General features: G+C 69.9%; 46 protein-coding genes and 1 pseudogene (2 of these 47 cut by a window edge). 21 read left to right on the forward strand and 26 right to left on the reverse strand.

Features of this window, described 5'->3' with window-relative positions; all coding sequences use genetic code 11:
- Positions 1 to 1,779: the 3' portion of a translocation/assembly module TamB domain-containing protein gene (locus tag LDL49_RS11345; protein ID WP_225290930.1), read on the forward strand. The gene continues 318 nt to the left of window position 1, outside the view; 1,779 of the gene's 2,097 nt are visible here — the last part of the coding sequence; its start codon lies beyond the left edge, outside the window; its stop codon occupies positions 1,777 to 1,779.
- Positions 1,780 to 1,783: 4 nt separating this feature from the next.
- Here LDL49_RS11345 and LDL49_RS11350 read toward each other — a convergent pair whose 3' ends face one another.
- The 10 genes from LDL49_RS11350 to LDL49_RS11395 all read right to left on the reverse strand — a co-directional run bounded on the left by LDL49_RS11350 (position 1,784) and on the right by LDL49_RS11395 (position 11,651).
- Complete coding sequence (locus LDL49_RS11350; RefSeq protein ID WP_225290931.1) at positions 1,784 to 2,797, reverse strand: NAD-dependent epimerase/dehydratase family protein; 1,014 nt, start codon at positions 2,795 to 2,797, stop codon at positions 1,784 to 1,786.
- On the reverse strand, positions 2,794 to 4,029 hold the full coding sequence (locus tag LDL49_RS11355) for a hypothetical protein (RefSeq protein ID WP_225290932.1): 1,236 nt from the start codon (positions 4,027 to 4,029) through the stop codon (positions 2,794 to 2,796). Before LDL49_RS11355 ends, LDL49_RS11350 begins: the two co-directional genes overlap by 4 nt.
- Positions 4,026 to 5,306 carry a phenylacetate--CoA ligase family protein gene (locus LDL49_RS11360; protein ID WP_225290933.1) on the reverse strand — a complete coding sequence of 427 codons (1,281 nt, stop codon included), beginning with the start codon at positions 5,304 to 5,306 and terminating at the stop codon, positions 4,026 to 4,028. The genes LDL49_RS11355 and LDL49_RS11360 overlap by 4 nt, the downstream gene beginning before the upstream one ends.
- Positions 5,307 to 5,308: 2 nt before the next feature.
- Entirely contained in the window at positions 5,309 to 6,001 is a 693-nt protein-coding gene (locus tag LDL49_RS11365; protein ID WP_225290934.1) for a hypothetical protein, read from the reverse strand.
- Positions 5,998 to 7,206 carry an ATP-grasp domain-containing protein gene (locus tag LDL49_RS11370; protein ID WP_225290935.1) on the reverse strand — a complete coding sequence of 403 codons (1,209 nt, stop codon included), beginning with the start codon at positions 7,204 to 7,206 and terminating at the stop codon, positions 5,998 to 6,000. The genes LDL49_RS11365 and LDL49_RS11370 overlap by 4 nt, the downstream gene beginning before the upstream one ends.
- Entirely contained in the window at positions 7,203 to 8,234 is a 1,032-nt protein-coding gene (locus LDL49_RS11375) for a glycosyltransferase family 2 protein (protein ID WP_225290936.1), read from the reverse strand. The genes LDL49_RS11370 and LDL49_RS11375 overlap by 4 nt, the downstream gene beginning before the upstream one ends.
- Positions 8,227 to 9,447 carry a phenylacetate--CoA ligase family protein gene (locus LDL49_RS11380; protein WP_225290937.1) on the reverse strand — a complete coding sequence of 407 codons (1,221 nt, stop codon included), beginning with the start codon at positions 9,445 to 9,447 and terminating at the stop codon, positions 8,227 to 8,229. The genes LDL49_RS11375 and LDL49_RS11380 overlap by 8 nt, the downstream gene beginning before the upstream one ends.
- 121 nt (positions 9,448 to 9,568) lie before the next feature.
- On the reverse strand, positions 9,569 to 9,931 hold the full coding sequence (locus LDL49_RS11385) for a YybH family protein (RefSeq protein ID WP_225290938.1): 363 nt from the start codon (positions 9,929 to 9,931) through the stop codon (positions 9,569 to 9,571).
- The gene (locus tag LDL49_RS11390; RefSeq protein ID WP_225290939.1) at positions 9,932 to 10,936 is read right to left on the reverse strand and encodes a UDP-glucuronic acid decarboxylase family protein; all 1,005 of its coding nucleotides are present in this window, start codon (positions 10,934 to 10,936) and stop codon (positions 9,932 to 9,934) included.
- Between the two features lie 343 nt (positions 10,937 to 11,279).
- Positions 11,280 to 11,651 carry a hypothetical protein gene (locus tag LDL49_RS11395; RefSeq protein WP_225290940.1) on the reverse strand — a complete coding sequence of 124 codons (372 nt, stop codon included), beginning with the start codon at positions 11,649 to 11,651 and terminating at the stop codon, positions 11,280 to 11,282.
- A gap of 157 nt (positions 11,652 to 11,808) precedes the next feature.
- Here LDL49_RS11395 and LDL49_RS11400 point away from each other — a divergent pair, with 157 nt between their 5' ends.
- Genes LDL49_RS11400 through LDL49_RS11410 form a run of 3 tightly spaced genes read left to right on the forward strand, consistent with a single transcriptional unit; the run spans position 11,809 to position 13,911 of the window.
- The gene (locus tag LDL49_RS11400) at positions 11,809 to 12,318 is read left to right on the forward strand and encodes a SigE family RNA polymerase sigma factor (RefSeq protein ID WP_225290941.1); all 510 of its coding nucleotides are present in this window, start codon (positions 11,809 to 11,811) and stop codon (positions 12,316 to 12,318) included.
- Positions 12,311 to 13,486, forward strand: a complete 1,176-nt coding sequence (locus LDL49_RS11405) for a hypothetical protein (protein WP_225290942.1) — start codon at positions 12,311 to 12,313, stop codon at positions 13,484 to 13,486. The genes LDL49_RS11400 and LDL49_RS11405 overlap by 8 nt, the downstream gene beginning before the upstream one ends.
- 29 nt (positions 13,487 to 13,515) lie before the next feature.
- Complete coding sequence (locus LDL49_RS11410) at positions 13,516 to 13,911, forward strand: hypothetical protein (RefSeq protein ID WP_225290943.1); 396 nt, start codon at positions 13,516 to 13,518, stop codon at positions 13,909 to 13,911.
- On the opposite strand, the gene LDL49_RS11415 is transcribed toward LDL49_RS11410, so the two are convergent.
- The 3 genes from LDL49_RS11415 to kstD form a co-directional block, all read right to left on the reverse strand.
- Positions 13,892 to 15,142 carry an MFS transporter gene (locus LDL49_RS11415; RefSeq protein WP_225290944.1) on the reverse strand — a complete coding sequence of 417 codons (1,251 nt, stop codon included), beginning with the start codon at positions 15,140 to 15,142 and terminating at the stop codon, positions 13,892 to 13,894. The genes LDL49_RS11410 and LDL49_RS11415 overlap by 20 nt on opposite strands.
- Before the next feature lie 183 nt (positions 15,143 to 15,325).
- Positions 15,326 to 18,466 carry an NACHT domain-containing protein gene (locus LDL49_RS11420; RefSeq protein WP_225290945.1) on the reverse strand — a complete coding sequence of 1,047 codons (3,141 nt, stop codon included), beginning with the start codon at positions 18,464 to 18,466 and terminating at the stop codon, positions 15,326 to 15,328.
- Positions 18,467 to 18,559: 93 nt separating this feature from the next.
- On the reverse strand, positions 18,560 to 20,329 hold the full coding sequence (kstD, locus tag LDL49_RS11425) for a 3-oxosteroid 1-dehydrogenase (protein ID WP_308016107.1): 1,770 nt from the start codon (positions 20,327 to 20,329) through the stop codon (positions 18,560 to 18,562).
- A gap of 362 nt (positions 20,330 to 20,691) precedes the next feature.
- Here kstD and LDL49_RS11430 point away from each other — a divergent pair, with 362 nt between their 5' ends.
- Entirely contained in the window at positions 20,692 to 21,834 is a 1,143-nt protein-coding gene (locus tag LDL49_RS11430; RefSeq protein WP_225291024.1) for a L,D-transpeptidase, read from the forward strand.
- Positions 21,835 to 21,949: 115 nt separating this feature from the next.
- On the opposite strand, the gene LDL49_RS11435 is transcribed toward LDL49_RS11430, so the two are convergent.
- Complete coding sequence (locus LDL49_RS11435; protein WP_225290946.1) at positions 21,950 to 23,362, reverse strand: glycoside hydrolase family 6 protein; 1,413 nt, start codon at positions 23,360 to 23,362, stop codon at positions 21,950 to 21,952.
- Positions 23,363 to 23,772: 410 nt separating this feature from the next.
- On the opposite strand from LDL49_RS11435, the gene LDL49_RS11440 reads away from it, so the two are divergent.
- Together LDL49_RS11440 and LDL49_RS11445 are read left to right on the forward strand one after the other, a co-directional pair.
- Positions 23,773 to 25,098, forward strand: coding sequence for a GH1 family beta-glucosidase (locus LDL49_RS11440; RefSeq protein WP_225290947.1), 1,326 nt, complete (start codon positions 23,773 to 23,775; stop codon positions 25,096 to 25,098).
- 145 nt (positions 25,099 to 25,243) lie between these two features.
- Complete coding sequence (locus LDL49_RS11445; protein ID WP_225290948.1) at positions 25,244 to 26,575, forward strand: MFS transporter; 1,332 nt, start codon at positions 25,244 to 25,246, stop codon at positions 26,573 to 26,575.
- On the opposite strand, the gene LDL49_RS11450 is transcribed toward LDL49_RS11445, so the two are convergent.
- From LDL49_RS11450 to LDL49_RS11460, 3 genes are all read right to left on the reverse strand, one after another.
- Positions 26,466 to 26,969, reverse strand: coding sequence for a hypothetical protein (locus tag LDL49_RS11450; RefSeq protein WP_225290949.1), 504 nt, complete (start codon positions 26,967 to 26,969; stop codon positions 26,466 to 26,468). The genes LDL49_RS11445 and LDL49_RS11450 overlap by 110 nt on opposite strands.
- A 17-nt stretch (positions 26,970 to 26,986) precedes the next feature.
- Complete coding sequence (locus LDL49_RS11455; protein ID WP_225290950.1) at positions 26,987 to 28,957, reverse strand: tetratricopeptide repeat protein; 1,971 nt, start codon at positions 28,955 to 28,957, stop codon at positions 26,987 to 26,989.
- A 150-nt stretch (positions 28,958 to 29,107) separates the two neighbouring features.
- Positions 29,108 to 29,296, reverse strand: a complete 189-nt coding sequence (locus LDL49_RS11460; protein WP_225290951.1) for an FxSxx-COOH-like cyclophane-containing RiPP peptide — start codon at positions 29,294 to 29,296, stop codon at positions 29,108 to 29,110.
- 270 nt (positions 29,297 to 29,566) lie between these two features.
- Between LDL49_RS11460 and fxsT the strand changes: the two genes are divergently transcribed.
- Positions 29,567 to 32,104 (forward strand): FxSxx-COOH system tetratricopeptide repeat protein, encoded by a 2,538-nt coding sequence (gene fxsT, locus LDL49_RS11465; RefSeq protein WP_225290952.1) that lies wholly within the window; start codon positions 29,567 to 29,569, stop codon positions 32,102 to 32,104.
- A 59-nt stretch (positions 32,105 to 32,163) separates the two neighbouring features.
- Here fxsT and LDL49_RS11470 read toward each other — a convergent pair whose 3' ends face one another.
- A complete protein-coding gene (locus LDL49_RS11470) occupies positions 32,164 to 33,396 on the reverse strand; it encodes an FxsB family cyclophane-forming radical SAM/SPASM peptide maturase (RefSeq protein WP_225290953.1) in 1,233 nt (410 codons plus the stop codon).
- A 278-nt stretch (positions 33,397 to 33,674) separates the two neighbouring features.
- Here LDL49_RS11470 and LDL49_RS11475 point away from each other — a divergent pair, with 278 nt between their 5' ends.
- From LDL49_RS11475 to LDL49_RS11525, 11 genes are all read left to right on the forward strand, one after another.
- Positions 33,675 to 34,646, forward strand: a complete 972-nt coding sequence (locus LDL49_RS11475) for an arabinan endo-1,5-alpha-L-arabinosidase (protein ID WP_225290954.1) — start codon at positions 33,675 to 33,677, stop codon at positions 34,644 to 34,646.
- A gap of 21 nt (positions 34,647 to 34,667) precedes the next feature.
- Entirely contained in the window at positions 34,668 to 36,512 is a 1,845-nt protein-coding gene (locus LDL49_RS11480; protein WP_225290955.1) for a rhamnogalacturonan lyase, read from the forward strand.
- A gap of 86 nt (positions 36,513 to 36,598) precedes the next feature.
- Complete coding sequence (locus LDL49_RS11485; RefSeq protein WP_225290956.1) at positions 36,599 to 37,795, forward strand: sensor histidine kinase; 1,197 nt, start codon at positions 36,599 to 36,601, stop codon at positions 37,793 to 37,795.
- A gap of 16 nt (positions 37,796 to 37,811) precedes the next feature.
- Entirely contained in the window at positions 37,812 to 38,474 is a 663-nt protein-coding gene (locus LDL49_RS11490; RefSeq protein ID WP_225290957.1) for a response regulator, read from the forward strand.
- A 78-nt stretch (positions 38,475 to 38,552) separates the two neighbouring features.
- Complete coding sequence (locus LDL49_RS11495) at positions 38,553 to 39,575, forward strand: LacI family DNA-binding transcriptional regulator (RefSeq protein WP_225290958.1); 1,023 nt, start codon at positions 38,553 to 38,555, stop codon at positions 39,573 to 39,575.
- Positions 39,576 to 39,641: 66 nt separating this feature from the next.
- A complete protein-coding gene (locus LDL49_RS11500; protein ID WP_225290959.1) occupies positions 39,642 to 40,940 on the forward strand; it encodes an ABC transporter substrate-binding protein in 1,299 nt (432 codons plus the stop codon).
- Complete coding sequence (locus LDL49_RS11505; protein ID WP_225290960.1) at positions 40,940 to 41,863, forward strand: carbohydrate ABC transporter permease; 924 nt, start codon at positions 40,940 to 40,942, stop codon at positions 41,861 to 41,863. Before LDL49_RS11500 ends, LDL49_RS11505 begins: the two co-directional genes overlap by 1 nt.
- The gene (locus LDL49_RS11510) at positions 41,860 to 42,699 is read left to right on the forward strand and encodes a carbohydrate ABC transporter permease (protein ID WP_225290961.1); all 840 of its coding nucleotides are present in this window, start codon (positions 41,860 to 41,862) and stop codon (positions 42,697 to 42,699) included. Before LDL49_RS11505 ends, LDL49_RS11510 begins: the two co-directional genes overlap by 4 nt.
- A gap of 26 nt (positions 42,700 to 42,725) precedes the next feature.
- Positions 42,726 to 44,372 carry an FAD-dependent oxidoreductase gene (locus LDL49_RS11515; protein WP_225290962.1) on the forward strand — a complete coding sequence of 549 codons (1,647 nt, stop codon included), beginning with the start codon at positions 42,726 to 42,728 and terminating at the stop codon, positions 44,370 to 44,372.
- A complete protein-coding gene (locus LDL49_RS11520) occupies positions 44,362 to 45,831 on the forward strand; it encodes a right-handed parallel beta-helix repeat-containing protein (RefSeq protein WP_225290963.1) in 1,470 nt (489 codons plus the stop codon). The genes LDL49_RS11515 and LDL49_RS11520 overlap by 11 nt, the downstream gene beginning before the upstream one ends.
- A 64-nt stretch (positions 45,832 to 45,895) precedes the next feature.
- The gene (locus tag LDL49_RS11525) at positions 45,896 to 46,351 is read left to right on the forward strand and encodes a GNAT family N-acetyltransferase (RefSeq protein ID WP_225290964.1); all 456 of its coding nucleotides are present in this window, start codon (positions 45,896 to 45,898) and stop codon (positions 46,349 to 46,351) included.
- A gap of 34 nt (positions 46,352 to 46,385) precedes the next feature.
- Here LDL49_RS11525 and LDL49_RS11530 read toward each other — a convergent pair whose 3' ends face one another.
- Entirely contained in the window at positions 46,386 to 46,619 is a 234-nt protein-coding gene (locus tag LDL49_RS11530; RefSeq protein ID WP_225290965.1) for a hypothetical protein, read from the reverse strand.
- A 117-nt stretch (positions 46,620 to 46,736) separates the two neighbouring features.
- Here LDL49_RS11530 and LDL49_RS11535 point away from each other — a divergent pair.
- A pseudogene (locus tag LDL49_RS11535) lies at positions 46,737 to 46,949 on the forward strand (IS200/IS605 family transposase); the annotation flags it as partial.
- Positions 46,950 to 47,076: 127 nt separating this feature from the next.
- Here LDL49_RS11535 and LDL49_RS58320 read toward each other — a convergent pair.
- From LDL49_RS58320 to LDL49_RS11565, 6 genes are all read right to left on the reverse strand, one after another.
- The gene (locus tag LDL49_RS58320; protein WP_225290966.1) at positions 47,077 to 48,888 is read right to left on the reverse strand and encodes a right-handed parallel beta-helix repeat-containing protein; all 1,812 of its coding nucleotides are present in this window, start codon (positions 48,886 to 48,888) and stop codon (positions 47,077 to 47,079) included.
- 70 nt (positions 48,889 to 48,958) lie between these two features.
- Complete coding sequence (locus tag LDL49_RS11545; protein ID WP_225290967.1) at positions 48,959 to 49,726, reverse strand: RraA family protein; 768 nt, start codon at positions 49,724 to 49,726, stop codon at positions 48,959 to 48,961.
- Positions 49,727 to 49,767: 41 nt separating this feature from the next.
- A complete protein-coding gene (locus LDL49_RS11550; RefSeq protein ID WP_225290968.1) occupies positions 49,768 to 51,672 on the reverse strand; it encodes a DUF8034 domain-containing protein in 1,905 nt (634 codons plus the stop codon).
- Position 51,673: 1 nt separating this feature from the next.
- On the reverse strand, positions 51,674 to 52,480 hold the full coding sequence (locus tag LDL49_RS11555; RefSeq protein ID WP_225290969.1) for a carbohydrate ABC transporter permease: 807 nt from the start codon (positions 52,478 to 52,480) through the stop codon (positions 51,674 to 51,676).
- Positions 52,477 to 53,406: a carbohydrate ABC transporter permease gene (locus LDL49_RS11560; protein ID WP_225290970.1), complete on the reverse strand. Its 930-nt coding sequence runs from the start codon at positions 53,404 to 53,406 to the stop codon at positions 52,477 to 52,479. The genes LDL49_RS11555 and LDL49_RS11560 overlap by 4 nt, the downstream gene beginning before the upstream one ends.
- On the reverse strand, positions 53,403 to 54,674 hold the full coding sequence (locus LDL49_RS11565) for an ABC transporter substrate-binding protein (RefSeq protein ID WP_225290971.1): 1,272 nt from the start codon (positions 54,672 to 54,674) through the stop codon (positions 53,403 to 53,405). The genes LDL49_RS11560 and LDL49_RS11565 overlap by 4 nt, the downstream gene beginning before the upstream one ends.
- 142 nt (positions 54,675 to 54,816) lie before the next feature.
- Here LDL49_RS11565 and LDL49_RS11570 point away from each other — a divergent pair, with 142 nt between their 5' ends.
- Positions 54,817 to 55,902, forward strand: coding sequence for an FCD domain-containing protein (locus LDL49_RS11570; RefSeq protein ID WP_225290972.1), 1,086 nt, complete (start codon positions 54,817 to 54,819; stop codon positions 55,900 to 55,902).
- Here LDL49_RS11570 and LDL49_RS11575 read toward each other — a convergent pair.
- A protein-coding gene (locus LDL49_RS11575; protein ID WP_225290973.1) for a glycoside hydrolase family 95 protein crosses the window boundary here: on the reverse strand, positions 55,878 to 57,671 show its 3' portion. 627 nt of this gene lie beyond the right edge of the window; the window shows 1,794 of its 2,421 coding nt (coding positions 628-2,421); the start codon falls outside the window, past its right edge; the stop codon is at positions 55,878 to 55,880. The genes LDL49_RS11570 and LDL49_RS11575 overlap by 25 nt on opposite strands.

Here is a 57,671-nt window from a genome sequence, read left to right on the forward strand (position 1 = left end):
CACCCGGCGCGGTTCCTCTCCTGCGACTTCGAGCAGGTGCCGCGCCTGTACTGGGCCCGCTGCCAGCAGCTGAGCTTCACCGGGTCCCGGCTGCCCGGCCTGTCGGCGTCGAACGCCCAGATCGGCGGTCACCTGAGGCTGGAGCGATGCCTGTTCACCGGGCGGGTGGAGCTGCGCGGCGCCCACATCGCGGGCAGCCTGACGCTCGACCACGCCCAGGTGCGGGCGCCGGAGCCGGCGATCGACTGCGACCGGCTCCAGGCCGACCGCGGGATCGCCGCCATCGGGTTGCGGGCCGAGGGCCACGTGCGGCTGTCCAACGTCAAGGTCGGCGGTACGTTGATCATGGACGATGCCCGGCTGACCGCCACCGACCGGCATGCCCTGACGCTGGACGGGCTCGTCGCCGACGGCAACGTGTTCTGCCGGTGCATGACGGTCGCCGGGATGATCAGCCTGCGCAACGCCCGCGTGACCGGGCCCTTCGCCCTGACCGGCACCACCATCGACCATCCCGGCGAGATGGCCTTACGCGGCTCGCGGATCACCGCCGAAGGCGGCCTGTACCTGGGCGGGACTTTCGCCGCGACCGGCACGGTACGGCTGGCGGACTCCCGCGTCGACCGTGAGCTCAACCTGACCGGCGCCCACCTGGACAACCCCGGCGGCGACGCGCTCCAGGCAGAGGAGGTCCAGGTCGAGGGCACGATCGAGGCGCGCGGGCTCACCGCGCGCGGCCGGGTCGACCTGTCCCAGGCCCGCGTCACCGGATCTCTGCGCCTGGCCGGCGCCGACCTCTCCGCTCCGGGCAAGGTGGCGCTGGACGCCGACGGCGTCTCCATCGGCGGCGCGCTGTCCTGCGTCGACGGGTTCCGGTCCGAAGGCGTGGTACGGCTGGTCGACGCCACCATCGGCACGATCACCGACTTCAGCGGCGCCCGCCTGAGCAATCCCGGCGGCAAGACGCTGGACGCGGCCGCGGCGACCATCGGCAGCGGGCTGTTCTGCGGGCACGGCTTCGCCTCCGACGGCGAGATCACGCTGATCGGCACCCAGGTCCGCCGGCACGTGTACTTCAACGACGCCACACTCACCAACCCCGGCGGCCGGGCGCTGGCGGCCTGGCAGTTAGAGGCCAGTGAGCTGTACCTACGCCCGAAGTCGGCCCCCGAAGGCACCGTCGACCTGCGGCATGCCCGCATCGGGGTGCTGCGCGACGACCCCGCCACCTGGTCCCCGCGCCGGCAGGACGGCCTGACGTACGAGGCACTGGATCCCACGCTGCCCGCCGCCCGGCGGCTGGCCTGGCTAGAGGACGGCTCGGACGAGTACGTGCCGCAGCCGTACGAGCAGCTGGCCAACACGTATCGGCGGCTCGGGCACGACGAGGACGCCCGCACGGTCCTGCTGGCCAAGCAGCGGCGGCGGCGCGCCACGCTGCCCAGGCCCGCCCGCGCGTGGGGCGTGCTGCAGGACATCACGGTCGGCTACGGCTACCGGCCGCTGCGCGCCGCCGCCTGGTTCGTCGCGCTGCTGGTCGTGGGGGCCACGGTGTTCGCGCTCGACCGCCCGCCGCCCGCCGAGGCGGGCAAGGGGCCCGTGTTCAACGCCGTGGTGTACGCCCTGGACCTGCTGTTCCCGTTGATCGACTTCGGCCAGGAGAAGGCGTTCCAGCCGGTCGGCGGCGCTCAGTGGGTCGCCTACGGCCTGGTGCTGGCGGGCTGGATCCTGGTCACGACGATCGTCACCGGCATCACCCGAGCGCTGTCCCGTCAATGATCCGTCACGGGACGATGAGGGCCTGCCACGACGGCGGCATGTTACGGGCCACCTCGATCCCCGAGAACACCGACGGCTCCTGCGGACCGTGCTTCTTCGCCCACGCGGCCATCTGCGCGAGTCCGTCGGCCAGCGGCACCGACCCCGTCCCGACGCCGAGCAGGTCGCGGGCCTTGTCATGGGAGGAGTAGGCGTGCACCACCTCGTGCCGCGCCGGAAGATGCCGGACCCGCAGCGGCGCGTCCATGGCCGCCGCCACCGCGCCCGCCAGTTCGTTGACCGTGTACGGCCGGTCGCCGCCGATGTTGAAGGTCTCCCCGTAGGCCCGCGGGTTGCCGATGGACCGGGCGATCGGCAGCGCGACGTCGTCGATGTGGCTGAAGGCCCTGGTCTGCTCGCCGTCCCCGAAGACGGTGCACTCCTCGCCGCGCAGGATCTGGTTCATGAAGATGCCGATGACGTTGCGGTAGCGGTCGCCGATGTTCTGCCGCTCGCCGTAGACGTTGTGCGGGCGGAAGATGACGTACGGCAGCCCGAACATCTCGTGCGTGACCTTCAGCTCCTGCTCGACCGCGTATTTGGCGATGCCGTACGGGTCCACGGGCGCGGGCGTCAGGTCTTCGGTCATCGGCGGCTCCGCGTGGCCGTACACGGCGATGGAGGAGGTGAAGACGAAGCACCGGACGGTCCCGGCGTTGACCGCCGCGTTGATGAGGTTGACGCTGCCGATCACGTTGTTGGTGTAGTTGTAGCGCTTGATGAAGTGACTCAGTCCCTCGGCGGCGTACGCGGCCAGGTGGAAGACGTAGTCGAACCGCCACTCCGCGAACAGCGCGTCCACCACCTCGGCGTCGCAGACGCTGCCCTGATGGAAGTGGGCGCCCTCCGGGACGTTGGCCGGGTCGCCGCCGGAGAGGTCGTCGAGCACCACCACGCGATGGCCGGCCCGGAGCAGGTCGGCCGCCACGTGCGAGCCGATGAAACCCGCGCCGCCGGTGACCAGCGAGGTATGCGTCATGACAAGGACTCCTTCGCAACAGGGTGAGGGGAGAGCGTGCGCCGCGGCCGGAGCCAGCGCAGGAGAACCGCCGCGTGGACGAGCGCGCCGACGGCCAGCACGCCCACCGCGCCGAGCGCCCCGGCCCAGGGCACGACGACGGACGCCAGCACCACGACCGCCGCCAGCGACACCACCGCGCCCACCGCGGTGACGCGCAGCGCCAGGGGAGTGGCGTTCTCCATCAGGTAACTGGCGCTGCCCACCGCGAAGATGATCGGCACGCAGGCCACGTACAGGACGACGACCCCCAGATCGCCGAGCGGGCGCAGCAGGAGCGGCGCCGCGCAGGAGACGGCCGCCACGTAGGGGGTCCCGGCGAGCAGCAGCAGGCGGAGCCAGTGGGACAGCCGGTCGTAGGCCGCGGACAGGTCCCGCTGGTGCAGCGCTTGGGAGACACCGGGCTGCAGGACGCGCAGCAGGTAGGCGAACGCGTTGAGCAGCGTCCCCGAGGCGACGGAGGCCATGTAGAGTCCGGTGCTCTCCGCCTGCGCTCCGCTGACCGAGAGCGTCACGAACAGCAGGCTCATCGACACTCCCGCGACCACGTCGGGGATCGCCATCAGCAGGGACGTCCCCACCGCGACGCGTACGAGGACCCGGCGCCGCAGCCCGGCGAAACCCGGCCGCAACCCGGTCAGCAGCACCACGTTGAGCACGGACACGTTCGTCAGGCACAGGGCCAGGAACACCGTGGGCGAGGCGTGCCCGGTCGCCGCCGCCCCGGTCCAGCAGGCCAGTCCCGTGGCCAGGACGAGATGGTTGGCCACGTCCCGCCCCGGCCGGCCGACGGCCCGGCTCAGGCCGACCAGCACCTGGTTGCCGCCGATGCCGATCGCGTACAGACCGGCCAGCCCGGCCAGGAGCCACGGCCCGTTGTGCCCGAACAGCAGCACACCCGCCAGGACCGCGATCGCGACCACCAGCAGCAGCCCGGCCAGCGCCACGAAGACGCCGACCAGCAGGCCGACGGTGTGCCGCGCCCTCGGGATCAGCTTCAGGGCGCACTTCTCGATGCCGATCGACGCGAGCGGCGTCAGGAACGCCGCGCCGCCCATCGCCTGGGCGTATCCGGCGTAGTCTCCGGAACTCCAGGTCGCCAGGAGCACGACGTTGGCCAGCAGGAGCGTGCCCCGGAAGGCGGCCCGCCCGCCGAGCAGCACCATGAGCTGCCTGGGTGCCGCGAGCCTCATGCGGGCGGCGAGCCGTAATCGGAGGTGACGAATCTGCCCTTGCCACCGGCGGTGATCTCGACGGTCTCGGCGGGCACCACCTCCAGCGGGAACTCGCCGCCGGCCAGGCCGAAGAGCTTGTCCCGTACGGTCGCCAGCACCTCGCCCGGCGGGTCGGCGCTGGGCACGACGTGCACCCGCACCAGCCCCGCCGTGTCCTGGCGGACGAAGCACTCGCTGATGCCCGGATGGGTGGCGGCCAGGTGGAGGAAGGCGTCGGGGTAGAGCCGCTCGCCCGACGGGAGCGTGACGTAGTCGTTGCTGCGCCCGGTGGTGAGCCGCAGAGTGCGGAACCGGCGGCCGCAGCGGCAGCGGCCCGGCTCGATGAGGCCGATGTCGCCCAGGCTGTAACGCAGCAGCGGCATGGCCCGCTCCATGAAGGCGGTGACGACCACCTGCCCGGCCTCGCCGTCAGGGACCGGGTCGCCCGCCGCGTCGACGATCTCGCAGTAGACGCGGTCCTCGCCCAGGTGCGCGCGGCCGTAGCGGCAGTCGTAGGTGACGTTGAGCACCTCGAAGGCCGAGTACTCGTCGAAGACGGGAGCGCCGAACCGCTCGGCGAACATCGCCCGGTGCTCGGGCAGCAACAGCTCCGACTCGGTCATGACGATGCGCAGGGTCCGCCGCAGCCGGGCGAGCTCCTCCGGGGTGAGCTCGCGCAGCAGGGCCCGCAGGTGCACGGGGTAGCCGATCAGCACCTTGGGCCGGTTGGCCAGGAGCTCCGCCTTGATCTCGCGCATCGGCCGGTGGGACAGGATCACGTGCCGCCGGAACAGCCCGAACCGCTCGAACATCCGGGCGGGCGGCGCGAACGGCCGGATATGGCTGAGCCGGTCCGTCGGCAGGTAGCGGCCCGTCGCCAGGAACCGCCGCACGCAGGCCGCCATGTGGTAGTCGTGGCTGTCGCGGTCGTGCAGGATCCGCACCCGGCGGCCGGTGCTGCCGCTCGTCTGGAAGGACAGGCACCGATCCTGGTCGACGCCGTCGGCGAGCAGCCGGTCCAGCGGCTGCTCGCGCAGCACCCGCTTGTCCAGCACCGGCAGCTCGGCCAGCTCGGACAGGTCGCGGAGCGGGCCGCCGCGCGCGTAGCGGGGGTCCTCGCGGTAGTAGGGCACCCGGGTACGCGCCAGCTCCAGCATCCGGTTGAGCCCGCGAAGCTGGTGACGGCGCAGCCCCGCCGCGCCGCCGTACTGCCGCGCGATGCTGAGCGGGACGTAGCCCGCCTCCCGGATGATCATCGCTACGCGCTCTCCGTGCGGGTCTGGAGCGCCTTCGGCGTGAGCCTGCGGCCCAGCGACTCCCACCAGCGCTGCGGGCTGAGGAAGATGACGAGCGCCAGCACCACGTGTACGGCGATGAAGGCGTACGCCTCGTACTTGCTCGGCGCGTGGCCGATGAACACGCTCATGTGCGTGGCCCACTCCCACACCTCGGGGATGGTGCTGTACGCGGGATCGACGTGGTTGTTGACCGTCAGGAACGCCAGATCCTCCAGGCCCGACAGCATCAGCAGCAGCATGCCGTAGCCGAGCCTGCGTACCGTCCCCGCCGAGCCGCCGCCCAGCCGGAACGCCATGGCGAGGGAGACGATGATCAACGGGGTCAGGGTGAGGACGTGGTAGTAGAGGTCGTAGTACGCCTCCCTGGTGCCGGCCACCTCGGACCCGAAGAAGAAGATCTTGGGCACGAAGTAGAGGAAGTACACCAGGAACGCCGCCGGGATCGCCAGCACGGGCAGCCGGAGACGCCGGGCCCACTCCACATCGAGCCGGGATATGGCCTCCGTGGCGAGGACGAAGGGCAGCAGCTTCACCAGGAAGATCCACAGCGACTTCACCTGGCGGTCGTGCGGCAGCCCGAACCAGACGAACGCCGCCGCCAGGACGGCCAGCGCCGCGAAGATCAGGAAGCCGAGGTGCTTGCGGGGGATCATTCTGAACCTCTCGTATCAGGCTCGATCACGAACCGGAGGGTGCGCAGTGCTTCGTCCAGAGCCGTTTCCAGCTGCTCACGCGTGTCGGCGACCATGACCAGGTAGCCGAGCTTGTGGCCGGCCTGCGTGTAGGCGCGTACGTGCTCGCCCACCGTCTTGAACACCTGGACGTCGACGACCTCGGGCATCCGCCGGAGCGCCTCCAGGCCCTCGATGGCGGTGAGCACCCCGTCGACGTCGGCGGCCAGGATGCGCAGCACGGCCGTTCTGCGGCGCGAGACGCTGATCCGCAGCGGCTCGCCCAGGGCCAGCCGGATGGCCGCCTCGACGGTGTTCAGCCCGAACGCGTGCTGGACCATCAGCGGCATGCCGTTGCCGCCCAGCCTGGCGCCCATCTCGATGAAGCAGATGTCGCCGCCGGGCGTGAGGACGAAGTCGAAGTTGACCGGCCCGTGCCGGTGGCCGACGGCCGCGCAGATCGCGGCGACCGCCGCGCTCAGCCGCGCGTGCACGTCGTCGTCCAGGTCGGCGGGGACGATGTGGGACAGGCTGATCATCGCCGGTGGTCCGGTGATGGTCCGGTCGGTGACCGCCATGAAGGCGAGCTCGCCGTCGGCGAAGAAGGACTCCACGGCGCAGTGCCGCCCGGCCACCAGCTCCTCGACGATCACCTGCCGGGAGAAGGAGTACTTCCAGGCGTGCTCGATGGCGCCCACCAGCCCGGCGGGACCGTCGAGCACGGTGATGCCCTTGCTGCCCGAGGAGTCGGCCGGCTTGACGATCAGCGGATAGCCCAGGCGGTCCGCCGCGTCGGTGAGCTCGTCGATGCCGTCGTGCTGGGCGTGGCGGTAGGTGGGCAGGCCCAGGCGGCCGACCACCTCGCGGAAGAACCCCTTGTCCACTGAGCAGCGCAGCGCGTCGGGCGCGGGCTGGTGGGCGGTGCGGTAGAGGCGGCTCAGCTCGGCGACCGCCTCCTGGGCCGCGTCGCTGGCCGGCGAGATGACCGCCGCCACGTCGATCGGGCCCAGCGCCTGGGCGATCCCCTCCGGATCCCGGCTGGTCATGCAGAGGAACTGGTCGGCCTCGGCGGCACCCAGGGCGTCCGGGCGCTGGTCCACGCCGATCACCCGGTAGCCGAGCCGGCGGCCCTCGCGGTAGGCGGGGAGCTGGTCCTCGCCGCCGCCGAGCACGATGAGGTTTCTCATGTGACGTTCTCCCAGACCTCGGTGGCGACGTAGGGGGTGTCGTAGCCGTACAGGGCCTCGTCCGCGCGGATCGGGATGTTGGCCTCCCTGATCTGGTAGCGGGGCGCGCCGATCGCCTGGACGCGCATCATCCGGACCAGATAGCGGGCGACCACCGCGAGCGTGACGAGCGTGACCAGGCCGGTGACCAGGCTGGCCTCCGCCAGCTCGGTCGGGCCGAACCGGCCCGCCAGCGCCAGCGCCAGGATGGCCACCCCGATCACCACCATGGCGGTGGCCAGCGCGCTCAGCCAGACCAGCGGCCGGAAGGAGAACCCGACGAAGAGCTCGATCGCGTGGGCGGCCAGCTTGCGCAGGTTCCACTTGCCCTGGCCGTCCAGGCGCGGGCGGTGCGAGGTGGGCAGCGTCGTGTAGCGGGCGCCGAGCAGCGGCGCGGTGGCGATGAAGTACGGCGTGGAGAGCCGGCTGTCCACCACCTTGCGCGCCACGCTGGTCTTGACGATGCGGAACACCGACGCGCCGGGCGGCAGCTCGATGCCCAGCCAGCGGCGGGCGAACGTCTGGTGGCCGCGGGTGCCGAGCCGCCGGTACCAGGCGTCCTGCCGGTTCTCGCGGACCGCGAACACCACGTCGTAGCCCTCGAGTGCCTTGTCCACCAGGCGGTGCATCTCGTGGGGAGGGGACTGGAGATCGGCGTCGAACTGCACGGTCCACGGTTTCGAGGCGTACTTGAACCCGGCGGAGAACGCCGCCTCCAGCCCGAAGTTGCGGGCGAAGGAGAGGTACTTCACCCGGGGGTCCTCGGCGGCGAAGCCCTTGATCGCCTCAAGGGTGCCGTCCGTGCTCCCGTCGTCGACGAAGAGCAGCTCGACATCGTCGTAGGCGGCCAGCTCGGAGCGGATCTCCCGGTACGCCCGCTCGACGCACGCGATCTCGTTGTAACACGGGATCATGGCGGTGATGCCGGGCCTGGGGCGGTTCGCCGCTTTCGTGGCCGGTGGCTTCTCTCTCAGGGTGGAATCAGACATCCGCCGCGGCCCCTTTCTCTGGCGGCGCGGGATTCCCGGAGGGATCGAGCACCTTGACGAGCTTGATCTTGCCGTTGGGTTCCGGGGCGATCTCCTCGACCGGCAGGACGGTGACCTCCTGGCCGGGTACCGCGCGCAGGACCGCGTCCCGGATGTCGGCCGTCACACCCGGACGGGCGTCATGGGCCAGCACCACCCGCACCTCGAGGGACCCCGGCCGGTGCTGGACCAGCTGCATCCGGCTCACCTCGGGGAAGCTCTGCACGGGGAAGGTGATGAAGTCGCCGTAGTAGCGCCTGCCGTCGGCGCCGGCGATCCGGTCCTGACTGCGGCCGATCACCTCCCGCACGATCGGGGTCGTGGCCACCCCGCACGGGCAGTCGTTCGGGCCGATCCGGACCCGGTCGCCGAGCCGGTAGCGGATCAACGGCATCGCCTCGCTGTGCAGGCGGGTGATGAGGATGTCACCTTCGCCGTCCTCCACCGAGACGGTCCCGTCCTCGTGCTCCACCTCCACCACCAGGTCGGCCGAGCGCAGGTGCAGCGCCCCTCGCGGGCAGGTGCGGGCGATGGTGAAGACCTCGACGGAGGCGTACACCTCCCGGTGGGCCGCGCCGAAGTAGTCGAGGATCTGCGCCCGAGCGGTCGGCGACAGCCGCTCGCCGCCGAACAGCACGGTCCGTACGCCCCGATGCCGGACGCCGCGCCGCCGCAGCTCGTCGACGACGCTGCGGATGACGTTGGGGAACCCGATCAGGAAGGTCGGCCGGGCCGCCAGGAACGCCGCCACCTGCTCGTCCAGCGAGCGGCCCGTCGGGATGTGGAAGTTACGCAGGACGCCGAACCGCTCCAGAGGATGGCGCAGGAACGGATTGACGCGGAAGTAGGCGATCCGGTCGGTGGGGCGCAGGCCGTTGGACAGCATGTCCTGGAGGTAGGTCGCGCGCAGGTAACCGAGATCCCGCTCGGAGTTGCGGATCGTGATCGGGATGCCGGAGGAGCCGCTGGTCGTGGCCGCTCGGGTGTTGTCCGGGGTGAAGCCGGTCGCGAGCAGCTCGTCGCCGGCCGTGCCGTGCAGGTCCGTACGGTCCAGCACGGGAAAGTCGGCCAGGTCTCGCGCGCTCTGTAATCGCCGGACCAGCGCGGGGTCGAGCAGCCGCCGGTAGTGGGGGACGTTGTCGTAGGCGTGGCGTACCAGGGTGCGTAACAGCATGGCCTGGAGGCGTAGTTGCTCGGCGTGGTCGAGTCGCTCCCGCCGCCGGATCCGGGCCAGATGATAGGCGACCGGCGCGAGATTGATCGTGGATCGAAGCCTGCTCAGGGGGCCACCTCGCTCAACCGAAGGTGTTCTGGTCGTGCACGAGAAGCCACTGTCCGTCGATTTCGGCGAAGTACAGCGTGAGGTAGTACGACTTCTCGTACGGCCGGCCTTCGGCATCGAGGTCGGCATAAGCGACGGACAGCACCGCCAATGCTGATTCGCCGTAGGTCTCCGTCCGGATGACCGTCGGCCGGAGTGACCAGTCAGGATCGCCGAACCAGGCGGTATGGAACTCGCCGATCGCGTCCTTTCCGGTGAGCAGCTTTCCGTTGGGCAGAATCACCGTGGCGTCCCGGTGGACGGTGGCCATGAATCCGGCCAGGTCACGGGTTTCTATCGCGCGCAAATGCGCGGCGAGCGCCGGTGCGAATTCCATCTAGGACGCCGCGGCGGTGAGGCCGACATGGTCGTTGGCGGGGGCGGCGTCCGTGGCCCGCCATAATTGCGGGTGCTGCCGGAACCAGGCGATGGTGTGCCGCAGCCCTTCCTCGATCGGCGTCCGCGGCTCCCAGCCCAGGCGGGTCCTGGCCAGCGTGATGTCGGGGCGGCGTACGGTCGGGTCGTCCTGGGGCCGTGGCGTGAACTCGATCCCCGACGCCGAGCCGGTGAGCTGCTTGATCCACTCGGCCAGCGCGAGCACGGACAGCTCGTGCGGGTTGCCGATGTTGACCGGGCCGTCCAGGTCCGAGTTGCATAACCGGACGATCCCCTCGATCAGGTCGTCCACATAGCAGATGGACCTGGTCTGGGTGCCGTCACCGGTCACCGTGATCGGCTCGCCGAGCAGCGCCTGGCGGACGAAGGTGGGGATGGCCCGCCCGTCGAACGGCCGCATCCGGGGGCCGAACGTGTTGAAGATCCGCAGGATCGCCGTGTTCACACCGTGGGCCCGGCGGAAGGCCATGGTCATCGCCTCGGCGAACCGCTTGGCCTCGTCGTAGACCCCGCGCGGGCCCACCGGGTTGACGTTGCCCCAGTAGCTCTCCGGCTGCGGGTGGACCAGCGGGTCGCCGTACGTCTCCGAGGTCGAGGCGAGCACGAACCGTGCGCCCTTCTCCCTGGCCAGTTCGAGCGCGTTGAACGTGCCGTTGGAGCCGACGCGCAGCGTGTCGATCGGCAGCCGCAGGTAGTCCGTCGGCGAGGCGGGAGAGGCGAAGTGCAGGACGGCGTCCAGGTCACCGGGGACGACGAGGTGCAGGGACACGTCGGCCCGGACCAGCCGGAACCGCTCCTCGGCCATGAGATGCTCGACGTTGGCCGGCGATCCGGTGAGGAAGTTGTCCACGCAGACGACCTGATAACCATCGGCCAGGAACCGTTCGCACAGATGCGAACCGAGAAAACCGGCACCACCGGTAATGGCCACGGTGGGGCGGATCATAACAGCTTCTCGTGAAGTAGCCTGGTCAGGGCCCCCGAACAGGACACGTTGTATTCCTCCAGCTTACTTGCGCGGCGTAACGCCCGCTGTCTTTATTTCCGGTAATGCGTCGGGCCACGCTGCGTAAGATGTTTAATGCCCCGCTTCGCGATTTCGGGGCGATGCTATGTCGGCCTGCTCGCCAGCGTCAAGACATCTGTCATAGAGGAGCTTTCCGCCCGCCTCCATTCAGTAATCACTCGCTCGCGTTCTGGTCGATCCGTCCAGCGTTGGGGCCATACGGCTCCCGATGGCGGCCTCACGGGGCGCCGCCATCGGGAGCGCCGTCAACCGGCCCGGCGGGTCAGCGGCTGATGCTGGGCGTCTGCCAGGTCGCCCCGGTGTTCATGTCGATCAGCTTCAGGAAGCAGCTGCCCTGGGACCCCACGGCGAAGGTGTAGGTGCGGGTCTCGCCGGCCGAGATGTAGAACGAGCCCTCGTCGCCGAACCAGCGCCCGTTGGCGCAGACGAGGTTGAAGTCCACGTGCGCCGTGCTGCCCGCGACTTTCTGGTAGGAGGCGTCGTATCCGCGCGGGTCGATATTTACGCACAAATACCCGACGCCGGTCGAGGTGCACTGCGACGCGGCCTCGGCGGGGGCCCCGAAGGCCAGCAGGCCGCCCGCCACGGCCAGCGATGAAAGGGTGGCGGTAATGGTGCGACGGGTGAGCTTCATTGCTCTCTCCTATTTCCTGGTCGGGACCGATGGCACGGAATTTAGCAGCTCCCGGGTACGCGTACTTTCCGTTTAATGGGCGGCCCGCGAATTGTGGTGGAAAAAGAAAATAGCGGAGGGACGCAACCTTCCTCCGCCCTTGTGTGTCCTTGTAGGGGTGGAGGATCCGCAGGACGGCGAGACGTCGTTCGAATCATTCGTGGCCGCTCGGCTGGCGGCGCTCTACCGCTACGCCATGGTCCTGACCCACGACCGGCACGACGCCGAGGACCTGGTGCAGGAGGCGCTGACCAGGACGGGGGTGCACTGGCGCAGGATCGTCCGCAAGGACGACCCGGAGGGCTACGTCCGCACGGCGATGCTGCGCATCATGACCAACCGCTGGCGGCGCCCCCGGCGGGAGGTCACCGTGGCCGAGCCGCCCGAGCCCGCCGTGGCGGACCTCGGCCTGGAGGGCCTGCTCGACGACGCGAGCCTCAGGGCGCGGCTCGCCGAGCTGCCTCCGCGCATGCGCGCCGTCCTCGTCCTGCGCTACGTCGAGGAGCGCAGCGAGAAGGAGATCGCCCGCCTGCTGGGCTGCAGCACCGGCACCGTCAAGAGCCAGGCGTCACGGGCGCTGGCGAAGCTGCGCACCGCTCTCGATACTCAGGAGGTCGATCATGGATGACGTAGAGTCGCGGCTCGGCGATGTGCTGGGCGACCCCGGCCGGACGGATCCGCCCGAGGGCCTCGCCGGCCGCGTCCACCGGGGCGTCGCGGTCAGGCGGAGGCGCCGCCGGGCGCTGGCGTACGCCGCGGCGGCGTGCGCGGTCGTGCTGGCGGTGGGTGTGCCGGTGGGATGGCGGCAGATCGGGGGAGGGGACCAGACGGTCGCCAACTCCATCGACGGGCTTGAGGACCTGGTCGACCTACCTGGTTCGGTCGCCTTGCAGAAGGAGACCGAGGACGCCGGTGACTTCTTTCCCGAGGCGCTGGGCGAGGACGGGTCCGTGCTGGGCAGGTCGGACAAGGCGAAGAGGGTGTGGGAGACGGGACCGGAAGGTGGCCCGCTGCGCGCGCTGAACATTGACGCGGGCGCGACACCGGCCACCGGATCGGGTATCCGCGCATGGCCGGGGACCAATATCGTCGCCCCGCTCTACTGCCAGGACCAGAACGGCACAACACCGGTCATGCCGTTGAACCTGGTCGGATCGCCGTTCTGGGTCAGCGGAGGGACGATCGTCGGCAGTGACCCGCAGATGCGGCCGTGGACGGCCAAGGGCTGCACCCAGGGAGCCCCGGTGTCCGGCGTCTCCGGCGAGGCGGTCGCGTTCTCCTATCCCGACCTGTTCGTGGCCGACCCCTTCGATGCCAACGGCCTGCGCCAGGTGGACGTCGAGTCGGGGGCGGTGGCCGCCCAGCGCCCCCTCCCAGAGGGGGTGAACGTCCGGGCGGTCGGTGCGGAGCGGTGGCAGCTCTGGCTGGCCGCGGCCAACCGTGACACCTTCGCCTGGGTCGTCGACGGCGTGCTCAGAACGGCGGACCGCGCCGACTGGCGGGTCACCGAGGGCCCGCGGGTCGGCCGGGCGGTGGAGTTCAACTGGGGCTTGACCGGGATCTCGAAGGGAAGATCCCAAGCCATGTACGCCCACCTGGGCGCGTACCTCACCGCGGGCAACCGCCTCATCGTGTACACCGGGCACGCCGAGTTCGACGAGAGGCCCGGCTGGCAGTCCGTGGTCTACGACCCACGCAGCGGCCAGTCGTTCGAGTTCCAGGGCGTGGCGTACGCGGCCGGCGACTGGCTCCTGTGGAACGACGGCACCACCTACCGCCTGGCGCGGGTCCGTTGATCAGACGCATCGGGGTGACGATCTTGGTCGTGGCGCTCCCCACGGCCGTCAACCTGGCGGACGACGGGCTCACCTGGATCTGGACCCGATCCCTGCCGGGGCCCCTGCTCCACGCGATCGCCTGGGCCGGGCTGCTGGACGCGTGGCTGCTGCTCGACCTCCTCGCCGCCGTGGGCGTGCTGGGTGGCGCCGCCGTCGTGGCGGTGGCCGCCCGGCGCCCGGCGGTCGCCGCCACCCTGCTCGGCCTGGTCGCGGCGGTCAGCCTCGCCGCCGTCCCGACCGGGCCCGAGGGATGCCCGTCGCTCTGGTACGGCCTGGCGTACGCGGCGGCACTGGTGACGCTGCCGCGCTCTCGGCCGCGCCGAGACGCGGCCGAGAGCCGCGCCGATCCTCATCCGGCCTCGGTCAGCACTGGTCGAGGTTGATGCCCTTCGTTTCGCGGGCCGTCAGGAAGACCACCAGGCTGATCAGGCACAGGCCCGCGAGATACCAGGGGAACCAACTGGCGTGGCCGCTGTCCGTCAGCCGCTCGATGAGGTGCGGTGACGTGCCACCGAACACTGCCACGGTCAGGGAATAGGGCATCCCCAGGCCCACCGAGCGCACCTGCGTGGGGAACAGCTCCGCCATGGCGGTCGGCGCGACGGAGGCGTAGCAGCCGAACAGCAGCAGCCCGACGGTCATCACGATCGCCAGCGACTCTGGCGCCGAGTTCAGCAGCGTGAACAGCGGCACGATGAGCACCACATAGCCGCCGGCGAAGGCGCACAGCAACGGCTTGCGCCCGATCCGGTCGGACAGAGCGCCGTACAGGGGCAGGACCACGATCATGGCGGACTGCGCGATCACCGACGCCCACAGCGCCGACTTCGCCGGCATACCGAAGTTGTCCTGTACGTAGCTGGGCAGGTAGACGAGGAAGGTGTAGTAGACGACCGTCGCGCCGACGGTGAAACCGACCACGCGAAGTCCGCTGACCGGATGCCTCCGGAGCACCTCCCAGGTGGGCCGGCGCACTCTGAGGTCCCGTCCGGCCAGGTAGGGGCCGGTTTCGTGCAGGGTACGCCGCAACTGGAGGCCATAGACCCCGAACACGGCGCCGATCGCGAACGGCACGCGCCATCCCCATTCGGCCAGGCCGGATTCGCCCAGGACGCTGAAGAGCAGCTCCGCCAGCAAGGTCGCGGTCAGGGGGCCGAGCGTGCCGGTGACGTACGCGAAGCTGGAGTAGAACCCCCGGCGGCCGGGCGGGGCGATCTCGGCGAGATAGGTGGCGGCGGCGGCCATCTCCCCGCCCGTGGACAGCCCCTGCACGATCCTCGCCACCAGCAACAACGCCGGTGCCAGCAGCCCGATCTCCGCGTAGGTGGGACACACCGCCAGGATCAGGCTGCCGCCCGACACCAGGAGCACGGCCAGCGTCATGCCGCCGCGCCGGCCGAACCGGTCGGTGTAGCTACCGAGCAGGATGCCGCCGAGGGGGCGGAAGAGGAAGCCGATCGCGAAGATCATCATGGTTTTGACCTGGGCGAGCGCGGGATCGTCCGCGGGGAAGAACTGGCCGGCGAAGAATATGGAGAAGATCGCGTACGCGTTCCAGTCGAACCATTCCAGCGCGTGGCCGATCGTGGCCGCCACGAGGCCGCGGCGCGACATCGGGCGAAAATGGCCAGCGGTGACGGGGGAATGGCGCATTGTGTCAGTATCACGCGCGGCGTGGGCTTTCTGGGAGGGAATCGCGATCTGTGCGGGGATCGCCGGGGTAATAGGGTGGCCGGGAAAAGCGACATTCCGCGATTTATGGTGACAATATTGGTTATTATGTGTGACACATATCTGTCACACGGTCGCGAGAACAATGGTTTCCGTGGGTGGCGGTTCTCCGTTGGCGCGGCGTTCGAGAAGGGTGATGCCGGCCGCGAGTTCGCGGAAGGTGACGGCGAGCTCGTTGGCGCCGCGGGTGTCGGCCTCGGCGGCCAGGCAGAGGGTCGCCAGCCGCAGCGTCGTCGCGGCGCCTGAGGTGAGCCGCTCACGACGGGTGAACAACGGCACCGCCGCCTCGCGCAGCCCGTCGGCGATCCGGTGCGCCCATGGAGCCGGTGTGCCCGCGTCGAGTGGCCCGAGGATGCTCCTGAGCGCCTCGTCCGCCGTGTGCAGCCTGGTCATCAGCGTGTCCGGTGGCACGACGTACGAGCCGGCCGGGAGGCTGGTCTGCTTGACGAACGCGCGGGCGAACTGGGCGGGCCAGTCGGCGGGCGCCGTGTCCAGGCGCAGGACCCGCGCCAGGGCGTGCGACAGCGCGCGTCCCATGACCCGGTCGAGGGCCCGGTCGAAGGCGTGATCGAGGTCGAGCGCGTGGTCGAGCACGAGGCCGGGGTCGAGCACGACGTCCAGGGCATCGGCCGCCGTCCATCCGCGGCCGGAGTCCGCCGGCCGGGCGCCACTGGGGTCTGCACTCGGGTCGCCGCTGGGGGCCGCGGTCGGGCCGCCGGCGGGGTTCGCGGTCCGGGCGCGGGTGAAGGACGCGGCCAGGGTGTCCGCCATGACGCGGGCGCGTTCGCGGTCGCGTTCGCGGTCGAGGCACTGGCTGAGCGCGCGAACGTCGGCCTCCATCTGGTCGAGGCCGGCCGGATGGGCGAGGCCGAAGGCGTCGCCGATCCCGCGTACGTGGCTGATGGTCCGGCTCAGGTCGAAGGCGTGGTCGAGAACGTGGTCGAGCGCCGGGTCGAAGACGGGAACGAGGTCGAGACCGCGGCGCAGCACGCGGACTCCCACGATGGCGCGCAGCAGGAGCAGGCGGACGAAGGCGGGCATGGAGTGACGGACGTCATCGTTGACGTGACGGATCAGCGTCGCGGCGTCCACCGCGTAGGGCTGCCCGGCGCCGGGAGGCGTCCACAGCCGGGGAGCGCGGTGATCGCCGGGTTCGCTCCAGACGCTCAGCGACGGCGCCCCGGGATTCAGGGAGCGCTGAACCACGGGATTCTCGATCTCGTCGAGGGTCGGCAGCCGATAGACGGGCTCGTTGCCGGTGACTCCGTTGACCCAGTGGACGAAGGCCGCGGCGTCCCCCGCGCGTACCCCGGTGATCGGGTGGTCGCCGCACGGCCCGTACGCGATGGGCTCGATCCTGTCCGGGCCGTCCGGCTCCGGAGCCCGCGTGTCCAGCACGTACAGCCAGTAGATGCCCGCGGTGATCGGCCGGGCGCAGACGCGTCCGCCGGCGCCGGTCCTGGTCAGGTGACGCAGATGGCGGGCGACCAGGACACCGGCCATGAGCCGGCGGCGCTCGGGGTCGGCGTCCGGGGTGAAGGCGGAGCCCAGGAGCCGGTCGAGCCGCCCCCGCAGGGCGGGGTCGAGCTCGCTGCCCTCCTCGGCGCAGTCGAAGGCCAGGGACAGCGCGGTGACGGTGCCCGAGGACAGGCAGGCCGCCACGATCGGGTCGGCGTCCGAGCGGGCGGCGTACAGAAGGGTCGTCTCCCGCCACCACACGTCGTCGACGGCGGCGACCAGGACGTCGGGCCGGCCCTTGTCACGGATGTGCGCGGCGGCCAGGTACTCCTGGAAGGTGTGGTGGGCGAAGGAGTAGACGTCGCTCTCGCGCTCGATGAGCAGGCCGTTCGACCGGACGTCGCACAGGAACTCCTCCGCGGTGAGCCTCGTCGCCATGCGGCGCAGGGCCGGCCGGATCTCGGCCAGCACGGCGGTGCCCGGCAGGTCGCGGACGCGGCGTTGCATCATCGCGTGCGCGACCCGGCGCAGCAGCACCTCCTTCTTGTCGCCGCTCAGCTCGAGCGGGAGCTTCTTGGCCTTCTGCCGCCGCCAGAGCATCACCTGGCAGATCTCGCTGTAGAGGCGCTCGCGGCTCTCCGGCAGGGCGCCCGGGTGACGATGGACGTTGGCGATCATCGTCAGCAGCAGCGGGTTGATCGTCAGCTCGTACAGCTCGGGGGTGTGGTTGAGCCGGTCGAGCAGGTCGTCGGCCGCGGCCTCGGCGAGCCGCCGCGCGTCCTCGCCCGCCTCGCCGTGCTTCTCGACGGCGGCGTACCAGCCCCGGACGAACCGGTTGACCTGCTCGTCGGTGAAACCGCACACCTGGAGGACCGTCGCGCCGTCGACCCGGGCCGAGAGGTAGCCCCGGGGTCGTGAGGTGATCGCGTAGTCGTTCCTGGGGTAGCGCCTGATCTGGGTCTCCACCCAGTCGGCGACGCTCCTGCGGTCGTCCTGGCCGGCGATCTCGTCCAGGCCGTCGAGCATGACGACGCAGTCGCCGTCGCGCAGCTTCTCCTCGAACCAGCCGGCCGGCTCCTTGACGCCCGGTGCCACCGTGTTCCGTACGAGCTGCGGCAGCGTGACCGTCGGGGCCGCGACGATCTCGGCGGCGTGGTCGCGCAGGTAGAGCAGGATCGGCACGCTACGCCGCCGGCCCCGCCCGGCCCGGCAGATCTGCTGGGCGGTGTGGCGCAGCAGGGTGCTCTTCCCGCTGCCCGGAACGCCGACGATCGCCAGCACCACGGGGCGCCGCCGGTCGAGGAAGTCGCCGATCGAATGGCGGTCGGTCACCTCGGCGGGCAGCTGGGCGAGCACGTCCTGGCGTACTTCACGCGGCGCCCGGTAGGCCAGGCTCACATCGACGAAGACCTCGTCCAGCTCGGGGGTGTAGTAGCCGATGGTCGGCAGCCCCTTGAGATCGATGTAGCGGAGGCTGCCCAGCAGGGACTCCCGGTAGCGCTTGTCGAACCGGGAGACGCGCCGCCCCACGGCCCGGTCGAGGCCGTCGACGATCCGCTGCCGCCAGCGCTCCACCACCTGTCCGGCGATCTGCCCGGCGAAGAGCGCGAGCGCGAGCAGGCCCTCGTAGAGCGCGAGCAGGATGCCGGTGACCACCGGGTCGTCCCAGATCCGCGGCCCCCACGCGGCCACCGCCACCGACGGGGGAACGATGGCCGCCAGGAGCCACCTGACGAGCTTGCCGACCATCCGCCCATCGTTCACCGGCGACGGCGGCCACGTCCGGATCTCTACGGAAGGTGATCGGAATCTATCCCCGTGTGACTGGGGCGCCGCCTCCGCTCAGATGTCGTTCGCCGCCACGTAGCCGAACGTCATGGCCGGTCCGATGGTCGAGCCGGCGCCGGCGTAGCTGTGGCCCATGACGGCGCCGCTGGCGTTGCCGGCCGCGTACAGCCCGGGGATGACCGAGCCGTCCGCCCGGAGCACCCGCGCCCGCGCGTCCGTACGCATCCCGCCCTTGGTGCCCAGGTCGCCCGGGACGATCTTGAACGCGTAGAAGGGCGCCAGCCACAGGGGCGCCAGGCAGGGGTTGGGCTTGACGACCGGGTCGGCGTAGTAGCGGTCATAGACACTGTCGCCACGATGGAAGTCGGTGTCCCTGCCGCTCGCCGCGAAACCGTTGAACCGGGTGACCGTGCCGCGCAGTGCCGCCGCCGGGACGCCGATCTTCTGTGCCAGCTGCTCTATCGTCCACGCCTGGAAGGCGGCGCCGCTGTCGTACCAGGATTGGGGGAAGGGCAGCAGCGGGGCGATGTCCTTGAACAGGTAGCGGTTGCGGTAGTTCTGGTCGACGATCAGCCAGGCGGGGATGTGCGGTGAGGCCGCCGTGTTGCGGTCGTACATGACGTGCACCACGTCGCTGTACGGTGCCGCCTCGTTGACGAAGCGCTCGCCCTTGCCGTTGACCAGGATGCAGCCGGGCAGCGTCCGTTCGGCAAGGCAGAAGTACGGCTCGCCGGGCAGCGGGATCGCCGGTCCCCACCACGCGTCGTCCATCAGGTCGAGGGCGGCCCCGGCCCGTTCGCCCGCCTCGATGCCGTCGCCGGTGTTCTCCTTGGCGCCGACCGTCCAGCCGGTCCCGATGGGCTGCCGCTGGAACTCCGCGCGCATCGCCGCGCTGTGCTCGAACCCGCCCGAGCCGACGATGACCCCGCGGCGGGCCTTGATCAGCGTCTGTACGCCGTTCCGCGTCACGACCACGCCGGTGACGCGGCCGCCTTCGACGCGCAGGTCGAGCAGCGGGGTGTTCAGCCATACCGGTACGTTCGCCGCGAGCAGCCCGGCGCGCAGGCTCGCCGCCAGGGACTGGCCCATGGTGAGCGGCTTCTCGCCGCGCAGCGCGGCCGCGGTGCCTCTGGCCAGGCACGCGGCGCTCACCTCCAGGCCCTTCGGGTTGACCGCGGTGAGGTTCAGCCACTTGTAGTCGGCGCTGAAGACGACCAGGCCGGCCGGGGTGGGGATGTACGGCGGGTTCAGGTGGGCGAGCTCGGCGCCGAGGATGTGCCCGTCGATCTGGTCGGGCTCGATGGAGCGGCCGTTCGGCATGCCGCCGGGGTACTCCGGATAGTAGTCGGCGTAGCCCTCCATCCACCGGAAGCGCAGCGGGCTGTTCCGCATCACGAACGAGATCATGGCCGGGCCGTTCGCCAGGAAGGCCTGCTGCCGCGCGAGGGGCACCGTGTCGCCGACGACGCGGGAGAGGTACTGGGCGGCCTTGGCCGGGGTGTCCGGGACTCCGGCGGCCAGGATCACCTCGTTGTTCGGGATCCAGATCCCGGCGCCGGACCGGGCCGCCGACCCGCCGAACGTCGGCGCCTTCTCGACCACCACGCACTGCAGGCCGCGCTTGGCCGCGGTGAGCGCGGCGGTCATCCCGGCCGCGCCCGATCCGACGACGACCACGTCGTACTCGATGTCGGCGGCGTACGCGGGGGTGCGGCCCAGGGCCGCCTCGGTCATGAGGACCCCGCCGGCGACGGCGGCGCCGCGCAGCACGGTGCGGCGGCTAAGTCCTTCTGCGGGGGGTGTCGCGGGCGTCGAATCGGCCATGGTGGATCGGATCCCTTCAACGTGCGTGCGCTGCGGGCAGCACAGGTGGTCGGAGGAACAACCGTGGTGGCACCTCGCGCCGGTGCGACGTTACGGAAGAGCTGGGGGATGTGGCCCCCGTCACAGCATGAAGCATGCGCTTGGTTGGTAATGGCTGTCAACAGATCTACGGGAGTGGCGATCACCCGCCCTCCGGATCTTGGGGGAGGCGCATGATCCCCCCGGCTAAGGGCAAAAGCCCTACGGTCCATAGGTAAAGACGATTAGAGTGAAATTTGACTACTTGTCAGGCACGGGAGGCATCAAGGATGCGGAACGGCCAGACCGGCGCAACGATATTGACCAGTACCCTCGCCTTGGCGGTGGTCCTGACCGCCGGATGCACCTCCAGCGGCGGCGCGCGTACACCTGGCGCCGCTCCCCAGACGACGCAGGGCCCGGTGGCGAAGGTGGCGATCACCCCCGCGGACGGGACCAAGAAGGTCGCGCCGGACACCGGGATCAGCGTCAAGGTCACCGACGGCAAGGTCACCCGGCTGGCCGTCGCCGACTCCAAGGGCCATGAGGTGACCGGCGCCGTGGGCACCGACGGGACCTGGCGCCCCCAATGGCCGTTGCGCCCCTCGTCGGCGTACACGGTCAGCGCCCAGGTGACCGGCACGGACGGCAAGGAGGTCACGACGCAGGCGAAGTTCACCACGCTGAAGCCAAAACGCGCGCTGGAGAGCGGCATGTCGCCGCTGGACGGCGAGAAGGTCGGCGTCGGTATGCCCGTCCAGCTTCTGCTGTCGCGCTCGGTGACCGGCAAGGAGGAACGGGCCGCGATCGAGCGAGCCCTGGTGGTCGAGATGTCCGAGCCGGTCGAGGGCGCCTGGAGCTGGGTGAGCGACCGGGAGGTCCAGTTCCGGCCGCGCGAATACTGGCCGACCGGGGAGAAGGTCAAGGTCGTCGCGCACCTGGCCGGCGTACGGGCGGGCGAGGGGGTGTGGGGCACCAAGGACCGCAGCCTGAGCTTCACCGTCGGTGCCAAGCACATCACCAAGGTCAACGCCCGCACGCACGAGGCGGAGGTGAGCGACGGGGACAAGGTCGTCAAGACCATCCCGGTCAGCCTGGGCAGACCGGGCGACGACAGCTATTCGGGCACCATGATCGCCCAGGAGAAGGCCGCGGACATCATCATGGACTCCGCGACCACCGGCCACCCGGGCGAATACCGCATCCCCACCAAATGGAACGTCCGGATGACCTACAGCGGCACCTTCTTCCACGCCGCCCCCTGGTCGACCGGCGCGCAGGGCAACTCCAACGTCAGCCACGGCTGCGTCAACGCCAGCCCGGCCAACGCCCGCTGGTTCTTCGAGTTCACCCAGCGGGGTGACATCATCCGGGTCAGCGGCACGTCTCGGAAGCTGCGGTTCGGCAACGGCCCGACGCCGTGGGCCAAGTCCTGGGAGGACTGGCTGGCCGGCAGCGCACTGGGCAAGCCCGTCAACGGCGGGTAGTCGTATCGGTCCGGCGGCGCACGCCCGGCGCCAGGTGAACCCCGGCCTGCCGTGGCCGGCCGGGGTACGTCGCCTTCCAGAGCTACTTCGGGGCTGTTTCGGGCCTACTTGACGGCTACGAGGTGCCGTTGATCAGGGCCATGGCCAGCTTGGGGCTGAAAGTTCCGGCCGGGATGCCCTGGCCCAGGTTGCAGCTGCCGTCGGAGTCACCCGGAACCTTGACCCAGAGGACGTACTCGGCGCCGCTCGTCTGCTTGGCGGGCGCGCTGCCCAGCTTGCGTCCGGGCGGGTTGCACCAGTTGTCCACGCCCGTCCAAGGGCCGTTGCCGTTGCGGCTGGTGTCGATCACGTACTTCTTGGCGCCGACGGTCCCGGACAGGTAGCCGTTGACCGCGACGGCGTAGCTTTCGGAGCTGGCGGTGGTGATGTAGTTGGACACGTTCACGGAGAAGCCGCGCGTGTTGGCGATGCCCGACTTGACCAGCAGCGGAGCCATGTCGGCGGCCGGAATCCAGGTGGCGTTGCCCGCGTCGAGGTAGACCCAGGCGTTCGGCGCCTGGGCGCTCAGCACCTGGGTCGCGTCCAGCAGCATCTTGTACTGGTCTTCCGGATCCTTGCCGATCTGGGTCACGCAGCCGGCGGCGGCGACGGCGTCGGGCTCCAGCACGACGATCGCGTGCCTGTTGCCGATAGCCTTGGCGAACTCGGTGATCCAGGCGTGATAACCGGCCGCGTCACCCGCGCCGCCGCCCGACTGGCCCGCGCACGCGTCACGGTTCGGGATGTTGTACGCCACCAGCATCGGCAGCTTGTCCGCGGCCTGGGCGGCGCCGACGTAGCCGTCCACGGCCAGCGTGAGGTCGGTGAACCAGCCGCCGAACCACTCGAAGATCGGCTTGTTGGCGATGTTCGAGCCGATGGCCGTCGCGTCGCTCGTGCCCTGGTTGGCGGCGACCCACTTGGCGGGGTTCGACTGGTTGTTGACGTACAGGGCCTTTGGCCGGGTCGTCTGCGTCTCCATCAGCGAGACGTTGTCGAAGCGGACCGTCGGCGTGCCGCCGGACCCGCCGAGCTGGAAGGTCACCTCGGCGGCGGTGTTGGTGGCGGACGCGGCCACGAACGGGATGCTGTAGCGCCTGCTGCCCGTGGTGAGCTGGACGGGCGCGGCCAGCGACTGGTTGGAGCTGGGCGTCGCCACGTACTGCACGGTCGTGGTGGCCTTGAAGGCCGTCGTGGAGTACGCGTCGAACGAGAGCGTGTAGCTCTTGCCCGCGTTCAGGGCGGTCGTGGTGGGACTGGTCACCATGGCGTCCCACGGGTTGGCGACGGCGGACGTCACGTTCACCCGCATACGGCCGGACTCGGCCGTGACCGTCGTCTGGCCGATCGCCCGCCAAGGGGCCGTGGAGCTGGTGAAGGCGCCGTTGCCGATCAGCTGGGCGGCGGCCGAGGCGGGCGGGGGTACGGCCAGGACGGCGGCCACGACCGCGGTTAAGGCTGCGGCGGCTTTTGCTGCGATAAATCGCACTAAATCACCTTTCAGTGGGGTTGTGGGGCACCCGGGGAGTCGGCGTGATCATTACTGATCACCCTAGATACGGTCAAGGGATCGCGTAGTGGTAAACATCCATCCCATCGGCCCTCTTCTCTCTGGGACAGGTGATGGTCTACCGTTTATGGGAGCGCTCCCAGGCAGGGGAGACACCGATCCGCACAGGTCAGGTGTGTTCCCAGGAGAGGGTTCGCCGCGACCACGCACCTGACGCCGAGGCCGCCTGCGGTAGTGGCAACGGCTCGGCGGATCGACGGCTCGACGGCCGATGCGGGCGGGAACATCGAGCCGGTGGTCACGACCTTTAGCCGGGCCGGTGGTCACGACCTTTAGCGGATTCCGCCGCCGGATCGCCTCGGCGGCATCATGGAGGGGGCCGTCAAGGCATGAGTTTTCTCTGGGGCGCGGCGACGTCCAGCTATCAGATCGAGGGCGCGTTCGCGGAGGACGGCCGGGGGACGTCCATCTGGGACACCTTCAGCCGCGTCCCCGGCAAGGTGCGCGACGCCGAGAACGGTGACGTGGCCTGCGATCATTACCACCGTTACGCCGACGACGTGCGCCTGATGGCGGAGCTGGGGTTGCGGGCGTACCGGTTCTCCGTCGCGTGGCCGCGAATCGTGCCGGAGCGCGGGGCGGTGAACCAGAGGGGCCTCGACTTCTACCGCCGCCTGGTGGACACGCTGCTGGAGCACGGCATCACCCCGTGGCCGACGCTCTACCACTGGGACCTGCCGCAGTACTTGGAGGACGCGGGCGGGTGGCCCAACCGGGACACGGCCTATCGGTTCGCGGAATATGCCGACATTGTGCATACGGCGTTGCGCGATCGCGTGGCGAACTGGACGACGCTGAACGAGCCGTGGTGTGCCGGGCTGCTCGGCTACGCCAACGGAGAGCATGCCCCGGGACGTCAGGAGCCGTCGGAGGCCGTCAAGGCGGTGCACCACCTGCTGCTGGGCCACGGCCTAGCCGTCCCCATCTTGTCCGGAAATATCGGCATCACGCTGAACATGTCGCACGTGACGCCCGCCACGGAGTCGGCGGCGGACGCGGACGCCGCCCGCCGGATCGACGGCATCCAGAACCGGCTCTTCATCGACCCGGTGCTGCGCGGCTCCTACCCCGAGGACGTCGTCCGCGACCTGGCGCCCCACAGCGCCTTCTCCCACGTCATGGACGGAGACCTGGCGCTCGTCTCCCGGAAGATCGACATGCTCGGGGTCAACTACTATTCCCCCGCCCTGGTGGCGGCCGGCGAGCCCGTACCCTCCGGCAGCACGCCGTGGATCGGCGCGGAGCACGTCCGCTGGGTGGACGGCGGCCGCAAGCGCACCACGATGAACTGGGAGATCGACGAGAACGGCCTGCTGCGACTCCTCCAGCGACTGCACAGGGACTACCCGCCCATCGACCTCTACATCACCGAGAACGGCGCGGCCTTCCCTGACGAGGTGAGCGAGGACGGCGCGGTGCACGACCCGGACCGTATCGACTACCTGGAACGCCATATCAACGCCTGCGCCGAGGCGGCTCGCCGGGGCGTGCCGCTCAAGGGCTACTTCGCCTGGTCCCTGCTGGACAACTTCGAGTGGACCCACGGGTACGGGCAGCGGTTCGGCCTCGTCCATGTGGACTTCGCCACCCAGAAGCGCACCCCGAAGGACTCCGCCCTCTGGTACGCGGCCCGCATCAGGAAGGGTGGCCTGTAGTTTGCCCCTTTGAGAGACTTCATTTCCGGCGCGGAGTGTAGATTACGAACCTGTATTCCGTTAAACCTGGTGGTTTTCGCCAGTGCACTGACCATTCCGTGGCCTTTGTCGCTTATTGTCCGGTCACCGGGGAGTACCAATAGAGGTGACCGACAGTACTGAGGGCGAACCGTCCATCAGGCGTCCCGACTCCGTCTGGCAGCGGGACTTCAATCTCCTGTGGAGTGGTTCGGCGATTTCGCAGATCGGCCTCATGAACGCCACCATGGCCGCTCCGCTGCTGGCTCTGTCCCTGAGCGGTTCGCCGGTGTTCGCGGGCTGGGTCACGGCCGCGGCGACGCTGCCGCGGCTTCTGCTGCACCTGCCGGTCGGCGCGCTGGTCGACCGCTCGGACCGGCGCCGGGTCATGATCGTCAGTCTGGTCGCACGGGCCGTGCTGGCCGCGCTGCTCACGGCGAGTGTGCTCGTGTTCGGTGGCTGGCCGGCCCTGCTGGTGGCGGCCGTCGCCGCGCAGGGCGTCTGCGCCGTCTTCTACAGCACGGCGGAGACGACCGCCGTCCCGCGGCTCGTCCCGAGCGTGCACCGGCCGCGGGCGATGGGCAGGAACGAGGCCCGCATCCACGCGGCCGGGTTGCTGGGCCGCCCGCTCGGCGGGCTGCTGTTCGACGCGTTCCGCTGGCTGCCGTTCGCGGCCGACATGCTTGCCTCCCTCGTATCAGTCCTCGCGGTTTTCAGAATGGATAAAAATCGGCTTAAACCGCCCATGGCGGATACACCGCTACGGTTCGCGCAGCTGGCCGGCGAGCTTTGGGAGGGCCTGGCCTTTCTGCGCAAGGACGGATTCCTGCCGCACGTGGTATTCGTCTGCACGCTGGCGAACTTCCTCTTCCAGACGCTGGCCCTGGTGCTGGTGCTGGTCCTCCACCAATTGCGTCTGTCGAGCCTGATGATCGGCTGCGTGGTCGCCGCCACCGGGCTCGGCGGAGTGCTGGGATCGTTCACGGCTCCCTGGCTCCTGCGCAGGCTGTTGCCGGAGCGGGCGATCGTCATGTGTGTCTGGGCGTGGCTGGCGCTGAGCGTGCTCCTCGCGGTGACCGACCACACCTCGGCGTTCTATGTCGCGTTTCTGCTGCCGCTGGCCTGGGGCGGGATCGGCTTCATGGGCGCGCACATCAACGTCGCCGTCTCTCTCTACCAGGCTGAGCACGTACCGGAGCACATGCTGGGCACGGTCACCGGCGTCAGCCGCTTTTTCTCGGGAGGCGCCGTGCCGCTGGGCGGGCTGGCGAGCGGCTACGTCGTCGCCGGTCTGGGCACCCAGGGAGCCGCCATCATCGTGGCCGTGCTCGTCGGGGCCCTCGCCTGGGTCATGGCTTGGGGAAGATGTCGTCGCTCAGCGCCCGCAGGCTCTCCTGAAGATCCACCTCGACCTTCTCCGCCGCGGCCATCGGGCTCCCTACAGACCGTGCATAACTGAACGCTTCGCTGGCGGCGTCACTCAGCTCCTTGATCTTCCGGTGCCGCTCCGGGGGGCACAGAGGCCACAACCGCTCGATCGCCACCTTCGCCGCCAGATATTCCGTCCGCACCAGACGGAGCTGGGCAGGCAGGTCCTCGCCGTCGAGGCGTGCGTTCCTGCTGCTCCGCATGTCGAGGGAGATGCCCACGGTGAGCCCGAGCTGCAGGACGGCCGTCTGCGCGTCCGCGAACGCCGTACGCAGTTCGCGGGCGCTTGCGTCCTCCCGCTCCGCCGCCCGAAGCTCCATCGCGGCCACGCGCGCGTGGCGGGCTCTGGTCCGCTCCGTCACCACCGACCAGGCGGCTCCGGACAGGGCGGCCAGAACCGCACTGCTCCCGGTGATGAGCGCCACCAAGGCCGTGTCCGGGATCAGGAGTCCTCCAGCAGGCGTTCGGCGATCCTGAGCTGGTCCTGGGGGAGTGGCGGATGCTGCGCCGACTTCGCCCGGTCGATCAGCCGAGCCGCCCCGGTGATGTCCCCGATGAGCTTGCGGGCCCGGGCGGCGCTCAGGAGCAGGGGCCCGCTGTCCTCGGTCTCGGTCACGGCGCCGTCGAGCTCCCTGCTCGCCGCTTCGGTACGTGACAGGGTGGCCAGCGCCAGTGCGCGGGCCACCCGGGTGGACGGCTGAGGCCGGCGGCTGCGCGACTGCTCGATGTCCCGCAACGCCGACTCCGCGTCGCCGAGATGGGCCAGAATCTCGCCCCGGGTCCGCCGCGCCTCCGGGGCGTCTCCCTCACGATCGAGCACGCCGCTCAGCACGGAGAGGGCTGCCCGGGGCTGGTCCGCCTCCCACAGCGCCTGCCCGAAGCTGGTCTGCACGAGGGGATCGTGGGGGACGCGGCTGACGGCGGCGCGCAGCTCCTCGATCGCCGTGCTCTGCCTGCCCTGGGCGAGCGCGATCCGGCCGACCGCCGCCAGCAGCCAGCCGACCGCTGTGCTGTCGTGAAGAGCCTCGTAGACGCCGGCCGCACTGTGGTAGCGCGTGATCGCCTCATCCAGCAGCCCTTGCTCGTAGGCGAGGTTGCCCAGTAGCGACTCGATCTCGGCCCGTGTCCGCATCGCCTCCGGCGGGCAGACGCGTGCGGCCTCCTGCGCGAGCCTGTGGGCCCGGTCGGGCTCTCCTTCGAAGTCTGCCTGTAAGGCGGCGCGCAGGAGGTGGGCCGAGCCCGCCGGAGGAGGCGGCCACTGTCCGGCATCGAGCCGGCGCAGCGGACCCAGCAGTCGTCGCTGGCGGGGCGCGTGCATGCGCAGGCCGTTCTGGTGGGGAGCCCTGATCAGGTGCCGGTCCTCCAGAGCGTGCACCACCGTGGCGGTGACCTTCGCGGGCGACCAGGCCCCCCTGCCGCCCTCGAAGAGGACCGCCCGCCGTAACCAGGCGTGCAGGCGGCTCGGCGACAGCTCATAGTCCGCCGCGACCGCCGCGAGCATCCGCGCGCAGAAGTCGCCCAGGGCTCGATCGACCTCGATGTCCGGCTCCGCGGCGGCGAATCTCTCGAAGGCCGGGGGATCCCCCCACAGGTAGGCCCCGACCACCTGCAGAAGAAGGGGGTCGATCGCGAACGTCCGCTCCCGCGCCTTGCCGGTTTCGTCCCTGATCGTACGGAGTTCGTCGAGCATCCCCTTGACCTGGTCCGGAGCGGACCGGTTGCCCGTGGCCTCCGAAGACAGGCGGATCACCTCGGCGGCGGTCTCCGGTGTGAAGGGACGCAGGCAGAACTCCGCGTACGCGTGCCCTCCGAAGCCCTTCACGACGCGCAGCAACTCGTCCAGGTAATCGGTGCGCACGGACAGGAGCAGACGCAGGTTCGGCCGCTCGTCCAGCGTCTCGAAGAGTTCGTCCAGGAAGCGGCATCGGTGGTGCTCGTTCGTGGACGCCTGCCGCAGGAACGTCTCGACCTGGTCGATGGCGGCCAGTGTCGGCTCGGGTGCGCCGTGCCGGTCGGTGCCTCCCCGTTTCCGCAGGAAGTCGTCGACGGACAGACCCGCGATGCGCGAGGGCGGCTCGTCCGTCCCCCACGACGAGAGCAGGGCGAGCACGTACGGATTGTGGTCGGGCAGGGCCGGGGTGGGCCACACGCGGGAGGACGAGGCGCGGCCGATCGGCAGCACGCGCTCGTTCGCCGATCGCAGCGCGGGGATGATGCCCGCTCGCAGCAACGACGTCTTGCCCGCGGCGGCGTCGGAATGCAGGATCGTCAGCCGATTGTGCCGCCACATATCGGTCAGTTCGGCGATCTCTTCGGTCCGCCCGAAAAACAGCGCCTCGTCGCGGGCGTCGAAAGGCCGGGCTCCGACGAAGGGGCCGTGTCGCGGATGGTGAGCCTCGGAGATTGCAGTCATGGGCGAGACCTCGATCGAGGAGGATTATGACGCCGTGGCCCTCAAGGGTGCTGCAATAGTACGGCATCCCCATCCGATGGAAACCTCTTCGGGACCGCCGAAATCAGAGAGGAGGCCCTTATCCTCGCCGATCTTCGCGCCTGATGAGGATCACTCCGCGCGCGGCGGCGCCATGCTGTTCTCGAATCGCGCGAATACTTCTTCTTCCCCTTGTCCGGGCTCGAGCAACTCGCGCAACGCCTGAGCGAGGACGGAGTCGCCGAGTCCTTCCAGGCTGGGGTGGGAGAGCATGGACACGTCGATGACATCGACCTGAAGACTGGCAACCTTCAGCTGCATGGGCGCTCCCTCATAGGCCGTGATCTCCCGCGCGCGAGGCGCACTCAACAGGGAAATATCACATTTATCGCTAAGCGCCTACCCTCCAAGCGTTGTCGCATTTATTGCCGTGCTGTATTCGCGGAAAGGGTAAACCGATAACGATCCACTTCTGCGAGCCCTATCCGCCCGCCATCCTGGCGACTATCGTCTTTACCTACCTCTCGCCTGACATTGCCATATACCTTTTTGCGATTCGCCTACGAGCCCAGCGGATGGAGGGCGGAACACGTGACGGAATCACAGCTGCCCGGCACATGGCCGACCACGGGTGGCTTTCCCACGGTGTGGAATGTCCCTCCGCGCAACAGGAACTTCACCGGACGCGAAGCCCTCCTCAGCAGGCTCCGTAGCGGCATCGGCGAACAGGTCACCGCGATGGTGCCGCACGCCCTGCACGGTCTGGGCGGTGTCGGCAAGACCCAGATGGCCATCGAGTACGCCTACCGGTTCCGTGACAGCTATGACGTGGTCTGGTACATCCCCGCGGACCAGCCCGGCCTGGTGCGATCGACACTGGCCCGGCTCGCCCCGCAGCTGGGAGTGGCCCCGGCGACCACGACGGGCATCGAGGAAGCCGCCAACTCCGTCCTGGAGGCGTTGCGTCGCGGCGAGCCGTATTCCCGATGGCTGCTGATCTTCGACAACGCCGACGAACCGGAGGACCTCACCGAGATCGTCCCCCCGGGGCCGGGGCACGTTCTCATCACCTCCCGCAACCATCGCTGGGAGAGCGTCGTCGACACGGTCGCCGTCGATGTGTTCCCGCGGGCCGAGAGCGTGGAGTTCTTCAAGAAGCGCATGCGCCGGCCGATCGCCGAAAAGGATGCCGACCAGCTGGCCGAAGCGCTCGGCGACCTCCCGCTGGCGTTGGAGCAGTCGGCCGCCCTGCAGGCCGAGACGGGCATGTCGGCCGATGAGTATCTGCGCCTGCTCGCCGAGCGGACGACCAGCCTGTTGAGCGAGGGCAAGCCGACGGAATATCCGCTCTCCATGACGGCCGCGTGGGGACTGTCCGTGGCCAAGCTCAGGGAACACCTGCCAGAAGCCATGGAGTTGCTGCGCTGCTGCGCGACGTTCGGGCCCGAGCCCATCCCGCGGGCGGTCTTCCGTCCGGTCGAAGGCCCGGTGCGCCCAGAGATCGCACATCTCCTGGCCGACCCCATCCGGTTGAGCAAGGCCATCAGCAGGCTGGGCAAGTACGCCCTGGTACGGATCGACTCCGGCACAGCGGGGGAGCGCACGCTGCAGGTCCACCGGCTGATCCAGGCACTGCTGCGTGAGGAGCTCACCTCCGAGACCCGGCACGAGATCCGGTCCGAGGTCCACTCCCTGCTCGTCGGAGCCGCTCCGAAGGGTCCCGACGATCCCGCGAACTGGTCGGTCTACGAAGGGCTGCTGGCCCATGTCGGGCCGGCCCGGGTGGCGGAGAGCCGCCGGGAGGACGTACGCGATTTCGCGCTCGACGTCCTGACCTACCTGAGCGCTTCCGGCAACCACCAGGCGACGCAGAGCCATGTCGAGACGTTCCTGCGGCAGTGGACCGCCGACTCCGGGCCTGAAGACCCGCACGTGCTCCGCGCGCAGCGGGCGCGGGGTGACCTGCTGCGTGGTCTGGGCCGCTACAACGAGGCATTCGAGCTCAATTCGGCCACGCTGGTCACCATGCGGCGCACGATGGGCAACGAGCACCGTGACACTCTGGCTCTTCTCAACGGCCTAGGCGCCGACCTGCGGGCCCGGGGCCTGTTCCTTGACGCGCGCGACCATGACGCCGACTCCGTGCGGCTGCACAAGTCGGTGCTGGGGGATGGCCACGTGCTCACGCTCCGCGCCATCAACAACCTGGCGATCGATTACGGCCTCACCAGCGACTACCGAGGGTCGAGGGCGCTGCTGGACGAGGCGCTCAGGACGGCGCAGCTGCCTGGCCAGGGCGTGAGCAGGGGCACTGTGCTGAATCTGTGGACCGGCCTGGGCCGGGCGGTCCGGCAGTGCGGCGACTATGTCGAGGCCTGCGACGTGGGGGAGGACGCGCTGGCCTACGGTCGTGAGCTGCTGGACCCCGACCATCCCCGCATTCTGCTCACACAGAAGGACCTCGCCATCGCCCAGCTCCGGTCGGGAGAGCTCGCCGACGCCCTCGAACTGGCCAGAGACGTGCACGCGCGCTACGTGCGTGTCTACGATCTCGACCATCCGGGCACGCTCGCCGCCGCCACCAGCCTGTCGAACTGCCTGCGCCACAACGGTCATCTGGAGGAGGCGCTCGTCCTGGCCTCCGACACCATGGAGCGTAACCCGAACATGTACGGGCCGGAGCACCCGTACAACTATGGCTGCGTCAGCAACGTGGCGCTCCTGCACCGCGTGCTCGGCCGGCCGCAGGCCGCGCGGGAGTTGAACGAGCAGGCGCTGGAGGGCCTCGAAAGAAGACTGGGCCGGGACCACCACTATGCCCTGACCGTCGCCGTCAACCTCGCCAGCGATCTCGCCGCACTCGGCGACCTCAAGGCGGCCTGCACGCTCGGCAAGGACACCCACCAGCGGCTGAGCAGGCTGCTCGGTGACCGTCACCCCACGACCTTGGCCGCCGCCGCCAACCTGGCCGCCGACCTGGCCGCGGCCGGGCATCAAGAGGAGTCCCAGGCCCTTTTCGAGGAGACGATGAGGCTCTTCGCCGAGACGCTGGGGCCGGAGCACCGGGACGCGCAGGTGGCCGGCGAAGGCCGGCACCTCGACTGCGACTTCGACCCGCCGCCGATCTAGCCAATCCATCGCCGGGCCGGCGGATCCACCGCCGCTCTAGCCGCTCCACCGTCGCGAGCTCATCGGGCGGGGCCCGCCGGGGCGGACCTCGCCAGGAGGGCCACGTCGTCGCTCACCACGTCCCGGATGTGGGTGATCAGCCGGTACAGGTCGCGGCAGTAGACGGACGGATTGCGGAACCCGCTGCCCGACCGGTAGCGATGCGGATAGAGCCCGCCGCCGCAGACCCGCGCGATCTCGCAGGACGCGCACTCGCCCGACAGCGCCCTGGCGCCGATCTGCCGGGCGGCGACGGACGGCAGGAGCAGCGCCGTGTCGAAGGAGTCGCGGAAGGTGTGCAGCGGGGTGCCCGTCGCGCCCTCGTACGCGGACTTGAGCGTGTCGACCTGCTCGATGCTGCCGTCCGTCTCCACCACCACGACCGCCACGGGTGACAGGCCGATCGCCTCGCTGCGCGACGGCCGGCCGAAGAGCAGCCGGATGATCTCGCCGAACAGCCTGATCTGCGTCTCACGCACGGGCGCCGCGTACCACCGGTCGAAGACGGCGACGAGCCAGTCGCCGTACGGCGTGGTCCAGCGTGAGTGACCCGGCGGCGGGGCGTCCCAGTTCCCGTGCGGCAGCAGGAAATCGATCATCGGCGGACGGAACTCCAGCAGCGCCTTGTACGTGACGACGGGGTCGTTGGCCAGGTCCAGCGTGCACAGCAGGCCGCCGAACAGGTGGCGGTACCCGGAGGCCGTCAGCCGTTCGAGCCCGGCACGTACCTCCGCGTGGGTGCCCTTGCCCGTCGCGCGGCGCCGGTGGCGGTCGTGCCCCTCGGCGTCGCCGTCCAGGCTGACTCCGACGTGCACGTCCAGTTCGGCGAACAGGCTCAGGAACGCCTCATCGAGCAGGACGCCATTGGTCTGCGCCTGCACCACGAGTTCGACCTCGCCGAGGGCCTCGCGCAGCGCGGTCACCGCGTAACGCGTGTGCTCGATGCCCGCCAGCAAGGGCTCGCCGCCGTGGAGGATGATCTCGACGCTCTTCAGGCCGTGCGTCGTGGCGTGCTCGGCTATGCGGCCGGCCACCCGGTCGATCGTCACGCGGGCCATTCGACGTGGTTGGCGGCGCCAGCCCTGGTCGGCCATCTCGTACATGTAGCAGTAGTCGCAGGCCAGATTGCAGCGGCTGTGCAGCTTGAGAATGAACTGCCGGAACGGAGTCGGGCGCCATCCCTGCTGCAGGAGTTCTTCCACGTTGAGATTCGCGGGCCATTCGGCATCGCTCGACCCGGCGTCCTCTGCCACGCGGATCAGCTCCCCGTCGGAGATTGTGGGCGGTATGTCGCCCGGAAACCGGGATTCCCGCTAGAGGTGATCATCAAACGTGTGAGTGCGGGCCGGCCGCCTGTCCGTCGGCCACGCTGCGATCACGGGTCTCCGGCCGGGTGAACGTTTCACCGGCCACACCTGAGCTGACCCGGTAAGACCCGGAGGGCCCGCGCCCGTGCCTTGACGGTCCCCGTACGGCCGAGAAGACTCACCGGCGATCCCCTCAAGTGTTAGCGATAACAGCGAGGTGGCACATGGCGCGCCCCATCGTCTCCCTGGTGACCGTGCTGGTCGTGGCGATGGCGGCGGCGGTGATCGCCGTCCGTCCGGCCGGTGCGGCCGCGTATCCCAATCCCGGGTACGTGACCGGCAGCATCGGCGTGCACGATCCGTCGGTGGTGAAGACGTCGAGCGGTTACCTCCTGGCCAATACCGGCGACAACATCGCGCTCAAGACGTCCACCGACCGCACGGCCTGGCGGGACGCGGGCGTGGCCTTCCCCGGCGGCGCGTCGTGGACGCTGCCGTACACCGGGGGCGGCGCCAGTCTGTGGGCGCCGGACATCTCCCGTCACAACGGCAAGTACTACATGTACTACGCCGCCTCCACGTTCGGCTCCCGCAACTCGGTGATCTTCCTGGCCACCAGTGCCACCGGTGCCTCGGGTACCTGGGCCAACCAGGGCCTGGTCATTTCCACCATCTCCTCCAGCAGCTACAACGCGATCGACCCCAACCTGGTCACGGACGCCGCCGGCAACTGGTGGCTGTCCTTCGGCTCGTTCTGGACCGGCATCAAGCTGATCCCGCTCAACTCCTCGACGGGGCTGCGTAGCGGGAGCGCGCTCTACTCGATCGCGCAGCGCACCGGCGGCAGTACGGCCGTGGAGGCGCCGTTCATCTTCCGGCACGGGTCGTACTACTACCTGTGGGTCTCGTTCGACCTGTGCTGCCGGGGCGCGTCCAGCACCTACCGGATCATGGTCGGCCGGTCGACCAGCGTCACCGGCCCGTACGTGGACCGCAACGGCACCGCCATGACCTCCGGCGGCGGCACGCAGGTCCTCGCCGGGCACGGCGGTGTCCACGGGCCTGGTCATCAGGCGGTGATCGCGGACAGCGACGCCGACGTCCTCTTCTACCACTATTACGCCGACAACGGCGCCTCGCTGCTGGGCATCAACCTCATCGGCTACGACAGCGCGGGCTGGCCCTACGTCTACTGATCAGGTTCGAAAGGAGCAGGCATGCTTCCCGCGCGACGACGCCCCATCTCTCTCGTGATCGCCGTGGTCCTCGCCCTGGCCGGAACCATGGACGTCGGCACCGCGTCAGCCGCCGCCGCGGCCAGGCAGGTGGAGAACCTGGATCGCGGCCTGATCAGCGTCCATTCCGGCAGCGGCAACCTGGTCTCCTGGCGGCTGCTCGGCGGCGAGAGCATGAGCACGGGTTTCAACCTCTATCGCGGCACGACCCTGCTGACCTCATCGCCCATCACGAACTCGACGAACTACCTGGACTCCGGCGCCGCGGCGACGTCCACGTACACCGTGCGGGCGGTGGTCGGCGGGGTGGAGCAGGCGCCCTCCGCGGCGGCGACGCAGTTCGCCAACGGGTACCTGGACGTCCCGATCCAGCGGCCCGCCGGCGGCACCACGCCTGACGGGGTCGCCTACACCTACAGCGCGAACGACGCGAGCGTGGGTGACCTGGACGGTGACGGCCGCTACGAGTTCGTGCTCAAGTGGGATCCGTCCAACGCCAAGGACAACTCCCAGTCCGGCTACACCGGCAACGTGTACGTGGACGCGTACCGGCTGAACGGGACCCGGCTGTGGCGCGTCGACCTGGGCCGCAACATTCGCGCGGGGGCGCACTACACCCAGTTCCAGGTGTACGACTACGACGGCGACGGCCGGGCCGAGGTCGCGATGAAGACCGCCGACGGGAGCGTGGACGGCACCGGCAGGGTCATCGGTTCGGCGTCCGCGGACTACCGGAACTCCTCCGGCTACGTCCTGTCCGGGCCCGAATTTCTGACCATGTTCAACGGCCAGACCGGGGCGGCCATGTCCACCGTCACCTACAACCCGCCGCGCGGGACCGTGTCCAGCTGGGGCGACTCCTACGGCAACCGGGTCGACCGGTTCCTGGCCGGCACGGCGTACCTGGACGGGCAGCGGCCCAGCCTGATCATGGCGCGGGGCTACTACACGCGTACGGTGATCGCCGCGTGGGACTTCCGCAACGGAGCGTTGACGCAGCGATGGACGTTCGACTCCAAGGTGTCCGGCTCCCAGTACGAGGGGCAGGGCAACCACCAGCTGTCGATCGCGGACGCCGACGCCGACGGCAAGGACGAGATCATCTACGGCTCGGAGGCGATCGACGACAACGGGAGCCCGCTGTGGAACACGCGGCTCTTCCACGGTGACGCGCTGCACGTCGGCGACCTGATCCCGGCCCGCTCCGGCCTGGAGGTCTTCAAGCCGCACGAGAACACCAACCAGCCGGCCACCTCGATGGTCGACGCCCGGACCGGCGCCGTCATCTGGACGAACCCCTCCTGCGGGTGCGACAACGGGCGCGGCGTGTCCGACGACGTGTACGCGGGCAGCGCGGGCGCCGAATCGTGGTCGGCGGCCGTCTCGGGGCTGTTCAACACCTCCGGCGCGAACATCGGCCGCAAGCCGGGCTCGATCAACTTCCTCGTCTGGTGGGACGCCGACCCGGTCCGCGAGCTGCTCGACGGCACGCACATCGACAAGTACGGCACCGGCGCCGACACCCGCCTGCTCACCGGTTCGGGCGTGCACGCCAACAACGGCACCAAGTCGACCCCCTCCCTGTCCGCCGACATGTTCGGCGACTGGCGCGAGGAGGTCGTCTGGCCGACGACCTCGGAGACGGCGCTGCGGATCTACAGCACCCCCATCGTGACGACCCGGCGGCTGTGGACCCTCATGCACGACCCGCAGTATCGGGTGGCGATCGCCTGGCAGAACACCGCCTACAACCAGCCGCCGCACCCGAGCTACTTCATCGGGAACGGCATGTCCACCCCGGCACAGCCGGACATCTACGCACGCTGACAGCGGCCGGCTGTGCAACTTCCGTGGCAGGTGATGTACAACCCCGGTTTGATGCGCCCCGGCCGGTCCCGGAGTTAGCGTGGCGGATGCCCATCAGCGCCGCATCACTCGTCCGGCGAGTGTCCGCGGTCAACCCCCTGCTCCTCGACGGCGCCCTGGCCCTGGCGCTGGTCGTCGGGACCTGGCTGTGGGAGCTGTACGACCCGGGCAAGGGGCGGCCCCCGGACACGCTGTCGCTGTCCCTGACCGTGCTGGTGAACGCGCCGCTGGCAGTGCGCAGGCGGGCGCCCGTCGCCGTCCTGGTGGTCTCCACCGGGGCGGCGCTGGTCTACCACATGCTGGGCTACCACCTCGGGCTCAACAGCATGGGGCCGCTGGTGACGCTCTACACCGTCGCCGCCCACCGGTCCTGGGCGTTCACCCTGGCCGGGACGGCGCTGATCGTGACGGAGTGGACGCAGGCGTCGGTCCGCCAGCCCGACGTCGCGCTGTGGTCGGCGTTGGGGCAGTCGTTCCTGGTAGCGGTCTACGCCGTGGGCGCGGGCACGAGCACGCGGTTGCTGGCCGAACGTACCCGGCAGCTCGCCGTGCTGGCCGCCCAGCTCCACCGGGAGCAGGACGCCGCCGCCCGCCGCGCCGTCACCCACGAACGGGTGCGGATCGCCCGCGAGCTGCACGACGTCGTCGCCCATCACATGTCGGTGATCTCCGTGCAGGCGGGGCTCGGCCGCTACGTCGCCCTGTCCGACCCGGCCACCGCGCACGCCACGCTGGGGGTCATCGCCGACACCAGCCACGAGGCGCTGGCCGAGATGCGGCGGCTGCTGTCGATCCTGCGGATCGAGGCCGACGACGAGGACGAAGGGCTCTACACCACGGCCCCCGGCCTGCAGAGCCTCGAACCCCTGGCGGAGCGGATCCGCGCGGCCGGTCTGCCGCTCACGGTGATCGTCGAGGGAGAGGCCAGACCGCTGCCGCCCGGCCTGGACATGTGCGCCTACCGCATCGTCCAGGAGTCCCTGACCAACGTGCTGAAGCACGCCGGTCGCGCCCGGGTGGAGATCCGGGTGACGTACGGCCCCGCCACGCTGGCCCTTCGCGTGACTGACGACGGCGCCGCGCCCACCGGGAGCTCCCGGTCCGGCGGTCACGGGTTGATCGGCATGGCCGAACGTGTCAGGCTCTACCAAGGGAAGATCAGCGCGGGGCCGCTGCCACCGGGTGGGTTCGAGGTGCTGGCGGTCTTTCCGCTGCCACCGCCCGACGATGATCCGCCAGACTGACTCCCGAAGCAGGCCGATGATCAGAGTGCTCGTGGTCGACGACCAGGTGCTGATCCGCGCAGGTTTGGCCGCGCTGCTGCGCGCGGCGGGCCTGGAGGTGGTGGGCGAGGCCGCCGACGGGGAGGAGGCGGTGCGCCTGGCCGCCGAGGTCAAGCCCGAGGTGATCCTGATGGACATCCGGATGCCGGGCATCAACGGCATCACGGCCACCGAACGGATCCTGGCCGCCGCCGAGGGGGCGCCGCCCAAGGTGCTCATCCTGACCACGTTCGACCTGGACGAATACGTCTTCAACGCGCTGCGGCTGGGCGCCAGCGGCTTCCTGCTCAAGGACACGCCGCCCGAACGCCTGATCGCCGCCATCCACACGGTCGTCTCCGGTGACATCCTGCTGGCCCCGGTCGCCACCAAGAGGCTGATCGAGGCGTTCGTCGACCCGCCGCCGGTCGCCGAGACTCCGCCACCGGCTCTCGACCGCCTGACCAGCCGCGAGACCGAGGTGCTCGGCCTGGTCGGTCACGCCCTGTCCAACAAGGAGATCGCCGAGCGGCTGTCGGTGAGCGAGGGCACCGTCAAGACCCACCTCAACCGCCTGATGGCCAAGCTGGGACTGACCAGCCGCGCCCAGGTGATCGTCCTGTCCTACGACTGCGGCCTGGTGAGACCAGCCTCGCGTTAGCCCGTTTGACAATCCCCCTCTTGACACTGTGAGGCGCTGATGGTTTTGTGCCTCATACGTATTAGAAGGGCCCCCAACATGCGACGCAGGCCGAGTCAGCGGGACATCGCGCGAGTCGCCGGGATCTCCCAGGCGACGGTGTCCATCGTGCTCAACGGCAAGGCCGACGAGCACGGCATCGCCGCGGCCACCCGGGACAAGGTCCGTGAGGCCATGCGAGAGCTGGGCTACGTGCCGGACGTGGCGGGGCGGTCGCTGCGGGGCGGGCGCAACGGCCTGATCGGCGTGCACACCTACGAGCGGGTCTTTCCGGTACGGACGGACGACTACTACCACGAGTTCCTGGCGGGCATCGAGGAGAAGGCCGTCGAGATGGGCCAGGACCTCGTGCTGTTCGCCTCGACCCAGCGGGAGGACGGCACCCGCAGCATCTACGGCTCCGGCGGCAACCGGCTGCGGCTCGCCGACGGGGCGATCATCCTCGGGCTGGAGCGCAGGGACGAGGAGCTGAGCCGGCTCGCGGCGGAGGGCTTCCCGTTCGTGTTCATCGGGCGGCGCGACGTGCCCGGCGCGCAGGTGCCGTACGTGGCGGCCGACTACGCCACGGCGATCGCGGGCGTGGTGGACGAGCTGTCGTCGTACGGACATTTGCGGGTGGGCTATCTGGGGGGTGTGCTGCGCCGCGGCCCGCAGGAGGAGCGCCGGGAGGCGTTCGGCCAGTTCGCCGGGCGGGCCCGGCTGGGGGCGCCGGAGGCGCTGCTGGCACCCGAGGCGGTGACCGGCGGCCGGCTGCGGGAGCTGCTGGCCTCGGGGGTGACGGCCCTGGTCGTCGAGAGCTTCGAGCTGGCCTCCGCCGTCGCCGCCGCGGCGGCGGGAGAAGGCGTGCGCATACCCGGCGATCTGTCGGTGGCCTGCCTCGATCTGCTTCCGGAGACGGGCCCGACCGCCGGGTGGAGTCACATCGCGGTGCCCAGGCGGGAGATGGGCGCGCGGGCGGTCGGCCTGCTGCTCGCCCTGCTCGACGGCCGGATACCGGCGGACCGGCACGAGGTCGTGGCCTGCGCGCCGCTCACGCCGGGCACCATCGGCCCACCTAGATAACTCCCCGTAACCCCTTCACCCCTGACAGACGCGTGGTGGAAATTTAATACGAATTAGGAGACGATCATGAAGAGCAGATACGGCTTGTGGGCCGGACTCGCGCTCGTCGCCGGGTGCGGCCTGAGCGGCGGCGGCCCCGCCCAGGACACCGCGAAGCCCGCGGACAACGCCATCGCCGTCTGGTTCCCCGGTACGAACCAGACCGAGATCGACCTGGTCACCAAGACCATCGTGCCGAGGTTCGAGAAGGAGACCGGGGCCAAGGTCAAGGTCACCTTTCTCGACTGGCCGGACCTGTCGACCAAGCTCAACGCCGCCTTCGCCGCCGGGACGGCCCCCGACGTCTTCGGCCACGGCCCGGCCGCCGTCGCCGACTTCGTGACCAACGACCGGCTCGAACCGCTGACGGCCGACGTGGCCAGACTGAGCGCACAGGACCGGGAGGACCTGGCGAACGCCCTGCCCGGCGGCCAGGTGGGCGGCACCCAATACCTGATGCCGCTGTCCATGCAGGGCAACCTCATCGCCTACCGGGCCGGCGACTTCACCAAGGCCGGGCTCGACCCCGCCAAGCCGCCCGCCACCTGGGAGGCCGTCAAGGAGGCCGCGAAGAAGCTGACCAAGCGCGCCGGCGGCAAGATCACGCATGCGGGGCTCCTGCTGCCCAGCCACCCGATCGGGCGGCAGCAGACGTTCGCCGGCCTGCTCGGCTCCGCCGGCGGCGAGCAGATCAGCGCCGACGGCAAGAACGTCGCGTTCGACTCGCCCGCCGGGATCAAGGCCCTCGACTACTTCGTCTCCGTCTACCAGGGGCCCGACGCCGTGGCGAACCAGCTCGGCGTCAACTACCAGGACATGCCGATCGCCCAGCAGCCGCTGGTCACGGGAGACGCCTCGATGACCGTGCTGGCGCCGCAGATGGTTCAGCAGGTGGTCAAGGCCAGCCCCGATCTCGACGTACGGGTCATGCCGGTGCCCACGTTCGAGGGCACGGCCCAGGGCGTCGCCGTCGGCGGCGCGGGCCCCGGACTGATGATCAACAAGGACAGCCGGCAGAAGGACCTGGCCTGGAAGTTCATCTCGTACATGATCTCCCCGGCGACCAGCCTGGAATACACCCAGGGCATCGGCGCCATCCCGGCGCGCGTCTCGGCCTCCGACAGCCTCTACGTCAAGAGCAGCCCGGTCATCCAGGCTTTCGTCGCGCAGGCCGCCCACTTCCGCCCCAACCCCAACGTGCCGGGCTGGACGCAGATCCGCGACATCATGGCCAAGCACCTGGAGCAGGCGCTCAACAAGAAGGTCGACTCCGCCCAGGCGCTTCGTGAGGCCGCGGCCGAGGTCAAGAAGATCCTCAACGGCTGATGGCCACACTCACCGAGGCCCGGCCCCGGGACGCGCGCGCTCATCGCGCGCCTGCCCGGGGAGGGCGGTCGCGCCGCTGGGTGGGGGTGCTGTTCGTCCTGCCCGCCGCGCTCTACCTGATCATCTTCCAGCTGGTGCCGGTCCTGTACGGGCTCGCGCTCAGCTTCACCCGCTACAGCCCGTTGAGCCGGTCCGGCCCGCAGCCCGTGGGCACGGACAACTACGCCAGGCTGCTGGCCGACCCGGAATTCGGCCAGGCCCTGATGGTCACCGGCAAGTACGTGCTGATCGTCCTGCCGATCACGGTGGCGATCGCGCTCGGGCTGGCGCTGCTCGCCAAGCAGTCCTTCCGCGGTGTCGGGCTGTTCCGCTCCGCCCTGTACGTCCCGCACATCGTCTCGCTCACCGCGGTCAGCATGGTGTGGCTGTGGATGTACTCCCAGCACGGCCTGTTCAACGAGATCCTCGCCCTGCTCGGCCGGCCCGGGCAGAGCTGGCTCCTGGAGGAGGGCTCGGCGCTGAACGCCGCCTCCGCCATGCGGATCTGGAAGGCCCTCGGCGCCAACATGGTCCTCCTGCTGGCCGGCCTGCAGTCGATCCCCAGTGTCCTGTACGAGGCCGCGCGGGTGGACGGGGCCGGGCGCCGGGCCGCCTTCCGCCACGTCACGCTGCCGGGGCTGCGGCCGATGCTCACGTACGTGATCGCCATGGACATCGTCTTCCTGGCCCAGGGCTTCGCTGAGATCTTCGTCCTGACCAGGGGCGGGCCGCTCGGCAGCACGACGACGGTCAACTACCTGATCTACACGGAGGCCTTCCAGTACAACCGGTTCGGCAGCGCGTCGGCGATGGCGTTCGTCCTGTTCGCCGTCATCATCGCCTTCGCGTTCCTGGCCGTCCGCGGTGTCGGGAGGCGCTCATGAGAAGCAAGGCGGCCCTGGCCACCGCGTCCGTCCTGGTGCTCATGCCGTTCCTGTGGATGATCAGCCTGGCGTTCACCCCCGAGCGGGACGCCTTCGGCTCCATCGGGCTGATCCCCGCGCACCCGACCCTGACCAACTTCACCACGGCCGTCACCGACGCCCGGCTGGGCGCGGCCATGCTCAACTCCGCGCTGGTCACGGCGGTGGCGATGGTGACCAACTGCCTGGGCGCGGTCGCCGCCGGCTACGCCTTCGCGCTGCTGCCGTTCAAGGGCGCCACCGCCCTGTTCTACACGTTGGTCTCCACCGCGGCGATCCCCGTCTCCGTGACGCTGATCCCGCTGTTCCTCATGGCCAAGAGCATGCCTCTGGCCGGCGGGAACGACCTCACCGGAGTCGGCGGCACCGGCCTGCTCGACACGCTGGGCGGCGTCGTGCTGCCGTACCTCGTCCTGCCGATGAACATCTTCCTGGCCAGGCAGTACTTCAGCACCGCCGACCCGCACCTGGCCGAGGCCGCCAGGATGGACGGCGCGGGGGAGTGGCGGGTGTTCTGGCGCATCTACTTCCCGCTGGCCCGCCCGCTGGTCGCGGTCATCGCGATCTTCTCCTTCACCGCGGTCTGGGACGACTTCCTCTGGCCGCTCGTGGTCACCTCCTCGCAGGAGACCCAGACCGTCCAGCTCGCCCTGGCGCGGTTCCTGTCCACCGGCAACGTCCAGTACGGCCCGCTGATGGCCGGTGCCGTGCTCGTCACGCTGCCGGTCATCGCCGTCTTCCTGTTCAACCAGCGCGCCTTCATCTCCGGGCTCACCGACGGCAGCGTCAAGGGCTGAGCCCCGCCCTCTACGAAAGGTTCCGCATGCCCGAACGCACCACCGACCTCGTCGTCATCGGGGGCGGTCTCGGCGGCACCGCCGCCGCGCTGACCGCCGCGCGACTGGGACAGCGGGTGATCCTGGTCGAGCGGTCCGACTGGCTCGGCGGGCAGCTCACCGCCCAGGCGGTGCCGCCGGACGAGCACCAGTGGATCGAGACGCCGCTGACCTCGCCCAGCTACCGCGAGCTGCGCGCCCGCGTCCGTGACCACTACCGGCGCAACTACCCGCTGACCGACGAGGCGCGCGCGTGGGAGACCCTCAATCCGGGGTTCGGCAACGTCTCGCGGCTGTGCCACGAGCCGCGCGTGGCGGCGCTGGTCATCCAGGAGATGCTCTCCCCGCTGATCGCCTCGGGCGCGCTGACCGTGCTGTCGCCGTTCGAGGCGGTCGCCGCCGACCGCGACGGCGAGCGGATCGGCGCGGTCCGCGTGCGCGGCCTGCGTACCGGCACGGAGATCACGCTGTGCGCGCCGCTGATCGTGGACGCCACCGAGCTGGGCGAGCTGCTGGAGCTCGCGGACATCCCGTACGTCATCGGCGCCGAAAGCGGCGCGGAGCACGGCGAGCTGCACGCGCCGGCCGTCGCCGATCCGCTCGACCAGCAGGCCGTCAGCTGGTGCTGCGCCCTGGAGTACCGAGCCGGGGAGGAGCACACCATCGACCGGCCGGCGGGATACGCGCACTGGCGCGACACCGTCGATCCGCGCTGGCCCGGCCCGCAGCTGTCCTGGGACGACGTGGTGCCGGACCTGCTGACCACCCGCACCCGCCCGCTGTTCGCCGGGGCGGCGGCGGATCTGGAAGCGGCCGGCACCGACGACCTGTGGCACTACCGGCGGATCCTCGCCCGCCGCAACCTGGAGCCCGGCTTCCCCGGCGGCGAGATCACCCTGGTCAACTGGCCGCAGATCGACTACTGGGAGCTCCCGCTGCTCGGCGTGGACGACGTGACGCGCGAGCGCGCGCTCCAGGGGGCACGCGAGCTGACCCTGTCGCTCGTGCACTGGATGCAGACCGAGGCGCCACGCCCGGACGGCGGCCACGGCTATCCGGGCCTGAGGTTGCGCGGCGACGTCACCGGCACCGAGGACGGCCTGGCCAAGGAGGTCTACATCCGCGAGTCGCGCCGGATCAAGGCGCTGTTCACCATCACCGAGCAGCACATCGGGCGCGAGATGCGCGGCGCGGAGACGGGGGCCGCCCACTTCGCCGACAGCGTCGGCATCGGCTACTACCGGATCGACCTGCACCCGAGCACCTCGGGCCGGACGTACGTCGACATCGACTGCTTCCCGTTCCAGATCCCGCTCGGCGCGCTGCTGCCGCAGGGCACCGCCAACCTGCTGGCCGCCGGCAAGAACATCGGCACGACACACATCACCAACGGCGCCTACCGCCTGCACCCGGTGGAGTGGTCGATAGGCGAGGCGGCCGGCGCTCTGTCGGCCTACTGCGCGCGCTCGCGGACCACGCCGGAGGCCGTCCACGGCACCCCGAGCCTGCTGGACGGCTTCCAGCGGCTACTGACCGACCGGCTCGGCCTCAGCCTGGCCTGGCCGGAGGACATCCGGGCCCCGCGGGCCCGGCACGACTCCATCCCCAAGGAGGTAACCGCCCATGCGAGTTGACCACCGCGCCCTGGCCGCCTTAGCCGTACTCGGCCTGGCCCTCACCCCCTCTGCCGCCGCCGCCGACTCCGGCGACATCCCGGCCGACCGGCTCCCCCCGGCTGGCTGGACCGACACCCAGTGGCGCGATCCGGGCGGCTTCACCACCATCGACGTCACCACCAAGGGCCTGCCCGCCGACAGCGCCGCCATCGACGCCTCGGCCAAGGTCGGCCAGATCATCGGCAGCACGTCGGGCAGGCGGGTGCTCTACTTCCCGCCCGGCGCCTACTACTTCAAGACCAGCCTGCTCATCTCGGCCGACGACATCATCCTGCGCGGCGCCGGCCGTACGCGGACCCGGCTGCTGATCGACGCGCCCGGGTCGGTGAACGCCGAGCTCAAGTTCGGCGGCGCCTACGTGGGCGACCCCGCGACGGTGTCGGGGTCGGTGGCCTCGGGCAGCCAGTCCATCACCGTCCCCGGCGCCGCCGGGCTGCAGGCGGGCGATTTCGTGCAGCTCTACAAGGAGGCCGGACGGTACGCGTACGGCTATCCGATCGAGACGCAGATCTTCAAGGTCCTGTCCAAGCAGGGCGACACCCTCAACCTGAACATGAAGATCGGCCTGGACTACCCGGCGTCGTCGGCCCCCAAGGTCCGCGAGATCGACATGGTGGAGAACGCCGGGGTCGACCAGCTCGCCATCGAACGGGTGAACCAGCCGACCTTGGAGAACGTCAACAACCTGACCTTCTCCATGGTGAACAACGGCTTCATCAAGGACATCGAGTCGATCCGCTCGGGCCGCTCCCACGTCAACATCTATTGGAGCAAGGACGTCTCGATCGAGCACAACCTGGTGCACGGCGCCTTCGTCAACCAGAACGGCTACGCCTACGGCATCAGCGTGAACTGGGGATCCACCCGGGTGCGGGTCAGTGACAACAAGCTGTGGGACCTGCGGCACCACATCATGCTGCAGCTCGGCGCCAACCACAACGTGATCAGCTACAACTCCCTGGAGAACCCCTTCAACGGCTACAACGACCTGGCCCTGCACGGGACGTTCGCCTACATGAACCTCATCGAGGGCAACCGCTTCTACGAGGGGTACGCCGACAACTCCAAGCTCGGCCAGGGCGAGCTGGAGGCGACCGGGCCGGGCAACACCTGGTTCCGCAACTACGCGAACAACGACGTCGGCAGCATCAACGGGCAGACGGCCCGGCAGAACGTCATCGGCAACAAGCTCGGGACGATCCGGCTGTCCGGCACCGACCACTACCACGGCGCCAACCTGGAGGGCACCACCCTGAAGTGGGGCTCGCTCAGCGAGAGCTCCACCATCCCGCCCTCCCTCTACACCGGGACGAAGCCGGCCTTCCTCGGCGGCACCCCGTGGCCGGTGTACGGTCCGGGCGCCGCTGACTGGGGCGCCGCCAACCGGCTCCCGGCGGCGAACCGGGCGAGGCCGTGACCTGTCCGGGCACCCTGATAGCCTCCGAACCGCCCATTCGGGGGTAAGGAAGGGGACCGAATCCATGAAGATCGCCGTTGACGACCTCTCCGGTCCGGAGATCGCCGCGTTCCTCGACGAGCATCTCCAGCAGATGCGGTCGATCACGCCTCTGGAGAGCAAGCACGCCCTCGACCTCGACGCGCTCCGCACGCCCGAGGTGACGTTCTGGACGGTCGTCGACGGAGACACCCTGGTCGGCTGTGGCGCGATCAAGCGGCTGGACGCCGGCCACGCCGAGGTGAAGTCGATGCGCACCCGGCCGGTGCGCCGGCGCAGCGGGGTGGCGTCCCTGCTGCTGGGGCACATCATCGCCGAGGCCAGGCGCATGGGCTTCACCCGGCTCAGCCTTGAGACCGGCTCCGACGAGTTCTTCCTGCCGGCCAGGAGGCTGTACGAGAAGTTCGGGTTCGCCTACTGCGAGCCGTTCGCGGACTACCGGCCCGACCCGAACAGCGCGTTCATGACAAGGACGCTTTGACGTGCTCCTCCGCATTGGAGGGTTCCTGTGCTGCTTAGGCAGCAGCTCGCAGCGCCTTGAACGTCGGGCGTTCGGCCGGATGGTCGGGGTTGAAGAAGTTCGCCCACGCCTGCCGGTAGGTCTTCAGCACGGCTTGTGCGGCCTGAGCGGGCAGTTGCCCCATCCACGCGATCTCGTGGCGGGCTTGCCGAATCGCCGCGTCGCACTCCGTCAGTGACGCGAGGCGGCCCTGACGGAAGGTCGTGAACTCATGGAGCAGGTTCCACACGGCACGCGCGGTGTGGGCCTTGACCGTCCAAGACGGCTGATTGCCGCTTGTCCAACGCCAAGCGCGCCACGTGCGCACGAGTCCGCTTCACCTGCTCCACGCGCTGATCGTATCGGTTTGGTTTATGTCACCGCGATGGAATGCAAACCGCTGATCCGCTGCGAGGAACTCATGCGCGAGGTATGCGCCGACTTCGAGGTCGGACTGCGCGAGTTCAACGGCGAGCACGACCACGTCCACCTCTTGGTCCACTACCCGCTCAAGGTCGCCCTGCCCAAACTCGTCAATTCACTGAAAGGGGTCTCGGCCCGAATCCTTCGCAAGAAGCGCTGGCCCACATTCTGGTAGACACGGCGATTCTCCCCTTGCCCGAACCTTCCGCATAATGGCGCTATGGGACTGGGCCCCGCGACAATCGCCGCGGAGCCCCTTGTCCAGTTGGGGATCGGGAACACGTCTAGCTGGGGATCGGGTACGGGAACGCGCTCGTCACGCCGATCTTGTCGTACTCCATCTTCGAGGTGTCGAAGCCGTCCACCCAGTTGGCGTTGGTGACCTCGTTGCACTTGTAGGCCTGGTACTTGTCGTCACTGACCTTGCCCACCTCGACGTTGGAGATGGCGAAGCCGCACCCTCCCGCGTCCATGTGCACGCCGCGGGTGCCGGAGTCCGGCATCTGCCCGGCGGGGTCGTTGATGACGTCACCGATCACCATCTGCGAGACGTAGTTGTCGATCGGGTGCGGCTCGACGTTGTGCACGCCATAGGTGTAGAAGGCGCCCATGTCGCCGCTGTCGAGGCCGGTCTCCTCCAGGCGGATGTAGGAGAACTTGTTGTTGCGGGCGTAGTTGTCCTCGTTCTTGATCTCGGGGCGGACCTCCAGGCTGATGCCGTAGCGGGCGCTGTGCTTGACGACGATGTTGCTGACGGTGTTGTTGCCCGTGCTCATCAGTTCGATGCCGGCCGCGTCGCCGGGGACCAGCTCGCCGACGTGGGAGATGTAGTTGTTCGTGATCGTGTGATGCCCGGAGATGTCGCCTTCGCCGGGGTAGCCGCCCTCCACCTTGATCCCGTCGCCGCCGAGGTTGTCCAGCAGGCTGTCCGACACCTTGACCCGCTCGTTGGCGAAGAGCAGGAAGACGCCCGTGTAGCCGCTGTCGGACAGGTGCAGCCTGGTCAGGTCGATGTCGCGGGAGTTCGTCACGGTGATCATGCCGAACCTGTTGCGCGGCATCTCGATCTGCCGGTCGTAGATCGGGTACTTGTGCTCGTAGCCCGAGTCGCCCGGGGCGTTCCAGCCGTAGCGGTACCAATCGACGAAGTCGGAGTACTGCAGCTGCAGCCCGTCGAAGGCGAGATTCTGCACCCGTCGATCCGGGGAGGACCCGGCCAGCGAGATGATCGTCTTGACGGTGGGGGCCATGACCTTGTCGATCGAGCCCTTCGGCCAGTAGTAGACCTCGCTGTTGGCGAAGTCGAAGTAGTACTCGCCCGGCTGGTCCAGGAAGCGCAGGGTGTTCTGCAGGAAGTAGCGCGAGCCGCTGCGGCTGTTGACGAGGCTGAAGCGGGCGTCGTTGTTGAGGGTGAAGAAGTTCTTGCGGAAGTCGGCTCCGCCGAGTGGCACGGTGTCGGTGAACCAGCTCCAGGAGCCGCCGGACCAGACGACCATCTGGGCGTTCTTGTCGAAGTCGGCGTCCCACTCCTTCGGGATGTCCTTGGGGTCGAAGAAGAGCCAGTTGTGCACGGCCTGGTATTCCGCCTCGGGCAGCACCGAGAACAGGTACGGCGACCACAGGTCGTGGCTGGTCCTGTTCGGGTAGCGGGCGGTGGTGGCGCGCTTGCCGTCCTCGAACAGGGTGTAGAAGCCGCGGTCGACCTTGGTCTTGTAGATGGTGTCGTTGTACTTCTGCCAACCGGTCAGCGGCTTGGCCCCGAGCAGCCTGGCCTTGCCGGGGCCGTCGGCGCTGCGGTAGGTGATCTTGTGGCCGTTCTCGCCGGAGTCGGCCTCGGTGAAGGTGATCGTCTTGTCGACCACGTAGTCACCGGTCTTGACGTTGACCACGATGTCGCACTTCTGGTGCTTCTTCTTCTCCCGCAGCTGGTCGCGGGCCTGCTCGACGGACTTCCACGGACGCTGGGCACTGCCGTCGGCCCGGTCGCCGCCCGTGGGGGACACGTAGTAGTCGCACGTGGCCTTCTCCGCCGCCGCCGTCGGTGCGGTCAGGCCGCCCAGCAGTAAGACGACCGTGCCCAAGGATCTGAAGATCACTGGCTCTCCTTTGCTTCGCGCCACCACGTGCACTCGGCGCGGGTCTGGACGACCCCGCCCAAGGACCGGATCACTGGCTCTCCTTTGCTTCGCGCCACTGCTCGTACTCGGCGCGGGTCTGGGGGGTTAGGGGGTAGTAGTCCGACAACGCGCCCCCGTCCTCGATGCGGGCGCGGCTGTAGCGCTCCCACTGCTCGTGGTCGGCGGCGGCTTCGATCACCGACTCGGCGCGGCGGCGCGGCACCACCACGGCGCCGTCGTCGTCGGCGACGAGCAGGTCGCCGGGGAGCGCGAGCGCCCCGCCGACGGCGACCGGCACGTCATAGGCCCACGGGAACAGCTCCGCCTGCGAGGCGTAGTGCGGGGTCGCGCCCGTGGACCAGATCGGCACGTCCAGCTCGGCGACCCGGGGCAGGTCCCTGATGCGGCCGTCCACGACGATGCCCGCGCCGCCCTTGCGCTTGAAGTAGCGGACCAGCATGTCGCCGAAGCAGCCGGTGTAGGCGCTGCCGTACGCCTGGACCACGAGCACGTCGCCGGGCCGCACCTCCTCCAGGACCGCCCACAGCGCGGTGTGCCGCTCGACGTACTCCTGGCCGAGGCCCGAAGCGATGTCCTCGCGCTGCGGCATGAACTGCAGCGTCCGGACCCGGCCGGCGATCTTCTGCCCCGGCGCCAGCGGAAGCGGTCCCTCGACGAAGGTCCGCCGGATGCCCTGGGCGTGCAGTTTCGCGCAGGCGGTGGCCGAGCTGATCCGGGACAGCCCGGCCACGAGGGCGGGATCGGGTTCGGCGGGCAGCGGCCCGCGAACGGGAAGGTCCCAGATGGGGTCGTCCATGAAACTCCTCGGTAGAAGTCGTGAGAGCGGCTCGGTAGGGGTCAGTAGTGCTGGTGCGACGGGGTGCGGACGCGCGCGGTCGTGTGCAGGTCGAGCCGGATGCGGCGGCCGGGCGGCAGCTCCACGAGCAGCCGCGGCCCGCCCACCGCCACCTCCCGCTCGGCCTCACTGACCGGGGGTGCGGTGTAGGAGCGCGGGTCGCCCGGGTAGCCAGGCTCGGCCCCGGTCACCACCGCCCGGTCGATGTCGTGCTCGCCGAACGCGCCCGCCTGCACCACGACCCGGCGGGTACGGCTCAGCCCGAGGTTCACCAGCTCGACGCGGACGCCGTCGGGACGTACCGAGTCGACCAGCGCGGCCACGTCGGCGGGCAGGCCGGGGCGGTGCCGGTCGGCGTCGAAGTAGGCCAGCCGCGTCGGCAGCAGCCCGCCGTTGTAGAGGACCTGCGGCGTGCCCGTGACCAGCTGCAGCAGCGCCTCGGTGAGCACCGGGTTGAGCCGTTGCCAGTGGTGCACGTGGATGGTGGCCAGGTCCGCCTGGTCGGCGTCGATGAGCGCCATCCGTCGCTGCACCTGGCCGAGCGCGGTGGCCAGCATGGCCTCGGGGAAGCCGGGGTTGGCGCCGCGCAGGTACTCCAGCCAGGGCGCCTCGTGTCCGGCCTCCTCCTTGTTGCGGAAGGCCCGTACCGTGGTCCAGTCGTAGCCCGAGGCCGCGCGCAGCCGGTCGAGCCGGTCGGCGTCCTCGGTGGACCGGCTCGCGTGCCACAGCCAGACGGGCAGGCCGAGCTGCGGCGGCTGGAAGTCGAACCAGCCGCCGTCGTCGTGCCGGTTGGGCACCAGCATGGTGGGCCGCCCGGCCTCCTCGCCCAGCTCGGCCAGCCACCGGTCGCTGGTGCTCATCTCCGTGCCGGTCACGCTCGCCTGCCTGGCGTGGGCGTACACGCTCTCCAGGGGGTCGCGGCCGATGGCGAGCGTGGCGTCGTCGCCGGTCAGCAGGTGGGCGTTGACCGCGGCGACGGCCGCGGCGGCGCCGACGCTGTAGAGGCCGTGCGGCCACTGCCAGCCGTAGTTGCCGCCGTACCACCGGCCGCCGTGCAGCTCGCCGACCTTGCCCGACGGGCCGACGTTGTCGGGGAGCACGCCGCCGTTGGCGGCGGCCCGCTCCTGCCAGGCGCCGATGTAGCGCAGCGCCCAGTCGCGGTAGCGGTCGTCGCCGTCGTACAGCCAGGCGTTGACGGCCAGGCTGGTGGCGGCCAGGTTGACAGCCACGTCGCCGCGGCCGATCCGCTCGCTCATCGCGGCGCCCATGCGGGCGGCGTTGCCGGGATCGGCCAGGTCCGCCCAGGTGGTGATCCCCGGCAGGTCGCGCAGCGGCAGGCCGTACGGTCGCATGCTGGTCAGGCCCGCGTGGTAGGAGGCCCACTCCCGCTGCAGGCCGTAGCGGGGGCCGCCGGCGCCGTTGTGCGGGGCGCGGATGAGGTCGAGATCGGCGTCGTAGTTGGCCGAGCCGGGCAGGTAGAGCCCGGCGAAGCGGCGGGCGCGCTCGCGGAAGCGCTCGTCGCGCGGGTCGGCGGCGCAGATGCCGTAGAACAGCAGCAGTGACTCGCCCTGGTGGAACCAGTCGTAGCCGCGCTCGAACTCCGCCACCAGGTAGCCGAGCTCGGTGAGCTGCGCGGTCACGCCCTCCCAGTGGTGCTTGGCCGCGTCGAGCAGGTCGTCGGCGCCGCCGAGCTGGTAGAGCGCCGGCCAGTTGAAGAACGCCTCGTAGAAGTCGTCGGCGCCGTCCCGGTCCTCGGTGGCGCCGTGGTAGATGAGCCGCCCGTCGGGCCCGCAGTAGCGGGCGGCGAAGGCCCGCCACGCCTCGTCGAGGGCGTCGAACAGCCTGCGTTCGAGCACCGCCCAGGCAGGCGGCGTGCCAAGAGGGACGGTCGCGGTGATCTCCCGCATGTCAACCTTTCGTGGCCCCGGCGGTGAGGCCGCTGATGATGTGCCGTTGCATGAAGACGAAGAAGACCAGGAGCGGGGCGATGGCCAGCAGCAGCGTCGGGAAGACCACCGTGTAGTCGGTGGAGTACTGGCTGACCGCCGCGTAGACGCCGGTGGTCACCGTGTACAGGCCGCTGCCGGGGCCCAGGATGATCTGCGGGTTCACGAAGTCGTTCCACACCGAGAAGGTGTTGAGGATGACCATCGTGGCGACCGCGGGCCGCATCAGCGGGAAGACGATCTGCCAGAACGTCCGCAGCCGCCCCGCCCCGTCCACGGCCGCCGCCTGGTCGAGCACGGCCGGGACGGTGGCGATGTAGCCCGCGTACAGGAAGATCGAGAACGGCAGCGTGAGCACGGTCTCGAACAGCACGAACCCGCGGATCGTCCCCATCAGCCCGAGCGTCTTGAGCACGTAGACCACCGGGATGACCAGCACCTGCCCCGGGATGAACGTCCCGGCCAGGAAGAACAGCATCAGCACCCGGAAGCGGCGCTTCGGGCTGCGCGCGATCACGTAGGCGGCGGGCGCGGCCAGCACCACCGAGAGCAGGTTGACCGACACTACGAACAGCAGGGTGACCGCGTACCCCTTGACCACGTTGAACTGCGGGTTCGTCAGCGCCCTGCCCAGGGGCTCCAGCGTGAGGCCCCCCAGGCCGAACGGGTTGGCCAGGATGTCCTGCTGGTCCTTGAACGCGTTGACGGTCAGCACGTACAGGGGGATGAGCATGAAGGCGACGGTCGCCCAGAGGAAGGGCTTTCTCACTGGTGCACCGCCAGCTCGCCGCGCCTGCGCAGCCGGGTCACCACGAACGCCAGCGCCGCCGTCACCAGCATGAGCAGCACCGACTGCGCCGAGCCGAAGCCGAGGCGGGCGTCGTGGAAGGAGTTCCACAGGATGAGGTAGGCGACGGTCTGCGTCTGACCGGCCGGGCCGCCCGCCGTCAGCGACACCACCAGGTCGTACGTCTTGAGCAGCGTCACCAGCGACAGCACGATGTTGACCGTCACGGACGGGCCCAGGGCGGGCAGCGTCACGTTCCTGAACACCTGGAGGCGGGTCGCGCCGTCGATGCGCGCCGCCTCGATCAGGGAGTGCGGTACGGCCTGCAGTCCGGCCAGGTACAGCACGACGTTGACGCCGAACCCCGCCCACACCAGCACCGCGATCATGGTGATCGTGGCCCAGGTCGGATCGGACAGGAACGGCAGCACCTCGCCGCCCCAGGTGGTCACCAGGTTGTTGACCGCGCCGGTGGTGCCGAGGATCGCCGACCAGAGGAAGCCGACCACGAGGGCGCTGAGCACGTGCGGGTAGAACAGCACGATCCGGAAGAACGTGTTCGCCCTGGAGACGCCGTTCACCAGGAGGGCGAATCCGAGACCCAGGAGGTTGAGCCCGGCCGTGCCCGCCGCCGCGACCAGCAGGGTGACGAGGGCGGCGCGGCGCAGCTCGGGGTCGTCCAGGAGGTTGACGTAGTTGGCGGCGCCGACGAAGGCGGGGTTGGCGCTGAAGCCGTCCCAGTCCGTCAGGCTCAGGTAGAGGGCCAGGCCGACCGGGACGATCAGCATCACGATGTAGAGGACGGTGGCGGGGGCGACCATGATCGCGGTGACCCAGCCGTCGCGCGTTCTGGGTTTCCGCCGCACGACCGGGGTGGTGACGAGGGGTGCTTCCCGGGTGAGCGTCATTTACGGCCGGCCAGCCAGCGGTCCACGCCCTCGGCCACTTCCTTGGGCGACTTGCCCACGTACAGGCCCTGGACCTCGGTGTTCCAGGCGGCGTTGAAGCTCTTGGGCAGGGTCGCGTCCCCGTACCCCTCACCCTGCGGGACCCCGGAGGGGGCGGTGTCGAGGATCTCCTGCACCTGCTTCTCCAGCGGGGTGAACTCGCGCTCCACGCCGCTGCGGAAGTTGCCGTCCTGCTTGAGCTGGCTCTTGACCGCCGCAGGGTCGGTGACGAGCCACCGCACCAGCTTGACCGCCGCGTCCTTCTGCGGGGTGGACTTGAGGATCATGTACGGGGCCGCCATCGTGGCGCCCTGCGGGCCCGGGTAGCGCAGGCCCTTGTCGACCGGGGCGGGGAAGACGCCGACTTCGAAGTCCTTCTTGGCCTTGGCCTCGGCGGCGGTGAACCAGCTGCCCATGACGTACATCGCCGACTTGCCGGACAGGAACGCGGTCTCGGCGTCGGCGTACTTCATGCCCAGGGCGTTCTTGTCGACGTAGCCCTTGTCGATCCAGGTGAGGTAGCGCTCCAGGAACGGCAGCAGCGACTCGCCCGCTTTGAGCTTGCCGGCCTTGATGTCCTGCTGCCAGGTGGGGTGCGCCTGGGCGCGCGACGGGCTGGACAGCTGCAGCAGCTGGAGCCCGGTCAGGAACTCGCCGCCGGTCTGCAGCGGCAGCGTCCCGGCCGCCTTGAGCTTGCCCATGACCGTGTCGAACTCGTCGAGCGTGGTCGGCGGCCGGTCGATCCCGGCCTTGTCGAACGTGGCCTTGTTGTAGAAGACCAGCGACTGCGCCTGCACGCCGACGCCGACCGTGTAGACCCTGCCGTTCAGGCTCGCCTCCTTGACCAGCGGCGTGTCCTTGGCCCACGGCTGGTCGGTCAGGTCGAGCATCTGCTTGGAGAGCGTCTCGTCGGCCGTCAGCGTCTCGACCACGTCGGGCGCGTTGCCCGCGGCGAGCTGCTGGGGCAGCGTGTCGGCCACGCCCTTGCCGGTCGGCGCCTCGATCTTGACGTCGATGCCGGGATTGGCCTGCTCGAACGGCTTGACCAGCCCGTCCCAGTACGCCTGGGTGAGGTTCGGGGTGATGTTGACCAGCATCCGTACGGTGACCTGGCCCCCCTCGCTCTGCTGCGCCTGCGAGCCGCCGGCGAAGCCGCCCCCGCCGCAGCCGGCGAGCAGGAGCAGGCCGCCGATGGCGGTCAGGGCGTGAATGGGACGTGGGGAGCGCATCGCACCTCCAGGGGAGACGCCTTTTAATGGGTCGTCACTCGATTAACGATTATTTAATACGTAGGTCACATAGACTCGTCAAGAGCCACGTAAATAGGTTGCGAGCGGATTGCCTGAGTCATAAATACGTTAGGATGGGCGGATGGCTGGACGCGAGGACGGCAAGTGGCTGGTGCTGGGCGCGGAGGAGCTGGCCGCCCTGCGGGCATGGGCGGAGGGGGCCGGCGACAGCCTGAGCCTGCGCAGCCGCATCGTGCTCGCCTGCGCCGAGGGCCTGCCCCGCAACGAGATCGCGACGCGGCTCGCGGTGAGCCCCGCGACCGTGGCCAAGTGGCGCGACCGCTTCGTCGAACGCGGCCTCGACGGCCTGGCCGACGCCCCGCGCCCCGGCCGCCCGCGCACCGCGGAGCGGCGCGAGGCCGAACGCGTGATCGCCGCCGCGGCCACCGGCCCGGCCGTCCCCTCGACGCGCACGATGGCCAGGCAGCTCGGCCTCTCGCAGTCCACGGTGGCGCGCATCTGGCAGGAGCAGCAGGTCGCGCCGCCCGCGGACCGGCAGGTGCCGAGAGAGCTGCTGTCCGACCGGGTCTACGAGCTGCTGCGCGGCTGGATCGTCGCCGGTGAGCTGGTGGCGGGGCAACGGCTGGTGGAGTCGGAGATCGCCCGCCGGGTCGGCACCAGCCAGGCCCCGGCCAGGGAGGCGATCAAGCGGCTGGCGCACGAGGGCCTGGTCATCTCCTATCCCAACCGGGGCAGCTACGTCGCGGAGATCTCCGACGAGCAGGCCCGCGAGGTCCGCGACATCCGGGTGCTGCTGGAGGAGTACGCCGCCCGCGAGGCCGCCACCCGCGTCCGGCCCGAGACGCTGCGGCAGCTGGCCGCCGACGTGCAGGCGATGCGGCGGGCGGCGGGTGACGGCGACATCGGCGCGTTCCGGGACGCCGACCTGGCCTTCCACCGGCGCGTCTGCGCCGCCTGCGGCAACTCCTTCCTGCTGCGGCTGTGGCGGACCATCGAGTCCAACCTGTGGAGCCTGCATGTGGTCGGCAACCCGCTCTACGGGGGCGACTGGGGGGCGATGGCGGGCCACCACGACGACCTGGTGGCGGCGCTGGCCTCCGGCGACCCGGAGGAGGCGGCCCGCCTGTTCGCCGCCCACGCCAGGGGCGAGGCGTCCCGCACCCCGCCCCGTACCCGGCGTGGTCAGGCGGACGCGGTCACTTCGTAGACCCCGCCGCGCCGGGTGTCGAACACGATCACTCCCGGCTCCGGCCGTTCGGCCTTGACCGGCCTGCCGTGCTCGGTCACCGTGACCTCCTTCGCGGTGCGCAGCGTGAGCTTCCGTCCCAGATCCGAGCGGATCTTCCCGCGCAGTACGGCCCCGCCGGCCCACTCCAGGTCGATCTCGAAGCCGCCCCGGGCCCGCAGCCCGCGGAACGACCCGGCCGGCCAGACCGAGGGCAGCGCCGGCAGCAGGTGCACCTGGTCGCCGTGGCTCTGCAGCAGCATCTCGGTGATCCCCGAGGTCCCGCCGAAGTTGCCGTCGATCTGGAACGGCGGATGCAGGTCGAACATGTTGGGCGCGGTCCGGGCGGGTAGCAGCAGGTTGCTCAGCCGCTTGTACGCCTCGGGCGCGTCCAGCAGCCGAGCCCAGAAGTTGATCTTCCAGGCCAGCGACCAGCCCGCCCCCGCCTCCCCCCGCAGCTCCAGTGTCCGGCGGGCGGCCGTGGCCAGCTCGGGGGACAGGCGCGGGTCGATCTGGTGGCTCGGGAACAGCCCCCACAGGTGGGAGATGTGCCGGCTGCGCGACAACGCGGCGTCGCCCCGGTAGTCCTCCTGCCACTCCTGGATCTGGCCGAGATGACCCACCTGGGTGGGCACCAGCCGGGAGCGGGCCTGCTTCACCTGCTCCCGCATCCCCTCCTCCAGCCGCAGGATCGTCGAGGCCTCCTCGAAGGCGCCGAACAGGTCCCGCAGGATCTGCATGTCCATGGTGGGACCGGCGCAGATGCTGACGTTCTCGCCGCCGTCCTCGTGGTGGCCGACCTCGGGGGAGTGCGAGGGGTTGGTCACCAGGTAGCCGGTCCTGGGGTCGGTCTGCAGCGTGTCCAGGAAGAACTGGACCGAGCCCTTGATCAGCGGGAAGTGCTCGCGCAGCCGCCGCTCGTCGCCCGTGTAGAGGTAGTGCTCCCACATCGTCAGGCAGAGCCACGCGCCGCCGCTCGGCCACACGCCGTAGAAGGCGAAGTCGACGGGCGCGGTGCCCCGCCAGCCGTCGGTGTTGTGGTGGGCCACCCAGCCGCCCGCGCCGTACTGCGTCCTGGCGGTCCTGGCCCCCGACTCGGCCAGGTCCTTGATCAGGTCGAACAGCGGCTCCATGCACTCGGTGAGGTTGGCCGGCGCGGCCGGCCAGTAGTTCATCTCGCAGTTGATGTTGATGGTGTACTTCGACTCCCACGCGGGGGTGAGCGAGTCGTTCCAGATGCCCTGCAGGTTGGCCGCGTAGCCGGGGGAGCGGGAGCTGGAGATCAGCAGGTAGCGGCCGTACTGGAAGTACAGCGCCGCGAGCTGTGGGTCGGTGTCGAGCTGCTTGCGGGCGATGCGCTCGTCGGTCGGCAGCGCGACGGCCTCGGAGGTGCCCAGGTCGATCGCCACCCGCCCGAACAACCGCTGATAGTCCCGTACGTGCCGATGCGCCAGCACCTCGTACGGCCGCCCGCTCGCCCGCCGCAGATGCCGCTCCGCCACCTGGGCGGGGTCGCCGCCGACGTCCTTGAAGTTGCGGTAACTGGAGCCCATGGAGATCAGCAGCGTGACCTCGTCGGCGCCCTCCACCACCAGCGTGCCACCGTCGGTGCGGACCGTGCCGCCCTTCGCCTCGGCCCTGGCCAGGGCCTGGAAGCGCACCTCGCCCTTCATGCCCTGGGTGTCGCCGCTGACCCCGTCGAGCGCGATCGTGGCCCGGCCGGCCGCGGCCGTGGTCGAGCTCTGCGCGCT

This window comes from Nonomuraea aurantiaca, assembly GCF_020215705.1.
In the GTDB taxonomy this organism is placed as follows: domain Bacteria; phylum Actinomycetota; class Actinomycetes; order Streptosporangiales; family Streptosporangiaceae; genus Nonomuraea; species Nonomuraea aurantiaca.

Bases quoted from the DNA above. Each gene is read 5' to 3' on its own strand.
- LDL49_RS11350 (WP_225290931.1), bottom strand. From the start codon at position 2,797: ATGACGCATACCTCGCTGGTCACCGGCGGCGCGGGTTTCATCGGCTCG.
- LDL49_RS11355 (WP_225290932.1), bottom strand. From the start codon at position 4,029: ATGAGGCTCGCGGCACCCAGGCAGCTCATGGTGCTGCTCGGCGGGCGG.
- LDL49_RS11360 (WP_225290933.1), bottom strand. From the start codon at position 5,306: ATGATCATCCGGGAGGCGGGCTACGTCCCGCTCAGCATCGCGCGGCAG.
- LDL49_RS11365 (WP_225290934.1), bottom strand. From the start codon at position 6,001: ATGATCCCCCGCAAGCACCTCGGCTTCCTGATCTTCGCGGCGCTGGCC.
- LDL49_RS11370 (WP_225290935.1), bottom strand. From the start codon at position 7,206: ATGAGAAACCTCATCGTGCTCGGCGGCGGCGAGGACCAGCTCCCCGCC.
- LDL49_RS11375 (WP_225290936.1), bottom strand. From the start codon at position 8,234: ATGTCTGATTCCACCCTGAGAGAGAAGCCACCGGCCACGAAAGCGGCG.
- LDL49_RS11380 (WP_225290937.1), bottom strand. From the start codon at position 9,447: ATGCTGTTACGCACCCTGGTACGCCACGCCTACGACAACGTCCCCCAC.
- LDL49_RS11385 (WP_225290938.1), bottom strand. From the start codon at position 9,931: ATGGAATTCGCACCGGCGCTCGCCGCGCATTTGCGCGCGATAGAAACC.
- LDL49_RS11390 (WP_225290939.1), bottom strand. From the start codon at position 10,936: ATGATCCGCCCCACCGTGGCCATTACCGGTGGTGCCGGTTTTCTCGGT.
- LDL49_RS11395 (WP_225290940.1), bottom strand. From the start codon at position 11,651: ATGAAGCTCACCCGTCGCACCATTACCGCCACCCTTTCATCGCTGGCC.
- LDL49_RS11405 (WP_225290942.1), top strand. From the start codon at position 12,311: ATGGATGACGTAGAGTCGCGGCTCGGCGATGTGCTGGGCGACCCCGGC.
- LDL49_RS11415 (WP_225290944.1), bottom strand. From the start codon at position 15,142: ATGTCGCGCCGCGGCCTCGTGGCGGCCACGATCGGCCACGCGCTGGAA.
- LDL49_RS11420 (WP_225290945.1), bottom strand. From the start codon at position 18,466: ATGGTCGGCAAGCTCGTCAGGTGGCTCCTGGCGGCCATCGTTCCCCCG.
- kstD (WP_308016107.1), bottom strand. From the start codon at position 20,329: ATGGCCGATTCGACGCCCGCGACACCCCCCGCAGAAGGACTTAGCCGC.
- LDL49_RS11440 (WP_225290947.1), top strand. From the start codon at position 23,773: ATGAGTTTTCTCTGGGGCGCGGCGACGTCCAGCTATCAGATCGAGGGC.
- LDL49_RS11455 (WP_225290950.1), bottom strand. From the start codon at position 28,957: ATGACTGCAATCTCCGAGGCTCACCATCCGCGACACGGCCCCTTCGTC.
- LDL49_RS11460 (WP_225290951.1), bottom strand. From the start codon at position 29,296: ATGCAGCTGAAGGTTGCCAGTCTTCAGGTCGATGTCATCGACGTGTCC.
- LDL49_RS11475 (WP_225290954.1), top strand. From the start codon at position 33,675: ATGGCGCGCCCCATCGTCTCCCTGGTGACCGTGCTGGTCGTGGCGATG.
- LDL49_RS11480 (WP_225290955.1), top strand. From the start codon at position 34,668: ATGCTTCCCGCGCGACGACGCCCCATCTCTCTCGTGATCGCCGTGGTC.
- LDL49_RS11485 (WP_225290956.1), top strand. From the start codon at position 36,599: ATGCCCATCAGCGCCGCATCACTCGTCCGGCGAGTGTCCGCGGTCAAC.
- LDL49_RS11490 (WP_225290957.1), top strand. From the start codon at position 37,812: ATGATCAGAGTGCTCGTGGTCGACGACCAGGTGCTGATCCGCGCAGGT.
- LDL49_RS11495 (WP_225290958.1), top strand. From the start codon at position 38,553: ATGCGACGCAGGCCGAGTCAGCGGGACATCGCGCGAGTCGCCGGGATC.
- LDL49_RS11500 (WP_225290959.1), top strand. From the start codon at position 39,642: ATGAAGAGCAGATACGGCTTGTGGGCCGGACTCGCGCTCGTCGCCGGG.
- LDL49_RS11505 (WP_225290960.1), top strand. From the start codon at position 40,940: ATGGCCACACTCACCGAGGCCCGGCCCCGGGACGCGCGCGCTCATCGC.
- LDL49_RS11510 (WP_225290961.1), top strand. From the start codon at position 41,860: ATGAGAAGCAAGGCGGCCCTGGCCACCGCGTCCGTCCTGGTGCTCATG.
- LDL49_RS11515 (WP_225290962.1), top strand. From the start codon at position 42,726: ATGCCCGAACGCACCACCGACCTCGTCGTCATCGGGGGCGGTCTCGGC.
- LDL49_RS11520 (WP_225290963.1), top strand. From the start codon at position 44,362: ATGCGAGTTGACCACCGCGCCCTGGCCGCCTTAGCCGTACTCGGCCTG.
- LDL49_RS11525 (WP_225290964.1), top strand. From the start codon at position 45,896: ATGAAGATCGCCGTTGACGACCTCTCCGGTCCGGAGATCGCCGCGTTC.
- LDL49_RS11545 (WP_225290967.1), bottom strand. From the start codon at position 49,726: ATGGACGACCCCATCTGGGACCTTCCCGTTCGCGGGCCGCTGCCCGCC.
- LDL49_RS11550 (WP_225290968.1), bottom strand. From the start codon at position 51,672: ATGCGGGAGATCACCGCGACCGTCCCTCTTGGCACGCCGCCTGCCTGG.
- LDL49_RS11560 (WP_225290970.1), bottom strand. From the start codon at position 53,406: ATGACGCTCACCCGGGAAGCACCCCTCGTCACCACCCCGGTCGTGCGG.
- LDL49_RS11565 (WP_225290971.1), bottom strand. From the start codon at position 54,674: ATGCGCTCCCCACGTCCCATTCACGCCCTGACCGCCATCGGCGGCCTG.
- LDL49_RS11570 (WP_225290972.1), top strand. From the start codon at position 54,817: ATGGCTGGACGCGAGGACGGCAAGTGGCTGGTGCTGGGCGCGGAGGAG.